General features: G+C 63.4%; 57 protein-coding genes and 1 other RNA gene (2 of these 58 cut by a window edge). 34 read left to right on the top strand and 24 right to left on the bottom strand.

The genetic code is table 11. The features are described from left to right. From hpt to O4H53_RS05175, 5 genes are all read left to right on the top strand, one after another. On the top strand, positions 1-528 hold the 3' portion of the coding sequence (hpt, locus tag O4H53_RS05195) for a hypoxanthine phosphoribosyltransferase (RefSeq protein ID WP_114277598.1). 9 nt of this gene lie to the left of the window's left edge; 528 of the gene's 537 nt are visible here — the last part of the coding sequence; the start codon falls outside the window, past its left edge; the stop codon is at positions 526-528. After that, a complete protein-coding gene (locus tag O4H53_RS05190) occupies positions 525-698 on the top strand; it encodes a hypothetical protein (RefSeq protein ID WP_205388325.1) in 174 nt (57 codons plus the stop codon). Before hpt ends, O4H53_RS05190 begins: the two co-directional genes overlap by 4 nt. A 123-nt stretch (positions 699-821) precedes the next feature. Next, entirely contained in the window at positions 822-1,295 is a 474-nt protein-coding gene (locus tag O4H53_RS05185; RefSeq protein WP_269361872.1) for a c-type cytochrome, read from the top strand. Positions 1,296-1,311: 16 nt separating this feature from the next. After that, positions 1,312-2,184: a cytochrome c gene (locus O4H53_RS05180; RefSeq protein ID WP_269362081.1), complete on the top strand. Its 873-nt coding sequence runs from the start codon at positions 1,312-1,314 to the stop codon at positions 2,182-2,184. Positions 2,185-2,337: 153 nt separating this feature from the next. Next, positions 2,338-3,390: an FAD-dependent oxidoreductase gene (locus tag O4H53_RS05175; RefSeq protein ID WP_269361871.1), complete on the top strand. Its 1,053-nt coding sequence runs from the start codon at positions 2,338-2,340 to the stop codon at positions 3,388-3,390. A 23-nt stretch (positions 3,391-3,413) separates the two neighbouring features. On the opposite strand, the gene lipA is transcribed toward O4H53_RS05175, so the two are convergent. Together lipA and O4H53_RS05165 are read right to left on the bottom strand one after the other, a co-directional pair. Next, a complete protein-coding gene (gene lipA / locus O4H53_RS05170) occupies positions 3,414-4,367 on the bottom strand; it encodes a lipoyl synthase (RefSeq protein WP_269361870.1) in 954 nt (317 codons plus the stop codon). A gap of 90 nt (positions 4,368-4,457) precedes the next feature. Continuing rightward, positions 4,458-5,447 (bottom strand): DUF6456 domain-containing protein, encoded by a 990-nt coding sequence (locus O4H53_RS05165; protein WP_269361868.1) that lies wholly within the window; start codon positions 5,445-5,447, stop codon positions 4,458-4,460. Positions 5,448-5,841: 394 nt separating this feature from the next. Between O4H53_RS05165 and O4H53_RS05160 the strand changes: the two genes are divergently transcribed. Continuing rightward, on the top strand, positions 5,842-6,147 hold the full coding sequence (locus O4H53_RS05160) for a DUF6477 family protein (protein ID WP_269361866.1): 306 nt from the start codon (positions 5,842-5,844) through the stop codon (positions 6,145-6,147). 78 nt (positions 6,148-6,225) lie between these two features. Here O4H53_RS05160 and O4H53_RS05155 read toward each other — a convergent pair whose 3' ends face one another. After that, positions 6,226-7,770, bottom strand: a complete 1,545-nt coding sequence (locus tag O4H53_RS05155; protein ID WP_269361847.1) for a trimethylamine methyltransferase family protein — start codon at positions 7,768-7,770, stop codon at positions 6,226-6,228. 198 nt (positions 7,771-7,968) lie between these two features. On the opposite strand from O4H53_RS05155, the gene guaA reads away from it, so the two are divergent. From guaA to O4H53_RS05135, 4 genes are read left to right on the top strand one after another with little or no spacing between them, the layout of a single operon-like run. After that, positions 7,969-9,543, top strand: a complete 1,575-nt coding sequence (guaA, locus tag O4H53_RS05150) for a glutamine-hydrolyzing GMP synthase (RefSeq protein ID WP_269361845.1) — start codon at positions 7,969-7,971, stop codon at positions 9,541-9,543. A gap of 51 nt (positions 9,544-9,594) precedes the next feature. Then, a complete protein-coding gene (locus O4H53_RS05145; protein WP_269362080.1) occupies positions 9,595-10,461 on the top strand; it encodes a DMT family transporter in 867 nt (288 codons plus the stop codon). 41 nt (positions 10,462-10,502) lie between these two features. After that, entirely contained in the window at positions 10,503-11,435 is a 933-nt protein-coding gene (locus tag O4H53_RS05140; RefSeq protein ID WP_269361843.1) for a DMT family transporter, read from the top strand. 12 nt (positions 11,436-11,447) lie between these two features. Next, a complete protein-coding gene (locus tag O4H53_RS05135; protein WP_269361841.1) occupies positions 11,448-12,299 on the top strand; it encodes an ATPase in 852 nt (283 codons plus the stop codon). Here O4H53_RS05135 and O4H53_RS05130 read toward each other — a convergent pair whose 3' ends face one another. Beyond that, positions 12,300-12,863, bottom strand: a complete 564-nt coding sequence (locus O4H53_RS05130; protein WP_269361839.1) for a hypothetical protein — start codon at positions 12,861-12,863, stop codon at positions 12,300-12,302. It abuts the gene before it with no gap. A 151-nt stretch (positions 12,864-13,014) separates the two neighbouring features. Between O4H53_RS05130 and metA the strand changes: the two genes are divergently transcribed. The 4 genes from metA to O4H53_RS05110 are packed head-to-tail and all read left to right on the top strand — an operon-like array spanning position 13,015 to position 16,436. Next, positions 13,015-13,932: a homoserine O-acetyltransferase MetA gene (gene metA, locus O4H53_RS05125; protein WP_269361837.1), complete on the top strand. Its 918-nt coding sequence runs from the start codon at positions 13,015-13,017 to the stop codon at positions 13,930-13,932. A gap of 4 nt (positions 13,933-13,936) precedes the next feature. Beyond that, positions 13,937-14,908, top strand: a complete 972-nt coding sequence (locus tag O4H53_RS05120) for an alpha/beta fold hydrolase (RefSeq protein WP_269361834.1) — start codon at positions 13,937-13,939, stop codon at positions 14,906-14,908. Between the two features lie 48 nt (positions 14,909-14,956). Further along, the gene (ppk2, locus tag O4H53_RS05115) at positions 14,957-15,826 is read left to right on the top strand and encodes a polyphosphate kinase 2 (RefSeq protein WP_269361832.1); all 870 of its coding nucleotides are present in this window, start codon (positions 14,957-14,959) and stop codon (positions 15,824-15,826) included. Further along, the gene (locus O4H53_RS05110) at positions 15,819-16,436 is read left to right on the top strand and encodes a TetR/AcrR family transcriptional regulator (protein WP_114277294.1); all 618 of its coding nucleotides are present in this window, start codon (positions 15,819-15,821) and stop codon (positions 16,434-16,436) included. Before ppk2 ends, O4H53_RS05110 begins: the two co-directional genes overlap by 8 nt. Positions 16,437-16,445: 9 nt before the next feature. Here O4H53_RS05110 and O4H53_RS05105 read toward each other — a convergent pair whose 3' ends face one another. The 3 genes from O4H53_RS05105 to rplM all read right to left on the bottom strand — a co-directional run bounded on the left by O4H53_RS05105 (position 16,446) and on the right by rplM (position 18,611). Then, positions 16,446-17,438 carry an LLM class flavin-dependent oxidoreductase gene (locus O4H53_RS05105; RefSeq protein ID WP_269361828.1) on the bottom strand — a complete coding sequence of 331 codons (993 nt, stop codon included), beginning with the start codon at positions 17,436-17,438 and terminating at the stop codon, positions 16,446-16,448. Between the two features lie 220 nt (positions 17,439-17,658). Then, positions 17,659-18,147, bottom strand: a complete 489-nt coding sequence (rpsI, locus tag O4H53_RS05100) for a 30S ribosomal protein S9 (protein WP_269361826.1) — start codon at positions 18,145-18,147, stop codon at positions 17,659-17,661. Between the two features lie 2 nt (positions 18,148-18,149). Further along, positions 18,150-18,611 carry a 50S ribosomal protein L13 gene (gene rplM / locus O4H53_RS05095; protein ID WP_114277296.1) on the bottom strand — a complete coding sequence of 154 codons (462 nt, stop codon included), beginning with the start codon at positions 18,609-18,611 and terminating at the stop codon, positions 18,150-18,152. Between the two features lie 254 nt (positions 18,612-18,865). On the opposite strand from rplM, the gene O4H53_RS05090 reads away from it, so the two are divergent. The 11 genes from O4H53_RS05090 to O4H53_RS05040 all read left to right on the top strand — a co-directional run bounded on the left by O4H53_RS05090 (position 18,866) and on the right by O4H53_RS05040 (position 28,575). After that, complete coding sequence (locus O4H53_RS05090; RefSeq protein ID WP_269361823.1) at positions 18,866-19,180, top strand: hypothetical protein; 315 nt, start codon at positions 18,866-18,868, stop codon at positions 19,178-19,180. Continuing rightward, positions 19,180-20,241: a hypothetical protein gene (locus tag O4H53_RS05085; protein ID WP_269361821.1), complete on the top strand. Its 1,062-nt coding sequence runs from the start codon at positions 19,180-19,182 to the stop codon at positions 20,239-20,241. Before O4H53_RS05090 ends, O4H53_RS05085 begins: the two co-directional genes overlap by 1 nt. 23 nt (positions 20,242-20,264) lie before the next feature. Then, positions 20,265-20,613: a transfer-messenger RNA gene (ssrA, locus tag O4H53_RS05080) on the top strand. Between the two features lie 536 nt (positions 20,614-21,149). Continuing rightward, complete coding sequence (locus tag O4H53_RS05075; RefSeq protein WP_269361819.1) at positions 21,150-23,180, top strand: sensor histidine kinase; 2,031 nt, start codon at positions 21,150-21,152, stop codon at positions 23,178-23,180. Positions 23,181-23,784: 604 nt separating this feature from the next. Continuing rightward, entirely contained in the window at positions 23,785-24,600 is an 816-nt protein-coding gene (locus tag O4H53_RS05070) for a chromate resistance protein ChrB domain-containing protein (protein WP_269361817.1), read from the top strand. Further along, positions 24,597-25,844, top strand: coding sequence for a chromate efflux transporter (gene chrA, locus O4H53_RS05065; protein WP_269361815.1), 1,248 nt, complete (start codon positions 24,597-24,599; stop codon positions 25,842-25,844). Before O4H53_RS05070 ends, chrA begins: the two co-directional genes overlap by 4 nt. A gap of 72 nt (positions 25,845-25,916) precedes the next feature. Beyond that, positions 25,917-26,399, top strand: a complete 483-nt coding sequence (locus O4H53_RS05060) for an SspB family protein (RefSeq protein ID WP_114277302.1) — start codon at positions 25,917-25,919, stop codon at positions 26,397-26,399. A 108-nt stretch (positions 26,400-26,507) separates the two neighbouring features. Continuing rightward, positions 26,508-27,899 carry a class II fumarate hydratase gene (fumC, locus tag O4H53_RS05055; protein WP_269361812.1) on the top strand — a complete coding sequence of 464 codons (1,392 nt, stop codon included), beginning with the start codon at positions 26,508-26,510 and terminating at the stop codon, positions 27,897-27,899. Further along, the gene (locus O4H53_RS05050; RefSeq protein WP_269361810.1) at positions 27,896-28,072 is read left to right on the top strand and encodes a DUF4169 family protein; all 177 of its coding nucleotides are present in this window, start codon (positions 27,896-27,898) and stop codon (positions 28,070-28,072) included. Before fumC ends, O4H53_RS05050 begins: the two co-directional genes overlap by 4 nt. Next, positions 28,069-28,293: a ribbon-helix-helix domain-containing protein gene (locus O4H53_RS05045; RefSeq protein ID WP_269361808.1), complete on the top strand. Its 225-nt coding sequence runs from the start codon at positions 28,069-28,071 to the stop codon at positions 28,291-28,293. The genes O4H53_RS05050 and O4H53_RS05045 overlap by 4 nt, the downstream gene beginning before the upstream one ends. Positions 28,294-28,311: 18 nt before the next feature. Continuing rightward, positions 28,312-28,575 (top strand): N-(5'-phosphoribosyl)anthranilate isomerase, encoded by a 264-nt coding sequence (locus O4H53_RS05040; RefSeq protein ID WP_269361806.1) that lies wholly within the window; start codon positions 28,312-28,314, stop codon positions 28,573-28,575. Between the two features lie 523 nt (positions 28,576-29,098). Here O4H53_RS05040 and O4H53_RS05035 read toward each other — a convergent pair. The 4 genes from O4H53_RS05035 to O4H53_RS05020 all read right to left on the bottom strand — a co-directional run bounded on the left by O4H53_RS05035 (position 29,099) and on the right by O4H53_RS05020 (position 33,822). Beyond that, positions 29,099-29,992 (bottom strand): fructose bisphosphate aldolase, encoded by an 894-nt coding sequence (locus O4H53_RS05035; protein WP_269361804.1) that lies wholly within the window; start codon positions 29,990-29,992, stop codon positions 29,099-29,101. Between the two features lie 117 nt (positions 29,993-30,109). Next, positions 30,110-31,462 carry a cytochrome P450 gene (locus tag O4H53_RS05030; protein WP_269361802.1) on the bottom strand — a complete coding sequence of 451 codons (1,353 nt, stop codon included), beginning with the start codon at positions 31,460-31,462 and terminating at the stop codon, positions 30,110-30,112. Beyond that, positions 31,459-32,706 carry a hypothetical protein gene (locus O4H53_RS05025; RefSeq protein WP_269361799.1) on the bottom strand — a complete coding sequence of 416 codons (1,248 nt, stop codon included), beginning with the start codon at positions 32,704-32,706 and terminating at the stop codon, positions 31,459-31,461. Before O4H53_RS05025 ends, O4H53_RS05030 begins: the two co-directional genes overlap by 4 nt. 363 nt (positions 32,707-33,069) lie before the next feature. Next, positions 33,070-33,822 (bottom strand): cytochrome c biogenesis CcdA family protein, encoded by a 753-nt coding sequence (locus O4H53_RS05020; protein WP_114277309.1) that lies wholly within the window; start codon positions 33,820-33,822, stop codon positions 33,070-33,072. A gap of 93 nt (positions 33,823-33,915) precedes the next feature. Between O4H53_RS05020 and O4H53_RS05015 the strand changes: the two genes are divergently transcribed. Further along, on the top strand, positions 33,916-34,143 hold the full coding sequence (locus O4H53_RS05015) for a sulfurtransferase TusA family protein (RefSeq protein ID WP_269361798.1): 228 nt from the start codon (positions 33,916-33,918) through the stop codon (positions 34,141-34,143). 71 nt (positions 34,144-34,214) lie between these two features. Here O4H53_RS05015 and O4H53_RS05010 read toward each other — a convergent pair whose 3' ends face one another. Then, positions 34,215-37,256 carry an Rne/Rng family ribonuclease gene (locus O4H53_RS05010; protein WP_269361796.1) on the bottom strand — a complete coding sequence of 1,014 codons (3,042 nt, stop codon included), beginning with the start codon at positions 37,254-37,256 and terminating at the stop codon, positions 34,215-34,217. Between the two features lie 558 nt (positions 37,257-37,814). On the opposite strand from O4H53_RS05010, the gene O4H53_RS05005 reads away from it, so the two are divergent. Continuing rightward, complete coding sequence (locus O4H53_RS05005; RefSeq protein ID WP_269361794.1) at positions 37,815-38,105, top strand: hypothetical protein; 291 nt, start codon at positions 37,815-37,817, stop codon at positions 38,103-38,105. An 89-nt stretch (positions 38,106-38,194) separates the two neighbouring features. Here the strand turns inward: O4H53_RS05005 and O4H53_RS05000 are convergent, their stop codons facing one another. The 5 genes from O4H53_RS05000 to purC all read right to left on the bottom strand — a co-directional run bounded on the left by O4H53_RS05000 (position 38,195) and on the right by purC (position 43,057). Next, a complete protein-coding gene (locus O4H53_RS05000) occupies positions 38,195-39,529 on the bottom strand; it encodes a sigma-54-dependent transcriptional regulator (RefSeq protein ID WP_114277313.1) in 1,335 nt (444 codons plus the stop codon). A gap of 6 nt (positions 39,530-39,535) precedes the next feature. After that, positions 39,536-41,293, bottom strand: a complete 1,758-nt coding sequence (locus tag O4H53_RS04995; RefSeq protein WP_269361792.1) for a sensor histidine kinase — start codon at positions 41,291-41,293, stop codon at positions 39,536-39,538. A 36-nt stretch (positions 41,294-41,329) separates the two neighbouring features. Further along, positions 41,330-41,998 carry a phosphoribosylformylglycinamidine synthase subunit PurQ gene (purQ, locus tag O4H53_RS04990; protein ID WP_269361790.1) on the bottom strand — a complete coding sequence of 223 codons (669 nt, stop codon included), beginning with the start codon at positions 41,996-41,998 and terminating at the stop codon, positions 41,330-41,332. Continuing rightward, a complete protein-coding gene (purS, locus tag O4H53_RS04985; protein ID WP_269361789.1) occupies positions 41,998-42,228 on the bottom strand; it encodes a phosphoribosylformylglycinamidine synthase subunit PurS in 231 nt (76 codons plus the stop codon). Before purS ends, purQ begins: the two co-directional genes overlap by 1 nt. Positions 42,229-42,295: 67 nt before the next feature. Beyond that, positions 42,296-43,057: a phosphoribosylaminoimidazolesuccinocarboxamide synthase gene (gene purC, locus O4H53_RS04980; RefSeq protein ID WP_114277317.1), complete on the bottom strand. Its 762-nt coding sequence runs from the start codon at positions 43,055-43,057 to the stop codon at positions 42,296-42,298. Positions 43,058-43,233: 176 nt separating this feature from the next. Here purC and O4H53_RS04975 point away from each other — a divergent pair, with 176 nt between their 5' ends. The 3 genes from O4H53_RS04975 (at position 43,234) to bmt (ending at position 46,632) form a co-directional block, all read left to right on the top strand. Next, on the top strand, positions 43,234-43,551 hold the full coding sequence (locus O4H53_RS04975) for a DUF1476 domain-containing protein (protein WP_269361787.1): 318 nt from the start codon (positions 43,234-43,236) through the stop codon (positions 43,549-43,551). Between the two features lie 162 nt (positions 43,552-43,713). After that, positions 43,714-45,585, top strand: coding sequence for a phosphatidylglycerol lysyltransferase domain-containing protein (locus tag O4H53_RS04970; RefSeq protein WP_269361785.1), 1,872 nt, complete (start codon positions 43,714-43,716; stop codon positions 45,583-45,585). A 33-nt stretch (positions 45,586-45,618) separates the two neighbouring features. Then, a complete protein-coding gene (gene bmt, locus O4H53_RS04965; RefSeq protein ID WP_269361784.1) occupies positions 45,619-46,632 on the top strand; it encodes a betaine--homocysteine S-methyltransferase in 1,014 nt (337 codons plus the stop codon). A gap of 213 nt (positions 46,633-46,845) precedes the next feature. On the opposite strand, the gene O4H53_RS04960 is transcribed toward bmt, so the two are convergent. Further along, positions 46,846-47,922 (bottom strand): PA0069 family radical SAM protein, encoded by a 1,077-nt coding sequence (locus O4H53_RS04960; protein WP_269361782.1) that lies wholly within the window; start codon positions 47,920-47,922, stop codon positions 46,846-46,848. Between the two features lie 215 nt (positions 47,923-48,137). On the opposite strand from O4H53_RS04960, the gene O4H53_RS04955 reads away from it, so the two are divergent. Both O4H53_RS04955 and O4H53_RS04950 read left to right on the top strand, forming a co-directional pair. Further along, a complete protein-coding gene (locus tag O4H53_RS04955; RefSeq protein ID WP_114277321.1) occupies positions 48,138-48,839 on the top strand; it encodes a corrinoid protein in 702 nt (233 codons plus the stop codon). 153 nt (positions 48,840-48,992) lie between these two features. Then, entirely contained in the window at positions 48,993-49,178 is a 186-nt protein-coding gene (locus O4H53_RS04950; protein ID WP_269361779.1) for a hypothetical protein, read from the top strand. A gap of 2 nt (positions 49,179-49,180) precedes the next feature. On the opposite strand, the gene O4H53_RS04945 is transcribed toward O4H53_RS04950, so the two are convergent. Beyond that, positions 49,181-49,672 (bottom strand): hypothetical protein, encoded by a 492-nt coding sequence (locus O4H53_RS04945; RefSeq protein ID WP_269361777.1) that lies wholly within the window; start codon positions 49,670-49,672, stop codon positions 49,181-49,183. 104 nt (positions 49,673-49,776) lie between these two features. On the opposite strand from O4H53_RS04945, the gene O4H53_RS04940 reads away from it, so the two are divergent. Further along, positions 49,777-50,451 (top strand): DUF1638 domain-containing protein, encoded by a 675-nt coding sequence (locus O4H53_RS04940; RefSeq protein WP_269361774.1) that lies wholly within the window; start codon positions 49,777-49,779, stop codon positions 50,449-50,451. A gap of 104 nt (positions 50,452-50,555) precedes the next feature. On the opposite strand, the gene O4H53_RS04935 is transcribed toward O4H53_RS04940, so the two are convergent. Next, on the bottom strand, positions 50,556-50,966 hold the full coding sequence (locus tag O4H53_RS04935) for a SufE family protein (RefSeq protein ID WP_269361772.1): 411 nt from the start codon (positions 50,964-50,966) through the stop codon (positions 50,556-50,558). Positions 50,967-51,092: 126 nt separating this feature from the next. Here O4H53_RS04935 and O4H53_RS04930 point away from each other — a divergent pair, with 126 nt between their 5' ends. After that, positions 51,093-51,617: a hypothetical protein gene (locus O4H53_RS04930; protein WP_269361770.1), complete on the top strand. Its 525-nt coding sequence runs from the start codon at positions 51,093-51,095 to the stop codon at positions 51,615-51,617. Positions 51,618-52,235: 618 nt separating this feature from the next. On the opposite strand, the gene O4H53_RS04925 is transcribed toward O4H53_RS04930, so the two are convergent. The 4 genes in view from O4H53_RS04925 to purM are tightly spaced (at most 60 nt apart) and all read right to left on the bottom strand, a layout consistent with a single transcriptional unit that may run on beyond the window. Further along, positions 52,236-52,583 (bottom strand): RidA family protein, encoded by a 348-nt coding sequence (locus O4H53_RS04925; protein ID WP_269361769.1) that lies wholly within the window; start codon positions 52,581-52,583, stop codon positions 52,236-52,238. Between the two features lie 60 nt (positions 52,584-52,643). Further along, positions 52,644-53,801: a ribonuclease D gene (gene rnd / locus O4H53_RS04920; protein ID WP_269361768.1), complete on the bottom strand. Its 1,158-nt coding sequence runs from the start codon at positions 53,799-53,801 to the stop codon at positions 52,644-52,646. Between the two features lie 60 nt (positions 53,802-53,861). Further along, a complete protein-coding gene (purN, locus tag O4H53_RS04915) occupies positions 53,862-54,458 on the bottom strand; it encodes a phosphoribosylglycinamide formyltransferase (protein ID WP_269361767.1) in 597 nt (198 codons plus the stop codon). After that, positions 54,455-54,862, bottom strand: partial view of a phosphoribosylformylglycinamidine cyclo-ligase gene (gene purM, locus O4H53_RS04910; RefSeq protein ID WP_269361765.1) — the end only. 639 nt of this gene lie beyond the right edge of the window; 408 of the gene's 1,047 nt are visible here — the last part of the coding sequence; its start codon lies beyond the right edge, outside the window — the gene reads right to left on this strand; it ends in the stop codon at positions 54,455-54,457. Before purM ends, purN begins: the two co-directional genes overlap by 4 nt.

Raw genomic sequence — 54,862 nt, 5'->3', positions numbered from 1 at the left:
CGTCGCTATGTGATTGATGAAATGATCTCGGCCAAGGCGATTGCCGCCCGGATCGAAGCGCTGTGCCGCGCGATCCATGATGAATTCGACGGCACCGACAAACTGGTGGTGGTGGGGCTGCTGCGCGGCTCCTTCGTGTTCATCGCCGATCTGGTGCGCGAGCTGGACCTGCCGATCGAGGTCGATTTCCTTGAGGCCTCCAGCTATGGCGACGGCACGGAAAGCAGCCGCGAGGTGCGCATTCTCAAGGACCTGCGCGGCGCCATCGAAGGCCGTGACGTGCTGGTGGTCGAGGATATCGTGGACACCGGCCATACGCTGCACCATGTCACCAACCTGCTGAAATCGCGCGAACCTGCGCGGCTGAAAACCATCGCGCTGCTGGACAAGCCCAGCCGCCGAGAGGTGGACATGAAGGCGGATTGGACCGGCTTCGAGATTCCGGATGAATTTGTCGTGGGCTATGGCATCGATTATGCTCAGCGCAACCGCAACCTGCCCTTCATCGGAAAGGTCCGTTTCACATGAACCCGATCTGGCTCTTGCGCATGGCGAAATGGGCGCATCACCCGCCCTCGGTCAAACGGGTGATACTGGTCTTTGCGGTCATTGCGCTGGCGCTGCTCATCGCCGGGATCCAATGGATGGGATGGTGGCCCGACTGGGCCACGACAGAACGTGTGCCGCGCCGGTTCTGACCCGCGCTACGGGATGTTTCCGCCGATCACGAAAATGTTTTTGGCAGCTTACATGGTCCGTGGCATGCTGCGGCAAGAACCTGTTAAATTTCACTTTTGCCATTCAGACACGGAGATCAACCCATGCAGAAGAGCTTCACCACCCGGACCGTCACCGCGATTGTCTGCGGTGTGATCGCAACGGCGGGCTTTGCCGCCAGCCACGGGGGCGGCGAAAACAAGAGCGTCGAGGCGCGCCATGCGATGATGCAGATGATCGCCTATCACACCGGCATCCTGGGCGGGATCGCCAAGGGCGAAATGGACTATGATTCCGCCATGGTCGACGCCGCAGCCATGAACATCGCCTCTCTGGCCGCGATGGACCGGGCAACGCTGTGGATCGAGGGCACCGAACAGGGTGCCGCCGCCGATTCCCGCGCCAAACCCGAAATCTGGAGCGATCCGGAAGGTTTCGGTGCCGCCTTTGAAAAGCTGGAAACAGCCGCCAGCGCGCTGGTCGGCGCATCGGATGCGGCAGCCGTGGGCGCCGGGATGGGCGATCTCGGCGGCGCCTGCAAGGCCTGCCACGAAACCTATCGCGGCCCCGAAAACTGATCACCGGACCTGAATGTTGCGCCGTTTTCTGATTGCGATCTGCCTGCTGGCGGTGATTGGCCTTGGGGTGTTCTGGGTGCTGACACGCCCTGCCCCGCTTGATGCCGATTTTGCCGGTGGGCATGTGGCGGATGCGGAAAACGGCGCGCGCATCTTTCACGCGGGCGGCTGTGCCTCCTGTCATGCCGCACCCGGAAGTGACGACAAGCTGACCCTCGCGGGCGGCGAAGGGTTCGCCAGCGATTTCGGCACCTTCCACGCCCCCAACATCTCGCCCGGGCCGGAAGGCATCGGCGGATGGGATCTGCCCGGTTTCGCCCGCGCGGTCACCCGGGGGGTCTCGCCCGACGGGCGGCACTATTACCCCGCCTTCCCCTATACGACCTATATCCACATGGAAGACACCGATGTGGCGGATCTGTTTGCCTATATGCAGACCCTGCCAGTGTCGGACACACCCAGCAAACCGCATGACGTGGGTTTCCCCTTCAACATCCGGCGCGGCCTGGGCCTGTGGAAATTGCTCTATCTGGATGAGAGTTTCGTGATGACCGGCGAGATGTCGGAGCAGGTGACACAGGGGCGCTACCTGGTCGAGGCTCTGGGCCATTGCGCCGAATGCCACACGCCGCGCGGGCCTTTCGGCGGGTTGCAGCGCGATGCCTGGCTGAGTGGCGCGCCCAACCCCTCCGGCAAGGGGCGTATTCCCAATATCACGCCCGCCGGTCTGGACTGGTCGGCTGATGACATCGCCTATTACCTGGAAAGCGGTCTGACCCCGGATTTCGACAGCGTCGGCGGCACCATGGCATCGGTGGTGGACAACATGTCGCAACTGCCCGAAGGCGACCGGGCGGCGATAGCGGCCTATCTCAAGGCGCTGCCCTGACGCGGCCGTCCCGCATGGTGAGAGTGCGGGATGGATATTTATGGCCAAAAAGAAAGGGGGACAAGATGTAGTGCCGCCTGAGCCGTTTCTGGCCTCCTTGTTTTTCACATCGGATTGTGGCCAGTTTCTGAACAGCATCAGCAGGAGGCGGTCATGAAGATTCTGATCGTGGGGGCCGGTCCCACCGGCCTGACAGCAGCCGTGGAACTGGCGCGCCGGGGCGTCATGCCGCGCATCATCGACAAAAGGTCCGGCCCCTCGAACCTGAGCCGGGCCGTCGGCATCCAGCAGCGCACGATGGATATTCTGACCCCCTCCGGCGCGGCGGAGGAGATCCGCAAGGAAGCGGTCTGTTTTGACGGCGTCGCCTTTCACTCAGGCCCCCGCAGGATCGCGAAACTTGCCCTGAATTTCGATGACAAATCCCGGCTCTATGGACTGCCGCAGGACCGGACGGAGCATTTCCTGGCCCGCGCCTTTGCCCGGTATGGCGGCAAGATCGAATATGACACGCCGTTCGAGGGGCTGACCCAGGATGAAACATGCGCACGCGTGCAGATGGGCGGGACAGAATCACCCTTCGACCATGTGATCGGTGCCGACGGGGCCCACAGCGCCGTGCGCGCGGCGCTGGGGCTGGAATTTCCCGGCTTCGACCTGCCGGGCCAATGGTCCATCGCCGATGTGGAAAGCCCGGACTGGCGTGATCCGCAGTGCTTCCAGGGCTTCCTGCTGCCCCATGGCGACATCTGCATCGTCGCCCCGCTGGAGGCTGCGCGCTTCCGGGTGATCGCAAGCCGGCCCGACGCGCTTGCCGCCTTGCCGGTGCCGATGAACGTGACCAACATCCGCCGCAGCGGCGCTTTCACCATCTCGGTGCGGCAGGTGACGGATTATGCGGTGGGCCGGGTCTGTCTCGCCGGGGATGCCGCACATTGCCATTCCCCGGCAGGCGGGCGCGGCATGAACCTCGGCATCGCGGATGCGGCCGACCTTGCCGGGCGGCTGGTTGACGGGGGCCTTGCCGGCTATCACGCCGCGCGCCATGCGGAAGGGGCACATGTGCTGGCCTTCAGCGAGACCGTGCGCAAGGCGGTGCAGTCAAAAAGCCCGCTGCGCCGGATGGTCATGCCCTGGGTGATGAAACTGGTCGCCGCGGTCCCGCCGTTCCAGCGGGCGGCGGTGCATTATTTCGTCAGCGGCTGAAACGCTTCCGGTTTTCGTTGAAATCAGGCCAGCCCCAGCTTGCGGTTGCGCGCTTCGCGCAGGCGGGTGAAATCATCGCCCGCGTGATAGGACGACCGGGTCAGCGGCGTGGCGGAAACCATCAGGAACCCCTTTCCATAGGCCGCCTTTTCATAGGCTGCAAATTCGTCCGGATGCACAAAACGGTCGACGCGGTGGTGTTTCGGCGTCGGCTGCAGATACTGGCCGATGGTCAGGAAATCGATGTCCGCGGCGCGCATGTCCTCCATCACCTGAATGACAGATTGCCGATCCTCGCCCAGCCCCACCATGATACCCGATTTGGTGAACATCGAGGGGTCCAGCTCCTTCACCCGCTGCAACAGGCGCAGGGAGTGGAAGTAACGCGCGCCGGGGCGGACCTCCGGATAAAGGCCCGGCACGGTTTCAAGGTTGTGGTTGAACACATCGGGACGCGCCTCGACCACCACTTCCAGCACCTTGGGATCGGCGCGGATGAAATCCGGTGTCAGAATCTCGATGGTGGTCCCGGGGCTGCGCTTGCGGATGGCGCGGATGGTCTGGGCAAAATGCTCCGCCCCGCCGTCCGCCACATCGTCGCGGTCGACAGAAGTGATGACCACATGGTTCAGCCCCAGCTTGGCCACCGCATCGGCCACCCGCCCCGGCTCGAACACATCCAGCGCCTCGGGCGGCTTGCCGGTGGCGATGTTGCAGAAAGTGCAGGCGCGGGTGCAGACCTCGCCCATGATCATCATGGTGGCGTGGCCCTGGCTCCAGCATTCGCCGACATTGGGGCAGCCCGCCTCTTCGCAGACCGTGGTCAGCTTGTTGTCGCGCATGATCTTCGCGGTTTCGGCATATCCCTTGCCGCCGGGGGCCTTGACCCTGATCCAGTCCGGTTTCTTGGGCTGGGCATTGTCGGGCTTGCGCGCCTTTTCAGGGTGGCGCTGTTCGGGGATTTTCAGATCGCGCATGGGGACCTCACATTGCTTGCGATCTATGTAACACAACTTTGCGCCAACAAAAGCCCATGCCGCGCAATGCTGCCTTGCACCCGTGCGATGCTATCCGATCATCGGACCACCCGGGCCGATGGTTTCGTCATAATGCCGCTTCAGGCGCATCAGCGCGATGCGCAACACGATCTTGCCGGACCGCGCCGACCAACCCAGACGTTTTTCCGTGGTCTCCAGCCCTTCGAGATAGCAACAGCACCGCAGCGCCACATCCGACAGCCCCGGCCCGAGATAGCGCAACGCCGCCGTCACCCGTGCCTGCGCCGCCCCGGCACTGTCCGGTATCGCGCGCGTCCCGCAAGTGCCGCCTTGCGTGCCCGCGGTCAGGAAACCCTGCCAGTTCTGGGTCACCCGCGTGCCCATCTGCGCCAGTTCGAAATCCTCGCGCAGGCGTTCGCCTGCATGGACCAGCGCATCGCTCAGAAAGGGCTTTCCGCTCTTGTCCTTGCGCCGCGACAAGGCGATCAGCGGGCTTTCGGCCAGTGAATAGCGCATTTTCTGGCGGTGGCTGCATGCGGCCTCACCGCTGTCGTCCCGCCAGCCCGCATCAGCGCCGTCAAATCCGGTCTGGGCTTCGGCAAAGCCCTGGGTGCCACGCGGCATGCCCCCCTCTGCCCCGATCATCCCCCCCAGCGCGCTTCGGCCCGCGGTGGTGATGTGGTAGCGGATGATGCGCCCGGAATTGGAGGGGGCGATCCAGTCCTTCAACGCCATGGCCTGTGCCACCGCGGCATCCACCACAGCGGTCCGGGTGCTGCCCCCCGATGCGGTATCGCGCACCACCACGGCCTTTTCCATGTCTGCCGCGATGGCCAGCACCGCGCCGGTTTCGCACAGCCTGGGCAGGATGCGCATCGCCTCCTGTGTCAGCGCGGCTTCGTCGGGGACGGATTTGTGGGCGGGCTGGGCCATTGGCAGTTCCTCCTTTAAGGCGTTTTTCCCGGCACCGGTCGGTCGGCGTTCCGCGCCCAGGCGTTGCAATGCGGCATCCACCAGCGGATCGTCACGGCGGGTCTCGATCCGGCGGATCTGACGCATGATTGTGGAAGCGTGACATCCCGCACTTCGGGCGAGTTCCCGCATTGGTCGTCCCTGCTCCGTATGGGCCAGATAATGAATTGCGCCTTCCGGCACCCAGTCCGGCAGGCTTAACGGTTGATGAGCACTCTTAGCTGACAAAACGCGTACCACTCTATTTTACATTGTTGTTTCCGTAGGTTGACGAGTTATCCACAGGTGGACAAATCGCAACCTATGGGTGCACTGGTTACCTGATCGTTAAAACTTTTTCGGTTTCTCAATCATTGTTTCGAAAGTCTAAACACTGGTGAAGGCGCCGCACGACCCTCTCCGGGAGGGCGCAACACCCGCTTGAGTTGTGGCAAAACGGAGGCAGCGATTCCGCCATCCCGACCAGAAAAGGACCACTGCCATGCAAGATATCTTTTCCATGCTGAGCGCCCTGCACCGCCCGCAACTGATGATGCGCGCCGCGCGCATCGGGGCGGAAAACTACCGCCGCTCCAGCCATCTGCCCCGGCTGCTGGGCTATGGCGTGCTGCCCCGCCACAGCGCAGCCCTGCTGCGCCTGATGGAGATCGAGGCCCTGCTGGAGGATGAACGCAAGCGCGCGGATGCAGGCTACAGCCTGATCCGGCACATCGACGTGCTGATTGCCATGGTGGGTGAGGCGCGGGTGCTGCGCGCGGTCAATGCAGCGCCCCGCAGCGTGACGTGACGGGTAAATGGGCCGCCACCGGGGCGGCGGCCGGGTCATCCAAGCTGCCAGACCGGAACAACCGGCCCGGCTGCAGCCTTACATGAAGCTGTCGGGCGCTTCGGACTTCTTGCGCGCCACATAGGCATCCAGCGCTTCGCGGATCGCCGGGTCCAGCGCGGGCTGCTGGTAATCCGCCAGCATCTTCTCCACCCGGATCGTGGCCAGCTGCGTGGTGTCGCGCGCGCCTTCGTCTTCCCATGTCTCGAAGGGCTTGTAGTCCAGCAGATCGGATTTCCAGAAGGCCGATTTGAAGTTGGCCTGCGTATGCGCGCAGCCCAGGTAATGCCCGCCGGGGCCAACCTCGCGGATCGCATCCATCGCCTGGCCGTTCTCGTCCATGGAGACGCCCTTGGCAAAATGGTGCAGAATGCCCAGCTGATCCGCATCCATCACGAATTTCTCGAAGGAGGCCACAAGCCCCCCCTCCAGCCAGCCGCAGGAGTGCAACATGAAGTTCACTCCGGACAGCAGGCCCATGTTCAGGCTGTTCGCCGTCTCATAGGCGGCCTGCGCGTCAGGCAGTTTCGACCCGCAGAAGGACCCCGCAGAGCGGTAGGGCAGGTTCAGCCGCCGGGCAAGCTGCCCCGCGCCATAGGTGATATGCGCAGCCTCCGGCGTGCCGAAGGTGGGCGCGCCGGAGTTCATGTCGATCGAGGTCACGAAGGCCCCCATGACAATCGGCGCACCGGCACGGCACAACTGGCTGTAGGCGACACCGGCCAGGGTTTCCGCCAGCACCTGCGTCAGAGTCCCGGCCACGGTTGTCGGCGCCATCGCACCGCCCACGATGAAGGGCGAGATGATGCAGGCCTGGTTGTTCTCGGCATAGACCTTGAGCGCGCCCATCATCACATCGTCGAAGGTCATCGGCGAGTTGATGTTGATCAGCGAGGTCATCACCGTGTTCTGCTGAACGAAATCCTCACCAAAGAGCAGCCCGCACATATCCACCGAATCCTGCGCGCGGCTGGGTTCGGTCACCGATCCCATGAAGGGCTTGTCGCTCAGCGTCATATGGGCGTGCAGCATGTCCAGGTGCCGCTTGTTGACGGGAATATCCGTCGGCTCGCAGACCGTGCCGCCCGAATGGTGCAGCCACTTGGACATATAGGCCAGTTTCACGAACTTGTTGAAATCCGCCATGGTGGCATAGCGCCGTCCGCCGGCCGCATCGCGCACGAAGGGCGGGCCATAGACCGGTGCCAGCACCAGATTGCGGCCCCCGACCTCGACATTGCGCTCGGGGTTGCGGGCATGCTGGGTAAAGCTGGACGGTGCCGTGGCACAGAGCTTGCGGGCCAGACCTTTGGGGATATGCACCCGTTCGCCGCGCACATCCGCACCCGCATCGCGCCACATCTGCAGGGCTTCGGGATTTTCGGGGAAATTGACACCCACTTCTTCGAGGATGATATCCGCGTTGCGTTCGATGATCTGCAGCGCTTCCTCGTTCAACACTTCGAAGTTTGGAATGTTGCGTTCGATAAAGCGCGCGGTTTCGAAAGAGACCGCCGTGCGCTCCGCCCGGCGCGCTGCACCGCCGCCACCCCGTGTCCGTCCGCGCCGTGCTGATTCCGCCATGATATGACCCTTACTCAGAAATTTCCTTCTCCTAACGTATCCCCCCGCCCCAATTCGCGCGATTTCCGCCGCCGGGGGGAGAAAAACGACATCCTCCCGACGCCCCCATGCTGTTTTTGACCAAAATAATCCAAAGCGCCGGGGCCGCGCCCCAGTCCGACACTTGCCACGCCGCGAAACCCTGCCTAATCAATGGCCATGACAGAACTCATCTCCCCCGCCGCCCACGACCGCCTGCTGATCATAGATTTCGGCAGCCAGGTCACCCAGTTGATCGCCCGCCGCCTGCGCGAGCTCAGCGTTTTCTGCGAAATTCACCCGTTCAACACGGTGGACGACGCCTTTCTGAAGGAATTCGCCCCCAAGGCGGTGATCCTCTCGGGCGGCCCCTCCTCCGTCTTTGCCGAAGGCGCGCCGATGCCGCCGCAATCGGTCTTTGATCTGGGCGTGCCGATTCTGGGGATCTGCTATGGCCAGCAGGTGATGATGCATTGCCTCGGCGGTCAGGTCGAACGCGGCCACGGCACCGCCGAATTCGGCCGCGCCTTTGTCAAACCCACCGGCCAGGCGCTCGACCTGCTGCAGGGATGGTTCGCCACCGACCGCGAGCAGGTCTGGATGAGCCATGGCGACCACGTGAGCAAGATCGCACCGGGGTTCGAGGTCTATGGCACCTCGCCCAACGCGCCCTTTGCCATCACCGGCGACCCGTCGCGTCATTTCTACGCCGTGCAATTCCATCCGGAGGTGCATCACACCCCCAACGGCGCCAGGCTTTACGAGAATTTCGTGCGGCTTGCGGGCTTCAAGGGCGACTGGACCATGCGCGCCTACCGTGAGGAAGCGGTGGCAGCGATCCGCGAACAGGTCGGCGACAAGAAGGTGATCTGCGCCCTCTCCGGCGGGGTCGATTCCTCGGTCGCGGCGGCGCTGATCCACGAGGCGGTGGGCGACCAGCTTACCTGCGTCTTTGTCGACCACGGGTTGCTGCGCAAGAACGAGGCCGAAGAGGTCGTGGGCATGTTCCGCGACCACATGAACCTGCATGTCATCCACGCCGACGAGGTGGACCTGTTCCTGGGCGAGCTGGACGGTGTCAGCGACCCCGAAACCAAGCGCAAGATCATCGGCAGGCTGTTCATCGACGTCTTCCAGAAATACGCCAACCAGATCGAGGGGGCGGAGTTCCTCGCACAGGGTACGCTTTACCCCGATGTGATTGAATCCGTGTCCTTTTCCGGCGGCCCCTCCGTCACGATCAAGAGCCATCACAATGTCGGCGGCCTGCCCGAGAAGATGGGCCTGAAACTGGTCGAACCGCTGCGCGAATTGTTCAAGGACGAGGTCCGCGCGCTGGGAACCGAACTGGGCCTGCCCGCGCATTTCATCGGCCGTCACCCCTTCCCCGGGCCGGGTCTCGCGATCCGCTGCCCCGGCGAGATCACCCGCCAGAAACTCGACATCCTGCGCGAGGCGGATGCCGTCTATATCGACCAGATCCGCAAGCACGGGCTTTATGACGAGATCTGGCAGGCCTTTGTCGCAATCCTGCCGGTGCGCACCGTGGGCGTGATGGGCGACGGGCGCACCTATGATTTCGCCTGCGCCCTGCGCGCGGTGACCTCCGTAGACGGGATGACGGCGGATTACTATCCGTTCAGCCACGAATTCCTGGGCGAAACCGCCACCCGCATCATCAACGAGGTGCCGGGCATCAACCGGGTCACCTATGACATCACCTCGAAACCTCCGGGCACGATCGAGTGGGAGTGATCAGTCAATGACCCCCGCCCGCCCGTGACCGATAACACCGTCATCCCCCCGATCAACCAGACCCTGCGCGCCGCATTCTGGATGATCGGTGCCATCACCTCCTTCACGGCGATGGCCATGGCCGGGCGCAAGCTGGGGGCCGATTACGATACTTTCGAGATCATGCTCTACCGCTCGGCCTTCGGTTTTGTCGTCGTGGCCGGCCTGGCCTGTGCCCTTGGCACCTGGCGCGAGATCAACACCAATGCCCTGGGGCTGCAAACCCTGCGCAATCTGGTGCATTTCACCGGCCAGAACCTCTGGTTCTTTGCGGTGACGGTGATCCCGCTGGCGCAGGTCTTTGCCTTTGAATTCACCACACCGCTCTGGGTGATCGTGCTCTCCCCCTTTCTGCTGGGCGAGCGGCTGACCAGGGTCCGCTCCATCTCGGCGCTGATGGGGTTCATCGGCATCCTGATCGTGGCGCGCCCCACTGTTGCGGGGATGAACGCAGGGGTGCTGGCCGCCGCCGGCTGTGCCGTCTTTTTCGCGCTGACCTTCATCACCACCAAGAAACTGACCGCCCGGCAAAGCATCACCGCGATCATGTTCTACCTGACATTGCTGCAGCTGATCTTCGGGCTGATCACCGCAGGCTTTGACGGCGATATCGCCCTGCCCACATTGTCCAGCGCCCCGTTGCTGGCGCTGGTCGGGGTCTGCGGGCTGCTGGCGCATTTCTGCATCGCCAATGCCCTCCGGCTGGCCCCGGCCGCGGTGGTGTCACCCATCGACTTTGCCCGCCTGCCGGTGATCGCCATCCTTGCCATGCTGGTCTATGGCGAAACCGTGGACCTGTGGGTATTTGTCGGTGCGATCATCATCTTTGCCGGGAATTACCTGAACATCTGGGTCGAGACCCGGCAGAAAACCGCATGATCCGGGTCGCGGTGCGCAGCCCGGCCAATTAGGTCACCCCCATGAGCCCGCAAAAATCAATCACCCCCCGCGCCTGGACCGAGATGCTGCTGCTGGCGGCGATCTGGGGCGCGTCCTTTGTCTCCATACGGATGGCGCTTGATGAAATCGGGCCACTCTGGGCCGTGGCCCACCGGGTTGGCTGGGCGGCGGTGGCGCTCTGGGGGGCGGTGCTGGTCATGGGCCTGAGGGTGCCCCGCGATCCGCGCATCTGGGGTGCCTTTCTGGTCATGGGGTTGCTGAACAATGTGATTCCCTTCGGGCTGATGGCCTGGGGCCAGTTGCACATTGAAAGCGGCCTGACCTCGATTCTCAATGCCGCCACCGCGATCTTTGGCGTGATCGCGGCGGCAATCTTCTTTGCGGATGAGCGGATCACCCTGCGCAAGGCTATCGGCGTCCTTCTGGGTTTTGCCGGCGTGGCCACCGCCATCGGGCTGGAGAACCTGGCGCAGTTCGACCTGCGGTCGCTGGCGCAGCTGGCGGTGATCGGCGGCACGGTGTCTTATGCGCTTGCCTCCGTCTGGGCGCGCAAGACATTATCGGGCCAGCCGCCGCAGGTGGCCGCGGCGGGGATGGTCACCGGCGCGACCCTGATCATGCTGCCCGCGGCCTGGATCCTCGAAGGGCCAATCGACCTCTCGCTTGCCCCCCGCACCTGGGCCGCCATCGGCTATTACGCCTTGCTGGGCACAGCGCTGGCCTATCTGCTCTATTACCGTGTCCTGGGCATGGCGGGCAGCGGCAACCTGATGCTGGTCACGCTGCTGATCCCGCCCTTTGCGATTCTGCTGGGGGCGCTGGTGCTGGGTGAAACGCTGCGCCCGGCGGCCTATGCAGGTTTTGCACTGCTGGCGGCGGGGCTGCTGATCCTGAACGGCCGCATCTGGCGTCCGCGCCGCCGCTCCGCTAGACAGGGGGCGACATCAACCTGACGGACCTGCCCCATGCTATACCCCACTGCCCAGGACTGGCGCGCCGCGCCGCGCCGCAAAGTGCTTGTCTTCGGCATGTCGGGACTGGGGAAAACCCATCTGAGCGGGCTGTTGCGGGCCTCTGGCGGCTGGTTCCACTATTCCATCGACTACCGCATCGGCACCCGCTACCTGGGCGAGGCGATTGTCGACAACGCCAAGTCCGAAGCGATGAAAGTGCCCTTTCTGCGCGATCTGCTGATGACAGACAGCATCTATATCGCCTCCAACATCACCTTCGAGAACCTCAGCCCGGTTGCCACCTGGCTGGGCAAGCCCGGATCGCCGGACAAGGGCGGCCTGCCAATGGCGGAATATGCCACCCGGCAGGAAGCCTTCCGCCTGGCCGAGATCGCCGCGCTGAACGACACGCCGCATTTCGCCCGGCGCGCCAAGGCGCTTTATGGCTACGACCATTTCATCTGCGACACCGGCGGGTCGATCTGCGAATGGGTGGATCCGGAAAACCCGAAGGACCCGCTGCTGAAAACCCTGTCGGAGGAATGCCTGCTGGTCTGGATCAAGGGGGATGAGGCCCACACCCAGGAGCTGATCCGCCGCTTTGACCGCGCGCCGAAACCGATGGCCTATCAGCCCGCTTTCCTTGAACGGGTCTGGAAGGATTATCTGAGCGAAAACAAGGTGTCAGAGGATGAAGTTGATCCTGATGCCTTTGTCCGCTGGACCTATGCGCAGGCCCTGTCGCACCGCCAGCCACGCTATGCCGCCATGGCGAAATGGGGCGTCACCATCACCCCCGACCAGATTGGCGCGCTGAAATGCGAAGCGGATTTCGTGGAGCTGATCGCCGGTTGTCTGGACTAGTCAGCGCCCAAAACACCCCTGCACCGCGCTGTTGATGCTCTCACCCGCACCGGACAGCGAAAACTGGACCAGCGATGCCCCATTCAGCGCCTCGACCCGCAGCCATGATCCCTCCTGCACCCCCTGCATAAAGGCATCGCCCGGCGGGATGTTCACGCTCAGGTCGCCACGGCTGCGGTCCAGCGGCACCAGATAGGCGACATCACCGATCACAAAACGGTATTGGCCCGCCGCCATCGGCAGAGCTGTCAGCGCAAAGAAACTGGCCTGCGGTGTGCAGAAATAATAGAAGCCATAGCCCTGCTCGGCATTCGCACCGGCAAAACGGTGCACCCCGTCGCTGGCCAGCCCGGCGCGCCATGCGGGCGCTGCAACTGACTGGCGCGGCGCCGCAGGCTGACCTGAACAAAGCGACACAACACATTGATTGTATTCAGCACTTGCCGGACCGGAGGAATCTGCAAGACAGCGCCAGACGCAGCGCTGAACATCCATGGGATCCTCCTCCTGCGCGGCAACGGCAAGCGGCGTGAACAGGCAGATCAGCAAGAGTGTCAGACGCATGGAAACCTCGGCACTTGGCGCAACAGAATGTCATGATGCGCGCGCGCGCGGAAAATGCAATGTCACATCAGCGGGTGCAGCCACCCCGCCCCCTTGGCAGCGCAGCCTGCCCGGTCTATCTAAGCCCTTCAATACACGGATCGCCAAGCCCATGCCCATCAAAATTCCCGCTACCCTGCCCGCCTATGACGTGCTGAGCCGCGAGGGCGTGATGCTGCTGGATGACGAATTGGCCGACCATCAGGACATTCGCCCGCTGAAGATCGCGCTGCTGAACCTGATGCCCAAGAAGATCCAGACAGAGAACCAGTTTGCCCGGCTGATCGGGGCCACGCCCCTGCAGATCGAATTCAGCCTGCTGCGCATGTCGGACCACCGCACGCGCAACACCGCCGCTGCGCATATGGAAAGCTTCTATCGCCCGGTGAGCGAGGTCTGGGACGAGAAATTCGACGGGCTGATCATCACCGGCGCCCCCATCGAACACATGGATTTCACCGACGTCACCTATTGGGACGAGCTGAAACGCGTGATGGACTGGACCCAGACCAACATTCATTCCACCTTCGGCGTCTGCTGGGGCGGGATGGCGATGATCAACCATTTCCACGGGGTCAGGAAACACATCCTTGAGGAAAAGGCCTTTGGCTGTTTCCGGCACCGCAACCTCGCCCCCGCCTCGCCCTATCTGCGCGGGTTTTCGGACGATTGCGTGGTGCCTGTCTCGCGCTGGACAGAGATGCGCCAGGACGAGGTTGATGCCCATCCCCAGCTGACCACCCTGCTGGCCAGCGACGAAGTCGGCCCCTGCCTGATCGAAGATCCGGGGCACCGCGCGCTCTATGTCTTCAACCACTTCGAATACGACAGCGATACGCTGAAACAGGAATACGACCGCGACGTGGCCTCCGGCACGCCGATCAACGTGCCCTGCAATTACTACCCCGATGACGATCCCACCCGTGCGCCGATGAACCGCTGGCGCAGCCATGCGCATCTGCTTTACGGCAACTGGATCAACGAGATCTATCAAAGCTGCCCCTATGATATTTCGCTGATCGGCACCTGAGCTGATGCGAACCGGCGTGTTTCTTGCCCTTGTCCTGCTGGCGGTGCTGATCGGTGTCGTCCAATGGCGCGCAGCCGCCCGTGAAGCCGCGGCAGAGGCCGCCACGCCGCCCGTCGGGCAGATCCTGAACATCGACGGGGTGCCGGTGCATGCGCTGGTGATGGGCGAAGGCCCCGATCTGGTGCTGATCCACGGGGCCAGCGGCAATCTGCGCGACTTTACCACGGGCTTTGCGGAGCAGCTGGCCGACCGCTACCGCGTGATCCTCTTTGACCGCCCCGGCATGGGCTGGACCGGCCGCCTGCCCGGATCGGGCGGTGCCTGGAACACCAGCGAAGAGACGCCGCAGGCCCAGGCCGCCTTGCTGCAGAAAGCGGCCGATGCGCTGGAGGTGCGCAACCCCATCGTGCTGGGCCATTCCTTTGGCGGGATCGTGGCCATCGCCTGGGGCCTGTCGCGCCCCGATGACACCGCCGCGCTGGTGCTGGCCGGTGCCGTGTCGGAACCCTGGCCCGGCGGGCTGGGCTGGACCTATACAGTCAACGGTTCGCTGCCGGGCGGTGCGCTCTTTGTGCCGATGGTCACCGCCTTTGTCCCGAAATCCTATGTGGAGGCCAGCATCAACGCCATCTTTGCCCCGCAAGAGGCCCCGGCGGGCTATGGCGATCATCTGGGCACCGGGCTGACCCTGCGCCGCACATCGCTGCGCGCCAATGCCCAGCAGGTCAATGCCCTGCGCCCGCATGTGGTTGAAATGCAAAAGCAATACGCCAGGCTGACCATGCCGATCGAGGCGGTGCACGGCGATGCCGATACCATCGTGCCCGCGCATATTCACGCTGAGGTGCTGATGGGCGACGTGCCCCGTGGCGCCTTGAAGATCCTGCCGGGTCAGGGCCACATGCTGCAGCATACCGCGCCCGGCGAACTTGTTGCCGCCATTGACCGGGCCGCAGCCCATGCGGGTTTGCGTTAATCCCCTTAACATCCCATATTGAAACCAAAGACCCTTTCAGGAGGCCCCATGGACCTGCCCTTTGACGGCGCGATCAGCGCCTTTTACGAGAATGAAGCGCCCGACCAGATCCGCAACGCGATCCGCCGGGCCGACAAGGGAGACGTGATCTCCGCCTCCTACCCCCATTCGGAGCGGCTGGCGCGCAAGGTCTATGAGCACGCCTTCGAAAAGCTGCAGATCGAACTGGTCAAGCTGCAATCCTGGGTCCGCGACAGCGGCACCCGGATCGTGATGGTCTTTGAGGGCCGCGATGCCGCCGGAAAAGGTGGCACAATCAACCGGATGCGCACCAATCTTAATCCACGTGCCGCCCGCGTCGTCGCCCTGTCGAAACCGACAGAGACGGAACAGGGCGAATGGTATTTCCAGCGCTATCTGCGCCATCTGCCCACTGCGGGAGAAATGGTTTTCTATGACCGTTCCTGGTACAACCGGGGCGTGGTCGAACCTGTCTTCGGGTTCTGCACGCCGGATCAGAACAGGCATTTCTTCAACCAGGTGCCGGATTTCGAAAAGATGCTGGTGGATGACGGCATCCATCTGTTCAAGTTCTGGCTGAACGTGGGCCGCGCCGAACAGCTGCGCCGCATGCTGGCGCGCGAAAGCGATCCGCTGAAGCAATGGAAGCTCAGCAGCATCGACGTCCAGGGGCTGGCCAAATGGGATGCCTATTCCGAGGCGATCAAGGACACGCTGACGCGCAGCCATACCGACCATGCGCCCTGGACCATCATCCGCTCTGACGACAAGCGCCGCGCACGGCTGAACGCCATGCGGGTGCTCTGCCATGCCTTTGATTATCCTCAGAAAGACGCACGCGCCATCGGTGCGATCGACCCGCTGATCTGCGGCGGTCCGGACCTCTGGGATGCCTAAGCGCGGCTATCACCACGGCAATCTCCGGCAGGCGCTGATTGACGCCGCACTAGAGCTGATCGAGGCGCGCGGCCCCACCGGCTTTACCCTGTCGGAGGCGGCCAAACAGGCGGGGGTGACCCCGGCGGCGGTCTATCGCCACTTCGATGGCCGCGAGGACCTGATCGCCGAAGCCGCCCGGCAGGGCTATGAGATTTTTGCCGATCTGATGGATTTTGCCTATCAATCCGGCCAGCCCTCCGCGCTCAGGGCGTTCGAGGCGACGGGCCGCGCCTATCTGGCCTTTGCCCGCAAATACCCCGGCCATTACATCGCGATGTTCGAAAGCGGCATCTCGGTGAACCGCACCCCGGAACTGGCCGCCGTGGCGGGGCGCGCCAATGCAGTGCTGGAACGCGCCGCCACCGACCTCAGCCAGCATATCCCCGAGGACAGACGCCCGCCCGCCTCCATGTTCTCGGCCCATATCTGGGCGATGAGCCATGGGGTGGTGGAACTTTTCGCCCGCAACTCCCCCGGCCGCGCCTCGCCCTTTCCGGCGGACGACCTGCTGGAAACCGGCATCGGCATCTACCTGCGGGGTCTGGGGCTGGTGCGCCCGGATGAGTGATGTTCCTGTTCAGGCGGATTCAAGGATCAACGCCTGCATCACCTCCGCCGCAATCTCAAAGGACCTCAGCCGCGCCGCATGGTCGTGGATTTGCCCGGTCAGGATCAGCTCGTCCGGCTGATGGCGCGCGATCAACCCGGCCAGCTGCGCGCGCACCGTCTCGCGGCTGCCGACGGCCGTCACCCGCAACGCCTGGTCCACGCCACGGCGCACCGCGGCACCGATCTCGGCGTCGATATCCGCCACCGGGCGCGGCAGCTTGCCGCGCTGGCCGGTGCGCATCCGGGCAAAGGCCTGCTGCATCGAGGTCCGCAGATAGGCCCCTTCCGCATCGGTCTCGGCGGCAAAGACATTCACCGCCAGCATGAACTGCGGCTTGTCCAGCTGCGCCGAGGGCTGGAACTGTTGCCGGTAGACCGCCACCGCCTGCTCCAGCGCATCGGGGGCAAAATGCGAGGCAAAGGCGTAAGGCAGCCCGAAATGCGCCGCCACCTGCGCGCCGTAGAGCGAAGACCCCAGGATCCAAAGCGGCACATGGGTGCCCTCGCCCGGCAGGGCGCGCACTGTCGCATGGGGCACAGGCGCGCCAAGATACCCCTGCAATTCGGCCACATCGCCCACGAAATCGTCGCTGCCCACCCGGCGCAGCGCCTGATAGACCGCCTGATCGCCCCCCGGCGCGCGCCCCAGGCCCAGGTCGATCCTGTCACCATAAAGCGTGGCCAGCGTGCCGAATTGTTCCGCAATCGCCAGCGGCGCATGGTTGGGCAGCATGATGCCCCCGGCGCCCACCCGCATGCTGCGGGTCACGCCGGCCACATGGCCGATCAGCACCGATGTCGCGGCAGAGGCGATGCCGGGCATGTTGTGATGCTCCGCCATCCAGTAGCGGTGATATCCCAGCGCCTCGGCCCGCTGCGCCAGTTCGGTGGTATTGCGCATCGCCTGCGCCGCATCGCTGCCTTCGGGGACAGGTGCCAGATCGAGAAGGGAATATTTCACGGCAATCTCCTTGTTGCTTCCCAAGATAGACAGCCGCGACCCGGGTAAAACCCTGCCGCTTTCTTTTTGGCAAAAAATATTCCCGGTGGGGGTCCGGGGGAGGCAGCGCCTCCCCCGGCGGTCGGCGCGCGCCAGCGCGTCGAAATCACTTGAAAAACCTCAGAAAACGAAAAAGGCCGCACCAGATGGCGCGGCCTTTCCCGAAAATTTGAACAGCAGCTTAACGCTTGGAGAACTGGAAGCTCTTACGCGCCTTGGCCTTGCCGTATTTCTTCCGCTCGACAACGCGGCTGTCACGGGTCAGGAAACCTGCCGCTTTCAGCGCGCCGCGCAGGGAGGGGTCATAAAGCTGCAGCGCCTTGGAGACACCGTGCTTGACCGCACCGGCCTGACCGGACAGACCGCCACCCTTGACGGTGGCGACCACGTCGAACTGGCCTTCGGTATTGGTGATGCCGAAAGGCTGCGCCAGGATCATCTGCAGCACGGGGCGCGCAAAATATTCGTTCTGCGGCTTGCCGTTGACGGTGACCTTGCCGGAACCGGGCTTGATCCAGACGCGGGCAACCGCATCTTTCCGCTTGCCGGTGGCATAGGCACGGCCCAATTCGTCACGCACGGGCTCACGCGGGGTCAGCTCAACTTCCGGTGCTGCGGCGATGCCTGCAACTTCGGCCAGATCTTCGAGTGTGTTGATTTCGTCAGCCATGCTCATGCGCTCCGGGTGTTTTTCTTGTTCATGGACTTCACGTCCAGAACGTCGGGGTTTTGCGCCTCGTGCGGGTGCTCGCCACCTGCATAGACGCGCAGGTTGGTCATGATCTGGCGGCTCAGGCGGTTGCCGGGCAGCATGCGCTTGACGGCCTGGGTCACGACCCGCTCGGGGTGCGCGCCTTCGAGGATCTGCGCCTTGGTGCGGCTCTTGATCCCGCCGGGGTGGCCGGTGTGCCAGTAGAAGTGCTCTTCACGCTTCTTGCCGGTCATCTGGATCTTCTCGGCATTGATGACGATGACATTGTCACCGCAATCCATGTGAGGGGTGAAGGACGGCTTGTGCTTGCCGCGCAGCCGCATGGCAACGATCGACGCAAGACGGCCCAGCACGACGCCTTCGGCGTCAATGATGATCCACTTCTTGTCGATGTCTGCCGGTGTTGCAGAGAAAGTTTTCATCGGAAATTCCCGTTTGGTGGTGAAAGCAGGGGCAAAGCACCCTGCCTGGTAACTGATGGGCGGGTTATAAACATCCCCCGCGCCCGGTCAAGCGACACTTTGTCCGATTTATCATTCAAAAACAGATACTTGAAATTAAGGTATTATTTTACCCCATCCCGCACCGGGTTCCGCACCCGGTTTGCGGCACAAGGTTCCCGTCTGCCCCTCTCCCGTGCTAAAGCTGCTCCTGTCGCGTCACAACAGGCTCTTCGATGTTTTCGCCCCCCGGCCCCCTTCTTGCCACCCTTGTCCTGCTGGTGCTGTCCACCGCCATCGGCATCCGCCCCGTGGTCAAGCTGATCCAGGTCTACGAGGCGCGCCACGAATTGCGCCCCGGTTCCGCCGGGCGCATCCGGTCGCTTGCGGGCTGGGCGGTGATTGCCTTCTGGCTGATGGCGACATGGTTTTTCGCCACCATCATCGGCGACTGGCATGTGACGGGCGATCTGGCGGGGGCGATAGACCGGTCCTGGCTGCGGCTGCGCATCCTGCTGGAAATCGCCGCCGCCCTGGGGGACAACGACTGATGCCGGGTGACAGCACCGAGCGGGTTGAAGCGGATCAGGCCGCGCTGTCCTGCGCCGCCTGTGGCGGGCATTGCATCTTTTCCCCGCTGAAAGGCCAGCTGGAATGCACCAGCTGCGGCACCGCCCAGGACGTCGAGACCCCCGAAGACGCCGATGCGGCGCGGGAATTCGCCTATGACCCCGAGGCGCCGGAGAACGACCCGCCCGAACTGACCCGCGAGCGCATCTATCAGTGCCGCAACTGCGGCGGTGCCGTCCTCTTTGTGGGCGCGGCCCTGTCCGAACATTGCCCCTATTGCAATGGCCCGGTTGTGCTGGGGACCGGGGATGCCGGCTATCGGACCAAGGCGCTGATCCCGTTTCGGGCCGATCACGGTTTTGCCCGCCGCCAGATGCAGGCCTGGGTCGGCAAAAGACTGGCCGCGCCAGGCAGCCTGCCCGCGCTGCTGGAAGACGCACGGCTGGCCGGGCTTTATGCGCCCTTCTGGACCTTCGACAGTCACGAGGCCCTGCGGTACTGGGCCAAATACACCACCGGCACCGGCGACAAACGCCGCACCCACAAGACCTCCGGGGCGCTGCAGATCGCCTTTGACGACCTGCTGATGCCCGCCTCGCCCCATGTCACGCCGCTGATCCGCGACGGCATTCTGCATGATTTCGATCCCGGATCGCTCCGGCCTTTTCATGCGGGCTATCTGGCGGGATTTGCAGCCGAGCGCCATCACCAGAGCGTCGCACAGGGGCTTGCCGCCAATGCCCCCGACAAGAAACTGCTGATCCGAAACCGGATCAGGCATCACATCAACAAATCCGGCGTTCACGACATCCGTTATCAGACCGATACCACCGGCATCCACTACCGCCGCATCCTGCTGCCGGTCTGGATCGCGCATTACAACTATGGCGGCAAACCCATGAAGGTGGTCGTCTCGGGCATCGACGGGCGCACCTTTGGCGAACGCCCCTTTTCGAAATGGAAACTGGCCGCCTATGCCGCGGGCCTGTCGGCCATGGCAATTGCGCTGGGGCTGGCCTGGGGTGCCGGCGGGCTGCTCTGACGCCGGTCGATTTCATCACCTGGGCGATTGAAAACCCCGGCCCGCTGCCCTATATCTGGAGTGTTCTTCGGAACTATGGACATAAACGCGCTCGTAATAAGCGGATCGGACCCGGGGGCGGTACCCGGCGACTCCACCAATATCCTTCATTTGGGGATCATGGGGTCGAAACAGGATCGACGAACGTCTAAAGGGGTTTTGCTTTGTCTCGGCTGACTGCCACCGTTATCGGCGTAAAAAGTACAATTGCAAATGACAATAGTGCTCCAGTAGCAATGGCCGCGTAAGCGACCGGAGAGACTGAAATCTAAGTCCTTGGGTTTAGCGACTTAAGGCGGGGTTCGCAGGCACCTGGCAACAGAAGCCTGCACTTTCCCCCACCTCGATGGCCGCAATGCGATGCGGATCAGCACCAGGGCGGTCTGCCCTTTTTGTCAGATGCACTGCCTATGACCCGGTGATCCGGGCCGAATCCGCCGCCCCGGAAACGCGCGGCGCCCCCCCAATCGCCCCGCCCGGATGCCAGGCCGTCCCGTCCCTGAAAGGCAGATCTTGCTTGCGAAAACGGCGATCCCGGCGCGGTATCGGCATGTCGCCGCACTGGCATCAAAGGTTATTTTGCCACCCGACGGGCGGGACATTTTGACCCTATCCAGATTCCTGTCTTGCCCTGATGCGGTCATTTTCAGATGATGTGATCGGGTCACACTACGCCATAATTTCCCCGTTAGATTGAAATATCAGTGGCTTGGTCACGGTTTTTCCCAATTCTGGGCAAATGTTTGTGTAGGTGGTTCAGATAAAAAGACAGAACGATACAGGACAGAAAGTTAGGCCGAGATATGACCCGCTACACGGGAAATCGCCCCACACCCCAGCGTTCCCTGTATCTGTGGGTGCCGCGTATCATGCTGATTGCGGCCGTCTGCGGCATCATTGTTGCCTTTGGCAAGAAGATCGAGAACCTGTCTTACCAGACCTATCTGCAAAGCCTCCGGCTGAATGCCACGATCGAACTGTCCACCATCCGCGAACAATTCGAATCCGAAATGGTGGACCGCGTCCTGCGGATCACCCAGCTTGCCTCCGCCCTGTCGGAAAACCCCGACATGAACCAGACCGAATACAACATCAAGGCGGTCGATTTCCTGTTGCAAAGCAATGATGTGATCAACATTGCCGCAGCGCCCGACCTGGTTGTCAGCATGGTCTTTCCCAAGACCGGCAACGAAGCGGTGCTGGGGCTGGATTATCGCGCGAACCCGGCGCAATATCCGAAAGTGGCCGAAGCGATGCGCACCGGACGCGGCCAGATCGACGGGCCGGTCGATCTGGTGCAGGGCGGGCGCGGCCTGATCCTCCGACAGCCGGTCTTTACCAAGCGCAACGGCCAGACGGAGCCCTGGGGGCTGCTTTCCGTGGTGCTGGATTACGATTCATTCGTCGACAACATCAGCAGATCAAACCTCTCGGAACGCTATGACATCGTGCTGCGCGAAAGGCGGATTGACGATGCCCCGACGGCCCAGGTGCTGCTGGGCGACATTGACGCGCTCAGCCAGGATCCGGTGGTGATGACCCTCAACATTCCGCTGGGCATCTGGGAACTGGCGGCCACCCCGGCAGAGGGCTGGCCACAGCGCCGCCCGCAATTCTATTGGCATTGGGCCTTGCGTCTTGCCTTTACCTCGCTGGTTGCCTTCGGCCTGATGTATGTCCTGCGGCTGGCCGATAACCGGCGGAACGCGGAAAGCCGGCTGCAGAACGGCATCGAGGCGCTGCACCATGGCTTCGTGATGTTCGATCCCGAAGGCAGGCTGATCGCGATGAACCAGAAATACGCCGAAATGCACGGCCCCTCCTCTGTCGTGAAGATCGGTGTGAAATACGAAGATATCGTCAAGTCCAGCCTGGCCAAAGGGGTCATCCGCGGCGCCGTCGGCCGCGAGGAGGAATGGCTGGAGGGCTGGCGCAACCGCCCGCTGGACGGCTCTTCGGATCCCGAACAGGTCTTGCCCGACGGGCGCATCATGCAGACTTCCGACCGCCTGATGGAGGATGGCAGCGTGGTGGGCCTGCGCATCGACGTGACCGACCTGAAACGCGCCCAGCAGGCGGCAGAGGCCGCCAACAAGGCCAAGACCGATTTCATGGGCGTGTTGAGCCATGAATTGCGCACGCCGCTGACCGTGATCCTGGGCCATGCCCGCCTCGCCCGCCATGTGGACCGCCTGCCCCCTGCGGTGGCCCTGCATGAAGCGCTCAAGGCCCATCCCGAAATCGCCGAGGAAATCGAGCCGCATCTGAAATCGCTCACCGGGCAGATCGTCAACATGATGACCCGGCTGGAACGTTCGGGCGAACACCTGCTGTCGCTGATCAGCGAGATCCTGGATTTTGCCAAGCTCGAATCCGGCAGCCAGGCCATTCAGCCGACCCAGAACGACATCAACGAGATCGTTGGCCCGGTTGAAGATCAGATGCGCCCGATGATCGAGGACAAGGGCCTGGAATTCGACGTCTCCGTCGAACCCGGCGAAATCTATGCCGATGCCAACCGGGTCCGCCAGGTGCTGATCAACCTTGTCGGCAACGCGACAAAATTCACCCAGACAGGCAGCATCAAGCTGCATGTGGTCATGGATGACAACCTGGTGGAATTCAGCGTCGCGGATACCGGCATCGGCATTCCCGAAGATCAGGTCAGCCGGGTCTTCGAGGCGTTCCACCAGGTTGATGCCTCTTCGACCCGTCAGTTCGGCGGCACCGGCCTTGGCCTCGCCATTTCACGCGATATCGCCGAAATGCATGGCGGCACGCTGACCGCCAGCAGCGTCCCCGGTCAGGGCAGCACCTTTGTCCTGCGCCTGCCCCGGGAACCCGAGGAATCCGAAGAATCCACCGAAACGCCCGAAGAACGGCAGAATATGGTTGCCTAGGACCTGTCGCAGGTCGTGCTGCATCTTTGACTCGGCGCTGCGGGTTATCTGACTCCCTGCAATGGGCCGCATCATGCATTCGTGACCCAATCGTCAAGCGCATCCGTCCCAGACCGGTGCTTCGACGCGGTTTGGGTCAAGGACCGGAGTGCGGGACAATATTGCCGTTCGCAACAAAACACCAAGCCGCGCATTGACGGGCCGTGGTGCGGCGATCCGACCTCAGTGACTGGCACTTTATGGCGGCCAAGCACATCCTACATAACGATGTAGCATTATAGCAGCCAAATCGCCGTGCCAGGGGACGGCCCGGCGATGCGCGGCGGCCTGCGGCCTTGATTCCGCGCTTGGGAAAGCTGAAAGGCCTCCTTTCTGCCGTTCGTTACGATCTGCGGACAGGTCCGGTTTTCCATTTTTGGGTCAATTGATGACGTAACTGCCAAAGTCAGCTGACGCTCAACACTTGCCAGACGCCCCCGCATCTCACCATCCGGCCTTGACAGAAGCGCGCTACGGTGCTGTCTGGGGGCATGGGGTTCTCCGCGAACGCCCCGTGAGGCGCCAGCCAAAGTTCGCATGTATCCCACTTGAGAGGACGCATGCCATGGCTGCCCCGAATGAAATAACCGTACCGCAACTGCTGCGCCTGATCGGCACGCCGGACTGCCCGGTCATCGTCGATATTTCCATTGACCCGGACTTTGCCGAGGATCCGTTTCTGATCCCCGGCTCCTTCCGCCACCCCCATACCGATATTGCGGGCCTCAAGGCACGCCTGAACGGGCGGGACTGCGTGATCACCTGCCAGCGCGGCATCAAGCTGAGCCAGGGGATGGTCGCCCGCCTGCGCGCCGACGGGCTGGCTGCGGAATATCTGTCGGGCGGGATGTATGGCTGGCGCGACCATCCCGGCACCCTGCGCATCCCCGCAACCGCCCTGCCCGCACCGGTGGACGGGGCCACCCTCTGGGTGACGCGCCACCGACCCAAGATCGACCGGATCGCCTGCCCCTGGCTGATCCGCCGTTTCGTCGACCCCGACGCGCGGTTCCTTTTTGTCTCGCCCGCCGAGGTGATGGGCGTGGCCGCGCGCTATGATGCGGTGCCTTTCGATGTGCTGGACGTCCGTTTCTCGCATGAGGGGCCCCTGTGCACCTTCGACAAGATGCTGTCCGAATTTGCCCTATCCTCCGACGCGCTTGACCGGCTGGCACGGGTCGTGCGCGCGGCCGATACCGATACCCACGACCAATCCCCCCAGGCGGCGGGGCTGCTGGCGCTCTCGGTCGGGCTGTCGCGCCAGTACCGCGATGACCAGATGATGCTTGAGGCGGGCATGGCGCTTTATGACGCGCTCTACCGCTGGGCCCGCGACGGACAGGACGAAGGCCATGACTGGCCTGCGGACCGCGCGTCATGAGCGCGCCCGGCTGGCCGGAAATGACCCGTGTCTTTGGCCGCATCGGGTTGCTGTCCTTTGGCGGACCGGCGGCGCAGATCGCGGTGATGCACCGCGAGCTGGTCGAACACCGCCCCTGGCTGGGCGAGGAGGCATTTCTGCGGGCCCTGTCGCTGTGCATGCTGCTGCCGGGGCCAGAGGCGATGCAGCTGGCCACCTATGCGGGCTGGCGGCTGCGCGGCGTGGCGGGAGGGCTGCTGGCGGGGCTCCTGTTTGTCGTGCCGGGCGCGCTGGTCATTGCCGTGCTGGCACTGGGCTATGCCTGTTACGGGCAGCTGCCGCTGGTGCAGGCCGGATTCCTGGGGATCAAGGCGGCGGTGATCGTCGTGGTCTTCCAGGCGCTGCGCAAGGTGGCGGGCAAGGCCCTGCACGGCGCAGAGGGCTGGGTGCTGGCGGTGCTGTCCTTCCTGGCGCTCTTTGTGCTGGGCCTGCCCTTTCCGCTGATCATTCTCTGTGCCGGGCTCTGGGGGATGATGCGCGGCCAGACCACCGGGGCGGTGCCGGATGATCTGCCCGCCCGCCCCGCCCGGACCGGGCGCACCCTGCTGGTCTGGTCCGCGCTCTGGGCCGCGCCGCTGCTGGCGCTCTGGGCACTGGATCAGGATTTCCTGCTGCAGCTTGGTCTGTTCTTTTCCAGGCTGGCGGTTGTCACCTTTGGCGGCGCCTATGCGGTGCTGGCCTATATGACCCAGACCGTGGTTCAGGATTACGGCTGGATCAGCACCGACCAGATGATCGACGCGCTGGGGCTGGCGGAAACCACGCCGGGGCCGCTGATCCTGGTGACGGAATTCGTGGCCCTGCTGGCGGGATTCGCACAGTCAGGTGTCAGCGGCGCATTGGCGGCGGGTTTGCTGGCGCTCTGGGTCACCTTCACCCCCTGCTTCTTGTGGATCTTCCTTGCCGGTCCCTACCTGGAGCGGATTTCTGCGCAGCCCCGGCTTGCCGGAGCTTTGCGCGCGATCACCGCCGCCGTTGTCGGCGTGATCGCCAATCTCTCCGTCTGGTTTGCGCTGCATGTGATCTTCGACCGGGTCGAAGGCGCGTTTTTCCTCGCCATTCCGGCCCCGGATCCGGGCAGTTTCAACATCCTGGCCTGCCTCCTTGTCATCGCCGGCATGGTCCTGATGCTGGGCTTCCGGCGGGGTTTTGTGCTGACAATGGCGGCACTGACAACCGCCGCCTTGCTGATGGCTCTGGTTTGACGCTGTACCCCCTTTTCCTTGCCGGGGAATGGGCTATGCTGAGGCGGCCCAAGGGCACAACCGGAGTGAACGATGAGCCGAAAGATCGACTATGGCAACCTGATGCACGAGGCCATGCGGGGCTTGATCCGCAAGGTCCTGCTGGATGTCGCGGAACGCGGTCTGCCGGGGAATCATCACTTTTTCATCACCTTCGACACCTCGCACCCGGATGCGGAACTGGCCGACTGGCTGTCTGACCGCTATCCCGGCGAAATGACCGTGGTGATGCAGCATTGGTACGACAAGCTGGACGTCGGCGAAGAAGGCTTTGCCGTGACGCTGAACTTCGGGGATGCGCCGGAGCCGCTTTACATCCCCTATGATGCGATCCGCACCTTCGTCGACCCCTCGGTCGAATTCGGCCTGCGCTTCGAACAGCAGGACAGCGGCAGCGCCGCGGACAAGACCGTCGAGCGCGGCGATCTGCCCCAGCAGACCGAAGACGAGCTGGAGGTGCCGGAGGAAGACCACAAGGACGCCGAAATCGTCTCGCTCGATTCGTTTCGCAAATAGACACCGATAGATACCTTCCGGCAGCCTGTTAGCGCCACCTGCCGATTGCGCAGGGCGCGGCGGGCCGCTACACCCATGCGCAACCGACAAAGACATCAGGAGCCCGACATGGCCGATACCCGCACCGAAACCGACAGCTTTGGCCCGCTCGAAGTTCCCGCCGACAAATACTGGGGCGCGCAGACCCAGCGCTCGATCATGAACTTCCCCATCGGCTGGGAACGCCAGCCGGTTGCGATCATCCGGGCGCTGGGGGTGATCAAGAAAGCCTGCGCCGAGGTGAACCTTGGCTTTGGCGATCTGGACGCGGCACTGGCCCCGGCGATCAAACAGGCGGCACAGGAGGTGATCGACGGCAAGTTCGACGACAACTTCCCGCTGGTGGTCTGGCAGACCGGCTCCGGCACCCAGTCGAACATGAACGCGAACGAGGTCATCTCCAACCGCGCGATCGAGATCATGGGCGGGCAGATGGCCTCGAAAAGCCCGGTGCACCCCAATGATCACTGCAACATGGGCCAGTCATCGAACGACACATTCCCCACGGCGATGCATGTGGCCATCGGCATGGTGGCGCGCGACACGCTGCTGCCGGGCCTGCGCAAGCTGCAGGCGGCCCTTGCGGCCAAATCCGAGGAATTCAAGGACATCATCAAGATCGGCCGCACCCATACCCAGGATGCGACACCGCTGACCCTGGGCCAGGAATTCGGCGGCTACGCGCATCAGATGGCCAAGGGCATCGCGCGGGTCGAGGCCTGCCTGCCCGACATTTATGAGCTGGCGCAGGGCGGCACCGCCGTCGGCACCGGTCTGAACACCCGCAAGGGCTTTGCCGAAAAGGTCGCAGCCGAGATTGCCAATATCACCGGCCTGCCCTTCGTCACCGCTCCCAACAAGTTCGAGGCGCTGGCCGCCCATGACGCGATGGTCATGTTCTCCGGCGCGCTCAAGACCGTGGCGGCCTCCATGTTCAAGATCGCCAATGACATGCGCCTGCTGGGCTCTGGCCCGCGGTCGGGTCTGGGCGAGCTGATCCTGCCGGAAAACGAGCCGGGATCGTCGATCATGCCGGGCAAGGTGAACCCGACCCAGGCCGAGGCGCTGACCATGGTCTGCGCCCATGTGATGGGCAATGATGCCGCCGTGGGCTTTGCAGGCTCGCAGGGCCATTTCGAGCTGAACGTCTACAACCCGATGATGAGCTACAACGTGCTGCAGTCCATGCAGCTGCTGGGCGATGCGGCGGGCAGTTTCACCGACAACATGGTGGTGGGCACCAAGGCCAACGAGGCGCGCATCGACAAGCTGATGAAGGAAAGCCTGATGCTGGTGACCGCACTCGCCCCCACCATCGGCTATGACAACGCGACCAAGGTCGCCAAGACCGCCCACAAGAACGGCACGACCCTCAAGGAAGAGGCAATTGCGCTGGGTTTCGTGGATGCGGAAACCTTCGACCGCGTGGTGCGGCCGGAACAGATGATTGGACCCAAATGAGCGCCCCCATCAACCTCAACAAGGTGAAGAAAGAACGCAACCGCGCGTCCCGCAAGGCCCGCGCGGATGAAAACGCGGTACAGTTCGGACAGACCAAGGCGCAGAAAGAAGCGCTGAAGGCCCGCGCCGAGCAGATCGCGCGCAATCTGGAGGGCCACAAACGCGAGACATGAGCGGCCGGCCTGTCAAACATTCGGTGACCCTGCAGGGGCACCGGACCTCCATTTCGCTGGAGGATGCCTTCTGGGACGAGTTCCGCGCCATTGCGGCGTCCCAGGGCCAGCCGATCAACGCGCTGGTGGCGCAGATCGACGCGGAACGTGACGTGGACACCGGCCTTGCCTCGGCCATCCGGCTGTTTGTGCTGCGCCGGTTAAAGGATCGTTTACCTTGAATGCGCTAGGCTCGCGCCATGTCTTTGCCGATGGAAATGTCACCGCAGCATTGGGTGACCCATGTCTTCAGCTCGAAAGCGGCCCGCGAGGGTGGCGTGGTGCGCCGCAAGATCAGGGACATCGAGCGTTACGTGGGGCTGGATGCCTTTCTGGAGGAACTTGACCGCAGGGGATTCTCGGCGGTGGAGAATGCGGGGCAACTGGTGATCTTCTGCAATCAGGAACCTGTGCGGATCGCCTCCGGACCCATTCTTTCAAGGAAATCCGTACCGAACCTGTGAAGGCATCGGGCTTGCAAAGTCCGCGGGGCTTTTATCGTTTTCTTTGAAGAAAACGGCCCGGACTTTTTGAAAAGTCCGCATCCACCCGGTCCGCGCCGAAGAGATTCACCTCACAGCCCCTGCTCCGACCAGAGGCACCAGAACCCGTTTTCTTTGAAGAAAACGAACCGGACTTTTTGAAAAGTCCGCATCCACCCGGTCCGAACCGAAGTGACTCACCTCACTGCCCATGCCCCAACCAGAAGCACCAAATCCCGTTTTCTTTGAAGAAAACGAACCGGACTTTTTGAAAAGTCCGCATCCACCCGGTCCGCACCGAAGTGACTCACCTCACTGCCCATGCCCCGACCAGAGGCACCAGAACCCGTTTTCTTTGAAGAAAACGGCCCGGACTTTTTGAAAAGTCCGCATCCACCCGGTCCGAGCCGAAGTGACTCACCTCACGGCCCATGCTCCGACCAGAGGCACCAGAACCCGTTTTCTTTGAAGAAAACGACCCGGACTTTTTGAAAAGTCCGGCGCCCTAGCCGACAGAAGCGCGGTAGATCTTGCCGATATTCTCGCCCAGTGCCGCGTTGAAATCCGCATCCGACATCTTCACGTTCAGACCCTCGGTCAGCGCACGAGAGAAGCTCGCGATCATCTTCGGGTTACGGCTGAGACGGCGGCAGGCCTCGTCGGTGGAATAGCCCCCCGAAAGCGCCACCACCCGCAGCACATTGTCATGTCCGGCAAGCGTGTCATAGATGCCGTCCTCTTCGGGGATCGTCAGCTTCAGCATCACCAGCTGGTCCGGTCCCAGCTCGGAAACATGTGCCAGCAGCGCGCGTGCCAGCATTCCTTCGGCCTCCGCCTTGCTTTCGGAGTTGATGTTCACCTCCGGCTCGATGATCGGCACAAGTCCCGCCGCACAGACCGTCCTGGCCACTTCGAACTGCTGCGCCACAACAGCCTCGATGCCCGCCTCGTTCGCCGCGTGGATGACCGAACGTTCCTTGGTTCCGAAAATCCCCTTGTCCGCCGCGCGGGCCAGCAGGCCTTCGAGACCGGGCATGGGTTTCAGCAATTGTACATCGCGGTCGGTCTCTTCCAGACCCTTGTCGATCTTCAGGAAGGGCACCACCCGGCGGTCTTCCCACAGCAGCTGCGCAACGGGCTTGCCGTTGATCTCGGCATCCATGGTCCGCTCGAACAGGATCGCGCCAATCACCTTCTCGCTGGTGAAATCATCCGCCAGGATGATCCGGGCGCGCATGGCATGCATCGCGGCAAACATCTCTTCGTCGCCGTTGTAATCCTCGGGCTCAACGCCATAGAGGCTCAGCGCCTTGGGGGTCGAGCCGCCGGATTGATCCAGGGCCGCGATGAACCCCTTGCCGCTGGTCATCTGCATCTTTTGTGCTGAATTGATCGCCATGAAGAGCTCCGCCTGTCCTGTGATTCCTGTCAGCATCGTTCATAAGACAAGACGGCGACCGATGGTAGAGAGCGTGCCGGATGATAGCGCAAACGGCCCCGCAAGCGCCCGGGTGCCTCAACGGCGCGTCAGCTGCAGCCAGATCCCGCGCTCAGAGCGCACCGTCAGATGCGCCACGGGGACAGGCACCCTGCCCGGCACCGCCGCCACCCGGTAATCGCGCAGGATGCGCGACAGGATCAGCGGCCCCTCGACCATGGCAAAGCCGGCCCCGGTGCAGACCCGTGCCCCGGCGGAAAAGGGGATATAGGCCTCGCGCTGACATTTCTGCCCGTTTTCCGTGCCCCAGCGCGCCGGGTCGAACCCATCCGGATTGTCCCACAGCCTTTCGTGGCGGTGCAGATGCCAGGGGCTGAGCACCAGCTGCGCCCCGGGTTTCACATCGCGGTCGCGGAAGTGCTCCGGGCAGGTGCTTTCCCGGACCATCATCGGCACCGGCGGATAAAGCCGCAGCGCCTCGCGAAAGACATCGCGGCTGAGCCTGAGTTTCGACATCACCGCAAAATCGCAGGTCTCCAGCACCTGCGCCTCTTCGGCCAGCCGGTCCTGCCAGTCAGGATGGGTTGCCAGCAGATACAGCGTCCAGGCCAGGGCCGAGGCGCTGGTTTCATGCCCCGCGAGGAAGAAGATGGCGACCTGGTCCACCATCTCTTCGGTGTCAAAACGCGCGCCGGTCACCGGGTCGGCGGTGGTCATGATCTTGGTCGCCAGATCGTCAGGCGCGGTGCCTGTGGCAATCTCCTCCATCCGGCCTTTGGTCAATGCGGTGATCAGCCGGCGGATGCGGGCGGCGCTTGCCTTTGTCCCGCGGCGAAAGAAGCGCGGCATCCAGCGCGGCAGCGGCACAAAGGCGGCAAGATTCAGCAGCGGCTGGCTGCGCTGATAGGTCTTGAACTCCTCAAACACCTCCCGCGCCAGGTGATGTTCGATGGGGATCGAGAACAGCGTGCGAAAGATCACATCGGCAGCGGCATGGCTGGTCTCCGCCTCGATCTCGATCACCTGGCCTGCATGGGGCGCCAGCCGTTGCGCCGCCGCCTCTGCCGCCTCCCACATGGCGGGAAAAGTCTCGCGCAGGCGGCCCCCCTCAAAGGCCGGGTCGATGATGCGGCGCTGGCGCTTCCAGGTGTCGCCATTGGTCAGGAACACCGATTTGCCCAGCAGCGGGCGCAGCCCCTCGCCGATGCGGTCCGATTTGGGGAAATCATCGGGCCGGTCCTTCAGCACCGTCTTGATCAGCTCGGGCTGGTTCATCAGGTAGCTGCGGAAGAAGGGCGTGCGGAACTCCGCCATCCAGGCGCGGTAAAGCCGCGCGGGCTGCGCTGACAGGATATCGGCGCGAAACAGCCGCGCATAACGCCAGAGCGAGACCTTGTCAGGGCGGCTGGCGGGCTTCGGCGGCAGGCTCATGCGGCCAGCGACGTGTATTTGTTGACCGCGCGGTCGATGCGCGATTTCGACGGCGGCCGCCCGGCATAGCGCGCGGCAAGGGTCCGGGGCCCTGCGGTGATCTGGAAGTAATCATAGTCCTTCGGCCGGTCAAAGGCGCAAAGGTACTGGAAATGCAGGCGGAAGAACCGCCAGCGCAATGCCTTCCAGCGCGCGGGGCTGAGCGACTGCGTGAAGGCGGCAGAGAACACCAGCGGCCATTTCTTGCCCGCCGGGGCCACGCCCGACACCGCCACCGGATCGCAAAGCGCAAAGGCGCAGCCGTCGCCGGGGGCGGTGACATCGACCCAGGTCAGCTCGTCGCGGGCGCTGAGATACTGCAAATCCGCCCGCAGCCGGTGCGCTTCGGGCAGGAATGAAACCATCGGCACCACCTGCCCCAGCGTGAGAAAGGACAGTGCAGGCCCGTCATCCGGCACCCGGCCCGCGCGGATCAGATCGGCCAGCACCGAGACCCCCAGATGCGCGCCCGATGAATGGCCCACCACCAGCACTTCCTGCACGTCTTCCTGCAATGCCGCTGCGATGCTGTCGCCGAATGCCGCCATCCGCGTTTCAAGTGCGGCGGGATTGGCCCCGCGCGTGGCGGCACCATAGGCGTAGTCATGCATCAGGTAATAGGCAAAGAATTTGCCATCCCTGGCCTTGAACCAGCGCAGCAGCGCGACGGTCAGGAAAACCCCGATGGCAGCCCCTGCGACAACTGCAAGCAGCGTGGGAACCTGCGGCAGGAACCCGCGCTGCAGCGCGACCACCGCAAAGCCCGCCAACCAGCCAAGGCCCACCGCAATTCCCAACTGCCCCAGCAGCATCCCCACCGGATAGAGTGCCGCGATCACCGGCCCCTTGCGCAGCTTCATCAGCCGCCAGAGCGCGCCGGAGGCGATATAGACCCAGGCCGTGCGCAGCAATTGCAGGTATGTGGCGGGGATCGAATTGCTCATGCTGTCGCGCACGATGTCGGACCAGACCAGCACCTCCACATCCGCAGCGACATTTGCCGCCTCGATGGTGGCATCGACGTGCCAGCCGTAGTTCCCACCCTTGGGTTTCGGCTTGAGGGCAATCTCATATCCGGAAATCGCCGCCTGGGCCGCGCTCTCCTTGCGATACAGCTCCCGGTAGCGGCGCGGATGGATGGGATCGTAGCCGGGAATGTAAAACACCCGCCGCCGCGCCACCCGATTTTCCACCTGTTCGCTCATTGCCTGCCGCCCGTTGTTGGCGCGAGTTTAGCCAGAAATCCAGGCGAGAGTAAGGCGCTTTAGCGCAAGCGGCATGGCCATCGGCCCTGTGCCTCCCGGCGCTCATGCGCATGGCAAACTGGGTGGATCATGCCGAAAGGTTCTGCGCGGCCGGGCCGTTTGATACCGCTCCGCGAAGACATGTCATTCTATACAGGTCTGCGATGACATGTCATTTCAGACCGGTCTTGGTAGACATGTCAAAAATGACATGTCTTCATTTGAGGCACGACAATCGCAAGCTGCCGCGACCGCAGATGCCGGGCATAAAGCGGCAAAGGCATATGCCACACCAAGACAACAGCAATCGCTCAGGAGTGGCCCTCAGCCCAGCGACCCCAGCGCCGGAAAGGTCTCCAGCAACCAGAAGGCAAAGCCTGAAAAGGCCCCGGTCAGCATCGCCAGCCCCACCAGCACCAGCAGGATGCCCATGATCCGCTCGATCAGCCCCATATGCGGCTTGATCCGGTTCATCAGCCCCATGGCACGGGTGATGAACATCGCCGCCAGCAGAAAGGGAATGCCCAGCCCCGCTGCATAGATCCCCAGCAGCAGCGTGCCACGCGTCACGGAAGCCTCGGATGCCGCCAGTGACAGGATCGCCCCCAGCTGCGGCCCGATGCAGGGCGTCCAGCCAAAGGCAAAGGCAAGCCCCAGCACATAGGCGCCAAAGCTGGACCCGCCCTTGTCACCCGCATCAAGCCGCGCCTCGCGGTCAAGAAAGGGAATGCGGAACAGCCCGAGGAAATGCAGACCGAAGACAATGATCACCACACCTGAGATTCGCGCGAAAAGCACCTGATTTTGCAGGAAAAACGCGCCAAATGCCGATGCGGTGAAGCCCAGGATCAGGAACACCGTGCTCAGCCCCAGAACAAAGAAGACCGCCGCCACAACCGCACGCCTGCGCGCCGCAGCCACACTGGACATATCGCCCAGGCTGACGCCGCTCATATAGGCAAGATAGGGCGGCACGATCGGCAGCACACAGGGGCTGAGAAAGCTGATCACCCCCGCCAGAAGCGCCACCAGCATCGCCGGGAAAAGACCCGCATCTATGAGTTCGATACCAAACATGCGCCACCCTTACCCCCGTTGCGCAGCCGCGTCACGCCCCGCGCCGGTCACAAGCCTGTGGACGGGGTGTAACATCTGTCTTATCCCGGCGGTATGATCACACAAGACCTCGATGCCATCGGGCTGCTCTGCCCTCTGCCCGTGCTGAAACTGCGCAAACGTCTGTCCGCGCTGTCACCGGGCGATTGCATCGCCATGCGCGCGGATGATCCTGCCGCGATCATCGACGTGCCGCATTTCTGCACCGAGGCGGGGCATACCCTGGTCGAAACCCGCGAAGACGGGGCCGCCCAGCTCTATCTCGTGCGCAAGGGCGGATAGCAAAAGGCGGGCCCAAAGACCCGCCTCTTTTTAGGCGTCAGACACCATAATTCATGATCTGCGCTGCGGCGTCAGCCGCCCAGCGACCACCAGCCGCGTTTCTTCGGCTTTTTCTCGGCAACCTCTTCCGGTGCCACCTCGGGCGCGGGTTCAGCTGCCTTGGCTTCGGGCTCCGCCGCCTTGGGTTCTGGCGCCGCCGCTTCGGGTGCGGGCTCGGCTGACACGCTGGGGGTCGATGCCGCCTGTGCAACCGGTGCCACGCTTGGCGTCACCTCCGGCTTTTCCTCGGCCACGGGTTCCGGCGTTGCCGCCTCGACAGGTGCCGCCGCAGTCTCCGCCTTGGGATCAACCTTGGGTTTCGGCTTGGCCCGGCTGCGGGTGGTTTTCGGCTTGGCCGCGGTTTCCTTGGCAGGGGTCTCCTTGGCCGTTGTGGACTTGGCCGTGGTTTCCTTGCCCGTGGTTTCCTTGGTTGCGGCCTCCTTGGCAGTGTCATCCGCCGCAGGCGCAGTCTTGGCCTTGGACGTGCTGCGCGAACGGGTGGTTTTCGGCTTGGGCTTCGGCGCCGCCTCGGCATCCGCTGCTTCCCCGGCGTCCGCAGGTGCCGATGTCCTGGCATCCGCATCGAGCGCAGCTTCGGCCTCGGCTTTCGCCTTGGCAGATGTGCTGCGCGACCGGCTGCGGGTGGAGGGTTTCTTCTTGGTCTCCGCCTCGACCGGTTCTGCGGTCGCCCTGGCCTCCTCTGCCGCAGGCTCTCCTGCGGTGGCCGCATCCTCAGCGGATGCAGCGCTCTGGCTTACCTGGCCTGCATCGGCATCCGAAGATTGATCCTCATCATCCGAGTCATAGTCATCGGAGGATTGATCGCCATTCTGATAATCGCCGTTCGACTTGCTCTTGGACCGGCTCCGCCGGCGCCTGCGACGCCGCTTGGGCTTGCCCTCACCGTCAGAGGACGACCCCTTGTCAGAGGAAGATCCCCTGGACTGGCTCTGCCCGCCGCCATCATCTGCCTCCTCGACAGCATCCTCCCCGGCCCGTTCAGCCGCTTCCGCGGCGGCGGCGTCATCCTCGTCGATCTTGTCCATCAGCGAGGTATCGACAGATACCACATGGTTGGCCGGCGGCACGACCCGTGTCGCGGTCTTGAATTTTTCCATGCTGAACTCAGGGCTGATCAGATGCGGATCACCCTCGATCCGCACCGACATGCCATAGCGCGCCTCGCATTGCGCGACATGTTCGCGTTTCTGGTTCATCAGGAAGTTCGCGATGGCCACCGGTGCCTTGATCAGCACCTCGCGGGACCGGCGGCGCGTGCCTTCTTCCTCGATCTGGCGGATGATCGACAGCGCAAGGTTGTCGTCGCTGCGGATCAGACCGGTGCCATGACAGGCCTGACAGGGCTGCGTCGTCGCCTCGATCATGCCGGGCCGCAGACGCTGACGCGACATTTCCATCAGGCCAAAGCCGGAAATGCGGCCAATCTGGATGCGCGCGCGGTCGGTCTTGAGTTTGTCTTTCATCCGCTTCTCGACGGCGGCGTTGTTCTTGCGCTCGTCCATGTCGATGAAGTCGATCACGATCAGCCCCGCGAGGTCACGCAGACGCAGCTGGCGCGCCACTTCGTCAGCGGCCTCCAGGTTGGTCTTGAGCGCGGTCTGCTCGATCGAGCCTTCCTTGGTCGCCCGGCCGGAGTTCACGTCGATCGCCACCAGCGCCTCTGTCACGCCGATCACGATATAGCCGCCCGACGGCAGCTGCACCGTCGGATTGAACATGCCGCTGAGATAGGTTTCCACCTGATAGCGGGCAAACAGCGGCAGCCGCTCCTCATAGCGTTTCACGTTCTTGGCATGGGACGGCATGATCATCTTCATGAAGTCCTTGGCGATGCGGTAGCCGCGCTCGCCCTCCACATGGATCTCGTCGATGTCGCGGTTGTAAAGGTCGCGGATCGAGCGTTTGATCAGGTCGCCTTCCTCATAGATCTTGGCGGGTGCCATGCTTTTCAGCGTCAGCTCGCGGATCTGTTCCCACAGGCGCTGCAGGTATTCGTAATCGCGCTTGATCTCGGCCTTGGTGCGTTTCGCCCCGGCGGTGCGCACGATCAGCCCGGCCCCCTGGGGCACCTTGATCTCGTTTGCGATTTCCTTGAGCTTCTTGCGGTCCGCCGCATTGGTGATCTTGCGCGAAATGCCGCCGCCACGGGCGGTGTTCGGCATCAGCACGCAGTACCGGCCCGCCAGCGACAGATAGGTGGTCAGCGCCGCACCCTTGTTGCCACGCTCTTCCTTGACGACCTGAACCAGCAGGATCTGACGGACCTTGATGACTTCCTGGATCTTGTAGCGCTTGGGCCGGGGCTTGCGCACCGGGCGGATGTCTTCGCTGTCGTCTTCCTCGGCAACGGATTCGATGCTGTCGTCCTTGTCCGAAGCATCGCCACTGTTGTCATTGCCGCGCGCGTCAGCGCCGTCCTCTTCACCGCTGTCATCGTTTTCGGAGGCATCGCCGTTTTCGGCACCGTCATCATTGCGGTCTTCATCGCTGCGGTCGTCGTCCTGATCGTCTTCGCCGACGGCAGGTGTTTCAACCGGAGTCTCGCCAACCCGCTCCATCGGAGAGGAAGCCTCGTCCTCGCGCACATCGACCTCGTCATCCTCGGACAGATCGACTGTTTCCATGCCGTTGATATCACTGGATGTTGTTGCATCCTGGGTTGTGACATCCGCCGCCTTGGAACTGGACCGGCTGCGCGACCGTGACCGGGAGGACGACCGCTTGGGCTTGTCCTCCTCTTCCTCGCGGGCCGCCTGTGCCTCGGCATAGGCGCGTTCCTCTTCCAGCAGCGCCTGACGGTCAGCTACGGGAATCTGGTAGTAATCGGGATGAATCTCGGAAAAGGCGAGGAAACCGTGACGGTTGCCGCCGTAATCGATAAACGCCGCCTGCAGCGACGGTTCGACCCGTGTTACCTTTGCGAGATAGATGTTGCCAGCAAGCTGGCGTTTGTTTTCGGATTCAAAATCGAACTCCTCAACCTTGTTTCCGTCCACGACCACAACACGGGTTTCTTCCGCGTGGGTGGCATCGATAAGCATTTTCTTAGGCATAAATCCACTTTGCACAACACGCGCGCCGCTGCCCGCCCGGGGGGCGCCAGGGGCTGCGTGATGAGACTTGTCAGGGCGATGGGGGACGGCGCAAAAACGGGGCCGGAACCGGCCTCTGATCGTCTGCTCGTGGCACTCGCGCGCGTCATCGCGTTTCTTCTCCGATATGAATCCCCCCGAAAGGGGCCATACCCATTATTTACTGCGGTTTTTCAGGGGGCATTGCCCGGACCGTCAGCGGTTCTTTGGCCGTTTCCGGCCCAATCGGCCTGTTCAGGCGGCCCCGGTGGGGCGCGCGAAAACAGCGAAACTCATTGCGGGGTGTCGGATTGGCGCATTGACGCTCCAGTCCCCCCTCTGTGCAGTTAAGAGGTTTGGGGGGCAAATGACAATGGGCAATCGTCCCCGTTTATATCGAATGGAGTTGAAACCCGGGCAAAGCTTGACAACACGCAGCCGCTTGGGGACAGTCCCTGCGCGCAAACCGGCTGCACGGTGCACGCGCCAAATTGCATTTTGCGGCCCTCTGCCGGTCGCCCTGATACCAAAGGACCTGCCATGCCAAGATTTCTGCGCCCCGCCCTTTTCCTGTCACTGCTGGCGCTTGTCGCCTGTGACGAGGTTGCCGTGGCCAATGACCCGGTTGCGCGGGCGGAATTGCGCGCCACCAAGAGCTGCATCGCGGCGGTGGAGAAGGAAACCGGCGTGAGCGGTGCCGCCATCAACACGACAATCCCGATCATCGAGATCAACCAGTATATCGTCAACGTGCCCAACGCCCCCTACTGGACCTGCTTCACCAATGACGAAGGCCAGGCACAGACCATCGTGGAAAACCGCCGGGGCTGACCGGGGGCCGGAATTTTCAAAAATTCCGGGCAAATTCTTTTGAAAGAATTTCCATCAGGCCGCCCCATGGGCGGCCTGATGCGTCAGGGTTACAGGTAATCCGAACGTTGCAGCCCGTATTTGGCCATCTTCTCGTTCAGGGTGCGCCGGGGCAGGCAAAGCTCGTCCATCACGCTGGCGATGGAGCCCTTGTGGCGGCGCATCGTGTTGTCGATCAGCATCCGCTCGAAGGCTTCCACATATTCCTTCAGCGGCTTGCCTTCCGTGGTCATCACTGGCTGCATCTCGTCATGATCGGACATCAGCAGCGATGCGATGGTCCCCGAGCCGCGCCGCGATTGCAGCACCGCACGTTCCGCCACATTGATCAGCTGACGCACATTGCCCGGCCAGGGCGCCTGCAACAGCTGCGCGGCCTCCTGCGCGCTGACCTGCGGCGCGTCACAGCCATATTCATCGGCAAACTGGTCCGACAACCGGGTGAACAATGTCAGGATATCCTCTCCCCGCTGGCGAAGCGGCGGCACGGTGATCCTGAGCGCCGCAAGGCGGTAGAACAGATCCGAACGCAGCGCATCTTCCGAGGTGCGGCCCGCTTCCTGCAGGTTGGAGATCGCCACGATCCGGGTTTCCGCCGGGGTGCCCTGTTCGTTGATCACGCTCAGCAGACGCGCCTGCAATGTCTCCGACAGCGCCTCTATGTCTTCCAGCACCAGGGTGCCGCCGCGCGCCTCTTCGATGGCGGGCAGCTGCGTGTCCTCGGGCAGCATCGGGCCGAACAGCCGTTTGCTCAGCGCGTCCTCCTCCAGCGCGCCGCAGCTGACCAGCACGAATTTCTTGCCCGCGCGGCTGCCAACCGCATGCAGCGCATGGGCCACCAGCGTCTTGCCGGTGCCGGTTTCACCGTCGATCAGCACATGGCCATCGGCCTGCCCCAGATCGAGGATATCCTCGCGCAGACGCTCCATCACCGGGCTCTGGCCGATCAGCTTTTTCATCAGCTGGCCGCCGTCGGAGAGTTCACGCCGCAGCGCGCGGTTGTCCATCACCAGCCGCCGCGCCAGGGTCGCCTTCTTGGCGAGTTCGTTCATCCGGTCCGGATTGAAGGGTTTTTCGAGAAAGTCGAAGGCCCCGACGCGCATCGCCTCGACCGCCATCGGCACATCGCCATGCCCGGTGATCATGATCACCGGCAGCGCGCTGTCATTGCCCATCAGCTTTTTCAGGAACTGCATGCCGTCCATGCCGGGCATCTTGATGTCTGAAATCACGATGCCGGGGTAATCCGGCCCCAGCTTCTTCAGCGCATCCTCGGCCGACCCGAAGGTCTCCGTGTCATATCCCGACAGCGCCAGCCACTGGCTGATCGACTGCCGCATGTCTTGTTCGTCATCGACAATCGCGATCTTCATTGCCTGTGCCATAGCCGTTTACTCCGCCGCTTCCATATTGTTCGTATCGCCCAGAATGGGCAGTTGCATTTCAAAAACTGCGCCACCGCCCTGTCCGTTCCGAGCCGTCAGCCTTCCGCCCAGATCGGTCACGATCCCGCTTGAGATGGCAAGGCCCAGACCAACGCCGTCGCCGGGCTGCTTGGTCGTGTAGAACGGTTCGAACAGCGCGTCGAGGTCCTCGATCCCCGGCCCGTTGTCGCGCACTGTCAGTGTCGCCGTCTCACCCGCGCTCAGCATGATCTCCACATGCGGGTTCCTTTCAGACTTGGTGGCGTCGAGCGCATTGCGCAAGAGGTTGACCATCACCTGTTCAATCCGCATCCGGTCGCCCATGACCATCACCGGCGCATCGGGCAGGATGCGGCTGATCTGGACCTGCCGCTGGCGCAGCTGCGGTTCCATCATCGACAGGCTTGAGGCAAGTGCCGCCGCCATGTCCACCGGCGAAAAGGCCTCCTGCCCCTTGCGGGCATAGGATTTCAGCTGCCGGGTGATCGCTCCCATCCGCTCGATCAGATCGTCGATGCGCCCGAAAGAGGACAGCGCCTCCTCGGGCCGGTTGCGCCGCAACAGCAGCCGCGCCCCGGCAAGATAGGTCTTCATCGCGGCCAGCGGCTGGTTCAACTCATGGCTCACCGCGGCCGACATTTCCCCTAGCGCCGCCAGTTTGCTGGATTGTTCCAGCGTCTGTTCGGCCACCGCCAGGGTTTCCTGCACCCTTTTGCGCTCGGCGATTTCCCGCTGCAGGGCGGCGTTCAGCGCCCGAAGCTTGGCCGACTCACGCTGGAAAATCGCCAGCCTGCCCGCCGTGCGGCGGCTGAGGAAGTAGAAGGCCAGCGCCAGCAGGATGGCAAATGCCATCACCTCCAGCGCCAGCACGCCGTTCACCTTCTCGCGGACCGAGGCATAGGTGGTGTAGCTGGTCATGCGCCAGCCCCGGAACGGGATCTTGTTTTCCAGCCGCATCACCGCCTCGCCCTGCAGATAGGCATCGGGGGGCAGCGCGGTCCAGTCCGCGGTCACCTTGATCGCGCGTTCGATGGCGCTGCGCGCAGGCTGGGTCGACAGCGCCTCGGGCTCGGTCCGGCCACGCCAGCGCGGCTCGGTCGCCAGAATGATCTCTCCGGCGCTGTCCATCACGATCACCGCATCCGAAATGCCCGCCCAAGCGCGTTCGAACTTTTGCAGATCCACCTCGACGGCAATCACCCCCAGTGTGGTGCCGCCATCCTGAATCCGCCGTGAATACATGAACTTATAGCCGCCGCCATCCACCTTGATGGTGCTGAAGATGGTGGCATTCGACCGGATCGCATCGACAAAATAGGCATTCGACCGATGGTTCGATCCCAGCCGGTTGCGGTCGGTTGCAGCCACGGTGCGCCCGTCCAGATCATAAAGCATCAGCGAGGCGGCCCCGATTTCCTCGACAAAGGAGATCAGCCGTTGGGTGGAAAGCGAATAATCTGCCGTCTGCAGCGCGCCGATCAGCGTGGGGTCACGCGCCAGCAGCTGCGGCACAATGGCGTTCTGGCGCAGCTCGGCCAGCAGGTTTCCCGAATAAAGCGCAATCCGCAGTTCCGCGCGGCTGCGGGTGCTGTCGGTAAAACGGTCGGTCAGCAGGCTGTTGGTGACCGAGATCACGGCCACCGCCAGCAACATCAGCACGCCAATGGCCACCCGGACCCGCCAGGAGACCGTCAAGGTTCGTCGTTTGTCTGTTGCTTCCGCCATCTGCGCAATTTACGCGCAAGGCACCGCGCACTCAAGTCAGGCCGTGGCCAGCGCCCCTGCCAATGCGCGGAAGAGCGCCACCCCGTCGGTTCCGCCATGCCCCGCATCCGCCGCCCGCTCCGGATGCGGCATCATGCCCAGCACCCTGCGGTTCGGTGACAGGATGCCGGCGATATCGGCCTGGGCCCCGTTGGGATTGTCGGTATAGGTAAAGGCGACGCGGTCTTCGTCCTGCAGCCGGGCGATGGTATCGGCATCGGCAAAGTAATTGCCGTCATGATGTGCGATGGGAATGTCGATCACGTCACCGGCGTTATAGGCAGAGGTGAAATCGCTCTGCGATGTCTCCACCTTCAGACCCACGGTCTTGCAGATGTACTTGAGCCCCGCATTGCGCAGCAGCGCACCCGGCAGCAGCCCGGTTTCCGTCAGCACCTGAAAGCCGTTGCAGACCCCCAGCACATAGCCGCCCCGCTCTGCATGGGCCCTGACCGCGCCGCAGATCGGCGATTGCGCGGCAATGGCGCCGCAGCGCAGGTAGTCACCATAGGAAAAGCCGCCGGGAATGCCGACCATGTCGATCCCCTCGGGCAGCGCGCTGTCCTTGTGCCAGACCATCTCGACCTCGGCCCCGGCGGCGCGAAAGGCCACCGCAAGGTCGCGGTCGCAGTTCGATCCGGGAAAGACGACAACCGCCGCGCGCATCAGGTCAGCTCCACCGCGTAGGATTCGATCACCGTATTGGCCAGCAGCTTTTCGCACATGGCCGTGACATCGGCCTCGGTGGTGCCCTCGGCCAGGTCCAGTTCGATCACCTTGCCCTGGCGCACCCCGTTCACCCCGTCAAAGCCAAGCGCGCCAAGCGCATGACGCACGGCCTCGCCCTGGGGGTCCAGAACCCCGTTCTTCAACATCACATGCACCCGTGCTTTCATGGCGCGTCCCCTCGCTTCTTTATGCCAAAATACGCAGGCGCCCTGCCCGCCCTGATTGTCTTCCGCCTCAGTTGATGAGCTTCGGTTTGGAAATCGGCGTGGAGGACTTGGGCATCACACCCAGCCGCCGCGCCACTTCGGTATAGGCGTCGGTCAGCGAGCCAAGGTCACGGCGGAACACATCCTTGTCCAGCTTCTGGCCGGTCTCGATGTCCCACAGCCGGCAGCTGTCCGGGCTGATCTCGTCGGCGACAATCAGGCGCTGGAAATCACCGTCATAGACACGGCCGATCTCGATCTTGAAATCCACCAGCTTGATACCGACCGCCATCATCACACCGCTGAGGAAGTCGTTCACCCGCAGGGCGAGGCTCAGGATATCGTCCATGTCCTGCTGGCTGGCCCAGCCAAAGGCCGCGATATGTTCCTCGGTGACCAGCGGATCGCCCAGCTTGTCGTCCTTGTAGCAATATTCGACGATCGGGCGCGGCAGCTGCAGCCCTTCCTCGATCCCCAGCCGCTTGGCCATGGTCCCGGCGGCGAAATTGCGCACGATCACTTCCAGCGGAATGATCTCGCACTGGCGCACCAGCTGTTCGCGCATGTTCAGACGCTTGATGAAATGCGTGGGCACCCCGATCTGGTTCAGCCCGGTCATGAAAAATTCGCTCAGGCGGTTGTTCAACACGCCCTTGCCTTCGATCACGTCTTTCTTCTGCGCGTTGAAGGCGGTGGCGTCGTCCTTGAAGTACTGAACGATGGTGCCGGGTTCGGGGCCTTCGTAGAGGATTTTCGCTTTGCCTTCGTAAATCTTGGTGCGCCGGGCCATGGGCGTCCTTTCCGCAAGGGGGCCAGCCGCAAGAAGAGAAGCAAGGCCCGTTTGCGCTCCTCTTAGTCTATGGGTGCGCACACCGCAAGCATGCCTTGGGCCGGTTTTCCCTTGCGCCCGTCCGCCCCAGCACCCACATTTAAATTCAGAACGATCATTGCCAGGGAGAGAACCCGATGACCACGATGAAAGACCGCGAAAAAGCGTTCGAGAGCAAATTTGCCCATGACGCGGAAATGCAGTTCAAGGCCGAGGCACGGCGCAACAAGCTGCTGGGCCTCTGGGCGGCGGAGTTGATGGGCAAGACCGGCGATGCGGCGCAGGCATATGCCCGCGAGGTGGTCAAGGCGGACTTCGAGGAAGCAGGCCACGAAGACGTCTTTCGCAAGGTCTCGGGCGATCTGGGCGACAAGGCGGACGAGGCGACGATCCGCGCCCGGATGGCCGCCCTGATGACCGAGGCCAAGGCCCAGATCCTGAACGAGACCGACTGAAACCGGATCCCGCCATAAACCCGCTGCAAAGGCTTGAAAATTCAACGCGTCTTTCATTCAAATGGAAGGCGCGTTTTTGTTTGTGATGGCGGCGGTTTAACCTTTTGACCGCCACCGCCCCCTATTGTCGCCCCGCAGGCAATGCATGGGGGACATGGGATCATGGCAAGTATCGCGGTGGCATCGCGGCATCTGGCGCGGGGGGCACGTTTTGTGGTGCCGCTGGCCCTTACGGCGGGCTGTCTCTGGCTGGTCCGTCAGCAGGTGGGCGATGATTTGCCCGCCGCCCTGCCCGCCAGCCTGTCCGGCATTGGCGCGGTCAACATCCTGCTGGCGCTGGGATGCGTTGCGATCGGTTTCTGGGCCGTGGGGCGCTATGACGGTTTGTCGCACCGCCATTTCGGCACCCGGGTGCCGCCACGGGTCGCCCGGCTGAGCGGCACCATGGCCATTGCCCTGGCCCAGACCCTCGGCTTTGGCGTGATCACCGGGGCGCTGGTGCGCCACCGCCTGTTGCCCGGCCTGGGGTTTCGCCGCGCGTTGCAGCTTTCGGTCTTTGTGTCGCTCAGCTTTCTGGCCGCCTGGCTCTGGATCACCGCGCTGGCCTGCGTGGCTCTGCCCGCGCCGGGCTGGACCACGCTGCCTGCCATGGTTGCGCTGGCCGGTCTGCCGCTCTGTACGGGGCTGATGGCCTTCGGTCCGCACCCACGTCATCCCCGGTGGCGCGCTGCCCTGCCGACACTGCCGGCACTTGGTGCCATCCTGCTCTGGGCGGCGCTGGACCTGCTGGCGGCGGCGCTGGTCCTCTACCTGCTGATCCCGCCAGGCACCCTGGGTCTCGGCAGCTTTGTCCCGGTCTTCCTGCTGGCCTATGGGGCCGGGCTGCTGTCCGGTGCGCCGGGCGGGGTCGGCCCCTTTGAACTTGTCCTGCTCAGCCTCTTGCCGCAGGTCCCGGATGCCATGCTGATCGGCGCGATCATGGGCTATCGCGGGCTTTACTATGCGCTGCCCGCCGTCCTTGGCGCGCTCGCCCTGCTCCGCCCGCTGTCGCTGAACCTGCCCGCCCCGCCCGCGCCGCGCCCCCATGGCGCGGGACGCGCAGAACTGGGCCTCATGCGGCAGAACGGTGGCCGGGTCGCGCGGCTGGGCGGCCGCGACATGGCGCTCTGGCGCATCGGTCAGGCGCTGGTCGTGCTGCCCGGTGCCGCGCCGCTGGCGACCGTTGAGTCCCTCACCGCGCTGCAGCGCCGCGCGCGGCATGACAACCGGCTGGCCTGCCTGTACAAATGCACCGCCCGCGAGGCAGCGCTTGCCCGGTCGGCGGGCTGGCAGGTGCTGCGCATCGCGCAGGAGGCCCTGCTGGACCCGCAGACCTTCGATCTGCACCAACCCGCCTGCCGGGGCCTGCGCCGCAAGCTGCGTCAGGCGGCAAAGGCCGGGGTCCTTGTGCAGCAGGCCGGGGTGCTGCCGCTGGGGCCGATGGCGGCGATTGATGCCTGCTGGCAGCGCCGCAACGGCCCCGCGCGGGGCGGCACCATGGGGCGGTTCTGCCCCGATTACATCGCAGGGCAACAGGTCTTTCTGGCCTGGCAGGATGACAGATTGCTGGGCTTTGCCAACTTCCACGCGGGCGCCCATGACAGGGCGCTGGACCTGATGCGCCTGTCGGCGGAAGCCCCCGCCGGGACGATGCAGGCGCTGGTGATCGCCGCGCTGGAGGCGGCGCGTGCCGACGGGTCAAGCGGCTTCAGCCTTGCCGCGGTGCCGGATATTCCCGCGCTGGCGCATCCGCTGCTCGCCCCCATGCGCGCGCCGCTGCTGGCGCGCGCCGGTGCCGCGGGGCTGCGGCAGTTCAAATCCGGTTTCGCCCCCCATTGGTCGCCCCGCTATGTCGCGGCACCAAGCCGCGCGGCGCTGGCGCTCTGCCTGGCCGACCTCACCCGCGAGATCCATCATCCGCCCGCGCTGGCGGGTGGTGGCCCGCTTCATGAAGGTGATGAAGAATATGAACTTGCCCCAGGGCGGGCTGCGTGAAATAGGCAGGGAACCACGCGCGGAGTATACCTGATGTCTAATGCATTCACCGACCTTCTTGCCGAAAAAGGCTTTCTGCTGGCCGATGGCGCCACCGGGACCAACCTGTTCAACATGGGGCTGATGTCCGGCGATGCGCCCGAGATGTGGAACGTCGAAGAGCCGCAGAACATCATCAAGCTCTACCGCGGCGCGGTGGACAGCGGCAGCGACCTGTTCCTGACCAACAGCTTCGGCGCCAATGCCTCGCGCATGAAACTGCATGGCGCGGAAAAGCGGGTGCACGAACTGGCCCGGGTCTCGGCCGAACTGGCGCGCGAGGTGGCGGATACCGCCGGGCGCAAGGTGATCGTGGCCGGGTCGGTCGGCCCCACCGGCGAGATCATGGAGCCGGTCGGCACCCTCAGCCATGCATCAGCGGTGGAGATGTTTCACGAGGCCGCCGACGGGCTGAAGGCCGGCGGAGTCGACATCGGCTGGCTGGAGACGATCAGCGCCCCCGAGGAATACAAGGCCGCCGCCGAAGGTTTTGCCCTGGCCGGTCTGGACTGGTGCGGCACGATGAGTTTCGACACCGCCGGGCGCACCATGATGGGCGTCACCTCGGAAGCGATGGTCGACATGGTGCATGGGCTGGACAACCGGCCGATGGCTTACGGCGCGAATTGCGGCACCGGGGCATCGGACCTGTTGCGCACGGTGCTGGGCTTTGCCGCCAAGGGTGGCACATTGCCGATCATTTCCAAGGGCAATGCGGGCATTCCGAAATACCACGACGGTCACATCCATTATGACGGCACGCCGGAGCTGATGGGCAAATACGCGGTGATGGCGCGCAATTGCGGGGCCACGATCATCGGCGGCTGCTGCGGCACCATGCCGGAGCATCTGGTGGCGATGCGCGCGGCACTGGACAGCCAGCCCAGGAGCGCGGCCCCGACCCTTGAGGAGATCGTCGCGACGCTGGGTGATTTCTCCTCTGCCAGCGATGGCACCGACGGCCAGGGACCGGTGCGCGCGCCGCGCAAGGGGCGCCGCAGGGGCTGACCCCGGCACGGCGGGGCGGCAGAACTGGCAGGCCGGTAACCCGTGGGTTACACAACACATTGTTAACATTGATTTTTGTTCCGTCAACGTTGCGCGCGTTGCGGATCGAAAAGCCAGGGGCGGCCCGCCATGTCGCAGAGATGCCTTTGGCATGACGGCAGGCACTGGCCCGGTTTACGCCCCACCCGGTGCCAGGCCCGACCGAGCCGACCGCTAAAACAGTGACATCTGCGCGGTTTCCTTTTGTGGCGGCTGGAACAGGTCGCAGCGCATCGGGCTGCCGCGCGACTTCAGGCCCAGGCGTTTGACCGCCACGTTGAAGCGCTGCGCGACCATCTCGGCATAGGGACCCTCGCCGCGCATCCGGCGGTGCCAGCTGGCATCATATTCGCGGCCGCCATGCATCTCGCGCAGGCGCGACATGATGCGCCCCGCCCGGTCCGGGAAATGCTGCGCCAGCCAGTCCTGCACCAGCGGCGAAACCTCACGCGGGAGGCGCAGCATGATCCAGCTTGCATGGCGCGCCCCTGCATCCCGGCCCGCCCGCAGGATGTTTTCCAGCTCCGGATCGGTCAGCGCCGGGATCATCGGAGAGGCCATGATCCGCACCGGAATCCCCGCCCCGGAGAGCGACCGGATCATCTGCAGCCGCCGTTGCGGGGCGGGTGCGCGCGGCTCCATCAACCGGCTGAGCCTGGCATCCAGCGTGGTCACCGAGATGCCGACCCGCACCAGCCCGCGCCGGGCCATGTCCTCCAGAATGTCGATGTCCCGTTCGATCAGCGCCCCCTTGGTCACGATGGCAACGGGATGTCCCGCATCGGACAGCACCCGCAGGCAGGCGCGCATGATCTCATGCTCCCGCTCGATCGGCTGATAGGGGTCGGTATTGGTGCCGATGGCAATCGGCGCCACCTTGTAGGATCTGGCGGCCAGTTCCCGTTTCAGCACCTGGGGCGCATCGGGGCGCGCCACCAGGCGGGTTTCGAAATCCAGACCCGGCGACAGACCAAGATAGGCGTGACTGGGACGTGCGAAACAATAGACACAGCCGTGTTCGCAGCCGCGATAGGGGTTGATCGACCGGTCAAAGGGCAGATCGGGCGAACTGTTGTAGGTGATCAGCCTGCGCGGCACCTCGATCGCGGTCTGGGTGCGCAGCACCGGCAGGTCGGTTTCCGGCGTCCAGCCGTCATCGACCTGCACCCTTTCATGCCGCTCGAACCGCCCGGCATGGTTGCTGCCCGCCGCGCGCCCGACCACCTTGAATCGCCGATCTTCCCTGTCCATGCCCGACACTAGAACAAAATGAGAACGCGGACAATGCAAATCCGCCGCCCGGTACATTTGCGCGCCTTGTCTCCCCTGCGCGAAAAAGCGTAGTCTGGACCGGATCGCGTCGCGCTTTACGCGGTCGATGTCGCAATTCGCTCTTCTGACCGGGGGATTTCGTGACATGTAGGCAAAAGCGCACCGCACCTGCACAGACGGCAGAAGGAACCACCATGTCTGACGACGAAGATATCATCCTCTCCGAACTCGATGACGAAGAGCTTGTACAGCAGATGTTCGACGACCTCTATGACGGTCTCAAGGAAGAGATCGAAGAGGGCGTAAACATCCTTCTGGAACGCAAGTGGGAGCCCTATGACATCCTGACCAAAGCATTGGTCGGCGGCATGACCATTGTCGGTGCCGATTTCCGCGACGGGATCCTCTTTGTTCCCGAGGTGCTGCTGGCCGCCAATGCGATGAAGGGCGGCATGGCCATCCTCAAGCCGCTGCTGGCCGAAACCGGCGCGCCGACCATCGGCAAGATGGTGATCGGCACGGTGAAGGGCGACATTCACGACATCGGCAAGAACCTTGTCGGCATGATGATGGAAGGCGCGGGTTTCGAGATTGTCGATCTGGGCATCAACAACCCGGTGGAAAACTATCTTGAGGCGCTGGACCGCGAGGGTGCCGACATCCTTGGCATGTCCGCCCTGCTGACCACCACCATGCCCTATATGAAGGTCGTGATCGACACGATGGTCGAACAGGGCATCCGTGACGATTACATCATTCTGGTCGGCGGCGCGCCGCTGAACGAGGAATTCGGCAAGGCCATCGGCGCAGATGCCTATTGCCGGGATGCCGCAGTGGCGGTGGAAACCGCAAAGACCTGGATGCACCGCAAGCACAACAGGGCCGCCTCCGCCTGAGTGCGCTGCCCGGCTGATTGAATGACAAGGCCCCCGAAGCGGATTCGGGGGCCTTTTTGCATCCGGGGGAGCTGCCCCTTGTCGCGGCTTCTGACTGCACGGGGCTTTTATATGGGCTGGCAAGTCTTACCTTGGGATTGAAAGAGAGGTTCCATGCCCTTCAAGCACCTTGCCCTGCTCCTTGCCCTGGTGATTGCCGCCGCTGCGGTCACCATCTGGCTGGCTATGCTCGCCGCCCCTGCCCTTGGCCTGCCACAATCCGCAATGGCGCTGGTGCCGCTGGCCCTGCTGGTCATTGTGCTGGTCCGGATGCTGCGCGGCCGGTCCAGACAGAAATAGGATCAGGCCCTGCCGCGTGTCAGCCAGACCATCACCGCCACCATGACAATGCCGTAAAGGACATGCCCCACCAGAGCGACCCAGGTGATTCCGGTAAAGTTGAGGAAAAACGGCAGGCCCGCAATCGCCGTGATCCCGCCGATGGCAAAGACCCAGAGGCCAAAGCCATAGACCGCCGCCGGCACGATCCAGGGCCGGCCCTTGCCGATCACCCGGTCCCAGACCGGTTTGAAGATAAACAGCCAGCCCACCGGGTATCCGATCAGCCCCACCAGATAGAAATGCATGAAATAGCCCGCGAAATCGCCATTCGGCAGCCCCAGCGCGCCAAACAGGCTTTTGGCCAGCCCATGCGGCGACAGATTGGCAAAGCCCAGGCCCGGGCTGACCACCTGCCCCCAGAGATCAAACGCCATCGTCGCGAAACAGCCCGATATGAACATCAGCCCAAGCGTGCCCGTGTTCAATCCCGCCTTGTTCGAGTAAACTGCCATTGGTTCCATCCCTGTCTGAAATGTCGTATCTGACCTAGCCAGTTACGCGCCTTCCGTGGCAGCGTGCAACGACGCAGAGACACCCACACGCATTGGTTAGAATTGTGACAGACCACGCGACACCCCTGCCCGACCTCGACCAGCTGACCGAAACCGGCCTGCGGGCAAAGGGCGCGGGCTCGATCCTGCTGATCGCCTGCGGGGCGCTGGCGCGCGAGATCCTGGCCCTGAAACAGGCCAATGGCTGGACCCATCTGGACCTGACCTGCCTGCCCGCCAAATACCACCTCTACCCCGAAAAGATCACCGCCGCCGTGCGCGAAAGCGTCGCCAAACACCGCGATCGTTATGACAGCATCTTTGTGGTCTATGCCGATTGCGGCACCGGCGGGTTGTTGCAGGCGGCCTGTGCGGAAATGGGGGTCGAAATGGTTGCAGGGCCCCATTGCTACAGCTTTTTCGAAGGCAACGACGCCTTTGCCGCCAAGGCGGATGCAGAATTCACCAGCTTTTACCTGACCGACTTTCTGGTCCGTCAGTTCGATGCCTTCATCATGAAACCCATGGGGCTGGACCGTCATCCGGAACTGCGGGACATGTATTTCGGCAATTACGAAAAGCTGGTCTATCAGGCGCAGACCGACGACCCCGAACTGACGGAAAAGGCCCGCGCCTGTGCCGGGATTCTGGGGCTGGCGTTCGAGCGGCGCTATACCGGCTATGGTGACCTGAAAACGGCGCTGGCCGATCTTCAGCCCCCGAACACCGGACCGACCTGAGGCGCTGGCCGGGCGGGGCAATCCGGGGTGGGCAAAACGCCAGGAGGACAGCGGCCCTGTCCGGCTCATCCTACATTTGCAGCGCCGTCGCGACGCTGCCGCCCTCACGCCGTCTGCGCGGCGGTCTCTCTGATCCGTTCGATCATCGCGCGCAGCCCGTTGGAACGCTGCGCCGACAGGTGATCGTTCAAACCCAGGCGGCCCATTTCGGCGCGCGCATCAACGGCGACAACCTCGGCCGGGGTCAGCCCGTTGTAAAGCACCCGCAGCACCGCGATCAGGCCTGACACGATCATCGCATCGCTTGCCCCGTCGAAATGCAGCGTGCCATCGTCGAACTGGGCGTGCAGCCAGACCTGGCTGGCGCAGCCGTCCACCTTGGTTGCGGGCACGCGCAGGGCTTCCTCCAGCGGATCCATCGCCTTGCCCAGGTCGATGACATGCCGATACCGGTCCTCCCAGTCATCCAGGAATTCGAAATCCTCGACAAGTTCTTCGAATGCGGCGGTGGCCATAGATCGGGGTCCTTTGTAACTGCGCGTGTGGTCAGAGGTAAGCAGCAGCCCGGCAAAGGTCCACCCCCTTCCCAAGGACCGGGGAATAGGCTAGTCAAAGATCAAGAAAACACCCGAGGCGGCACCATGCGCAAGACCCTGACCCTTTTGGCGGTCCTCACACTCACACTTTCGGCCTGTGGGGCGATCCGCGACAGTCGGGTCAACCCGTTCAACTGGTTTGGCAAGTCGCGCTCCGTGGCAACCTCTGTCGCGCCGGAACAGACCAATCCGCTGATCCCGAAAGGCGGCGGATTCTTTTCGCGGGCCGGCAAGGAAGAAGCACCCTATCTGGGCCGCCCCTTTGAACAGATCACCGATCTTACGGTGGAGCCCATTCCCGGCGGTGCGATCATCCGGGCCACCGGGCTGGCCGCGCGGCAGGGCATCTATGCGGTGCAGCTGACCCCCCAGAACGAAGAGGAAGAGCCGGTAGACGGCGTTCTGATCTATCGTCTGGAAGGTGTGCGGCCCGACAAGAACACGCCGGTCGGCACCAAACCGACCCGTGAAGTCACCGCGGGGCGCAAACTGACCGATCAGCAGCTGCGCAATGTCCGGGTGATCCGGGTCGAGGGGGCGCTGAACGCCCAGGAAAGCCGCCGCCGCTGACACTATAGTATTTCGGGACATACCTGAATCACTTGTTCGCTCTCCCTTCGGCCCCAGGCGAAAAGTGATGTTGGATCTTTCAAGCCTATCCCGAAACGATGTAGGCACAAGCGCCGCCGCCAGCCTTACGTTTTCTTCAAAGAAAACGGCCCGGAGTTTTCAAAAACTCCGGCGCGCGGCGCGCCACAATCAGGAAAACGACAGCCGAAAGCGCCGGACTTAGGCACAAGTGCTGCCGCCAGCCTTGCGTTTTCTTCAAAGAAAACGGCCCGGAGTTTTCAAAAACTCCGGCACGCGGCAACGCACGGTCAGGAAAACGACAGCCGAAAGCGCCGGAACCAGGCACAAGTGCTGCCGCCAGCCTTGCGTTTTCTTCAAAGAAAACGGCCCGGAGTTTTCAAAAACTCCGTCACGCGGCGCGCCACAATCAGGGAAACGACAGCCGAAAGTGCCGGGCCTATAGCGCTTCGGGATATACCTGAACCACTTGTTCGCTGCCCCTCCCTTCGGCCCTGGGCGAAAAGTGATATGGGAAGTTTCAAGCCCATCCCGAAACGCCGTAAAGCCAGCGGAATCGTTATTTTTCAAACCGTTACAGTTCGACGTCGAAGGAGCCGCTCAGGCGGCGGCGGTCACGATGATCTCGACCGTGAAATCGGCGCGGGCCAGCTTGGCCTCGCCGCAGGCGCGCGCTGGGGCCTGACCTGTTGGCACCCATGCATCCCAGACGCCGTTCATCTCTTCGAAATCGGCCATGTCGGCCAGCCAGATGACCGCCTGCAGGATACGGGATTTGTCCGATCCGGCCTCGGCCAGCAGCTTGTCGATGTTGTCGAGGCAATCCTGGGTCTGCTGGGCAACGCTGGCACCGGGCGTGCCGACCTGACCGGCAAGGTAGACGGTGCCGTTATGGGTGACGATCTGGCTCATCCGGGCGTTGGTGTGGTGGCGGGTGATTTGCGACATTTTGTGCTCCTGCAAAGGGTTTGGTGTGAAACCTTGACCGCTGTTAGACCTCAGCTGCTGTCAGACCTCAACAACGATTACGTCGTTTCCGTTGGCCGTGAGCGCAATCTCCCCGTCACACAGGCGCAGGGCGTCATTGCCAAAGACCTCGCGCCGCCAGCCGGAAAGGGCGGGCACATCGCGCAGGCCTGCGGCAATCCCGTCCAGATCCGCGGCGGGGGCGATCAGCTTGGCGGCAACCCCGGCCTGTTCGGTCTTGGCCTTCAGCAGCACGCGCAGCAGATCGGCCAACGCGGGGTTCACCTGCAACTTGTCGCGGCTGCGGTCGGGCTGGGGCAGATCCTCGGGCTTGCAGGCGATGCCTGCCTTGACCGCCGCCAGGATGCCATCGGCGACGTCGCCCCGCCGCCCCTCGCGCAGCAACAGGCGCGCGCGGCCCAGCTCTTCGGCGTTGGCGGGCTTGAGGCTGGCCAGTTCGATCAGCGCATCGTCCTTGTAGACCCGGTTGCGCGGCACGTTGCGTGACTGGGCGTAATCCTCGCGGAAGGCCGCAAGTTCGCGCACCACGGCAAGGAACTTGGGCGAGGAGGTGCGTGTCTTGACCCGTTTCCAGGCATCGCGGGGCGCGGTGACATAGGTGCCGGGGTTGGTCAGGATCTCCAGCTCTTCCGCAACCCAGCGGGCGCGGCCGCTTTCCTCCAGCCTGTCGCGCAGGAATTCATAGATCTGGCGCAGGAAGGTGACATCGGCCAGCGCGTATTTCTTCTGCGCATCGGTCAGCGGCCTGCGCGACCAGTCGGTAAAGCGCGAGGTCTTGTCCACCCCGGCATGGCAGATCTTGCGCACCAGCGTTTCATAGCCCACCTGTTCGCCAAAGCCGCAGACCATCGCGGCAACCTGGGTGTCGAACAGCGGTTCGGGAAAGACCTGCGCATCGACAAAGAAGATTTCGAGATCCTGCCGCGCGGCATGGAACACCTTTACCACCGAGGTGTCGCGGAAAAGATCATAGAGCGGATCAAGTTCGATGCCATCGGCCAGCGGATCCACCAGCACCGCCTTGCTGTCATCTGTCCCCGGCATTGCCAGCTGCACAAGGCAGAGTTTGGAATAATAGGTGCGTTCGCGCAGAAATTCCGTATCTACAGTAACATAGGGATGATTGGCGGCCTCGGTGCAAAAGGCGGCCAGGTCGGCGGTGGTGGTGATCGTTTTCATGAATTCACTTCGTGACTGCTGGTTTGATCACAGCTACAGCATGTCCGGCATCATTGCCAGTCACCCCTTGAGGGTGACCGGGCTGCGGTCGCCGGCGGCAAAACGGCGCAGGACGGCGGGATAAAGCCTGTGTTCGAGGGTCAGCACCCTTGCGGCCAAAGTCTCGGGCGTGTCATCCGGGGCCACGTCAAGGCGGGCCTGCCCCAGGATCGGCCCGTCATCCAGCGCAGCGGTGACTTCGTGTACCGTGCAGCCGTGCTGCGCATCGCCCGCTTCCAGCGCGCGGGCATGGGTGTGCAGGCCCTTGTACTTGGGCAGCAGCGAGGGGTGGATATTGATCATCCGCCCGGCCCAGGCATCGGTGAACCCTGCCGTCAGCTTGCGCATGAAACCGGCAAGGCAGATGATATCGGGCGCATGGGGGGCCAGTGCCGCGGTCATCGCCGCCTCAAAGGCGGCGCGGTCCGCACCGAAGGGCCGGTGATCGACCACCACCGTCGCGATCCCCTGCCCCTGCGCCCAGGAAATGCACCCGGCGTCAGCGTTGTTGGACAGTACCACGGCGGGGCGCGCCGGGTGATCGCCCGTCATGTCCGCCACCAGCGCGCGCATGTTGGAGCCGCCGCCGGAGGCAAAGATCGCAACGCCTTTGGTCAAAGCAGGCTGCCCTTGTAGGTTACGCCGCTGCCTTGGGTGATGCGGCCGATTTCAATCGCGGCGTGGCCGTCGGTGGCAAAGGCGGCCCGGGCGGCCTCGACCTGATCCGGGGAGACCACGGCGATCATGCCGATGCCTGAATTGAAGGTCTTGAGCAGTTCGGCCTCGGCCATGCCACCCTCGGCTGCCAGCCATTTGAAGACCGGGGGCAGGTCCCATGCGCCCAGATCAATCTCGGCCCCCAGGGTGTCGGGCAGGACGCGGGGCAGGTTCTCGGTCAGGCCACCGCCGGTGATATGAGCCAGCGCCTGAACGCTGTCGGCCCGCAATGCCGCCACGGCACCTTTGACATAAAGCCGTGTCGGCGTCAGCAGCGCCTCGCCCAGCGTGCCCTCGGCCCAGGG

Origin of the sequence: Sulfitobacter sp. G21635-S1 (assembly GCF_027213915.1) — a bacterium.
Lineage (GTDB): Bacteria > Pseudomonadota > Alphaproteobacteria > Rhodobacterales > Rhodobacteraceae > Sulfitobacter.
This window is presented reverse-complemented; position numbering and strand designations above follow the sequence as displayed.

Bases quoted from the DNA above. Each gene is read 5' to 3' on its own strand.
- O4H53_RS05155 (WP_269361847.1), bottom strand. From the start codon at position 7,770: ATGGCGGAATCAGCACGGCGCGGACGGACACGGGGTGGCGGCGGTGCA.
- O4H53_RS04950 (WP_269361779.1), top strand. From the start codon at position 48,993: ATGCCCTTCAAGCACCTTGCCCTGCTCCTTGCCCTGGTGATTGCCGCC.
- rplM (WP_114277296.1), bottom strand. From the start codon at position 18,611: ATGAAAACTTTCTCTGCAACACCGGCAGACATCGACAAGAAGTGGATC.
- O4H53_RS05060 (WP_114277302.1), top strand. From the start codon at position 25,917: ATGAGCCGAAAGATCGACTATGGCAACCTGATGCACGAGGCCATGCGG.
- O4H53_RS04995 (WP_269361792.1), bottom strand. From the start codon at position 41,293: ATGGCGGAAGCAACAGACAAACGACGAACCTTGACGGTCTCCTGGCGG.
- O4H53_RS05190 (WP_205388325.1), top strand. From the start codon at position 525: ATGAACCCGATCTGGCTCTTGCGCATGGCGAAATGGGCGCATCACCCG.
- O4H53_RS05035 (WP_269361804.1), bottom strand. From the start codon at position 29,992: ATGGCGATCAATTCAGCACAAAAGATGCAGATGACCAGCGGCAAGGGG.
- O4H53_RS05135 (WP_269361841.1), top strand. From the start codon at position 11,448: ATGCTATACCCCACTGCCCAGGACTGGCGCGCCGCGCCGCGCCGCAAA.
- O4H53_RS04970 (WP_269361785.1), top strand. From the start codon at position 43,714: ATGGCAAGTATCGCGGTGGCATCGCGGCATCTGGCGCGGGGGGCACGT.
- O4H53_RS05025 (WP_269361799.1), bottom strand. From the start codon at position 32,706: ATGAGCGAACAGGTGGAAAATCGGGTGGCGCGGCGGCGGGTGTTTTAC.
- O4H53_RS05015 (WP_269361798.1), top strand. From the start codon at position 33,916: ATGATCACACAAGACCTCGATGCCATCGGGCTGCTCTGCCCTCTGCCC.
- O4H53_RS05050 (WP_269361810.1), top strand. From the start codon at position 27,896: ATGAGCGCCCCCATCAACCTCAACAAGGTGAAGAAAGAACGCAACCGC.
- O4H53_RS05175 (WP_269361871.1), top strand. From the start codon at position 2,338: ATGAAGATTCTGATCGTGGGGGCCGGTCCCACCGGCCTGACAGCAGCC.
- O4H53_RS05000 (WP_114277313.1), bottom strand. From the start codon at position 39,529: ATGGCACAGGCAATGAAGATCGCGATTGTCGATGACGAACAAGACATG.
- O4H53_RS05040 (WP_269361806.1), top strand. From the start codon at position 28,312: ATGTCTTTGCCGATGGAAATGTCACCGCAGCATTGGGTGACCCATGTC.
- O4H53_RS05130 (WP_269361839.1), bottom strand. From the start codon at position 12,863: ATGCGTCTGACACTCTTGCTGATCTGCCTGTTCACGCCGCTTGCCGTT.
- O4H53_RS04975 (WP_269361787.1), top strand. From the start codon at position 43,234: ATGACCACGATGAAAGACCGCGAAAAAGCGTTCGAGAGCAAATTTGCC.
- O4H53_RS04945 (WP_269361777.1), bottom strand. From the start codon at position 49,672: ATGGCAGTTTACTCGAACAAGGCGGGATTGAACACGGGCACGCTTGGG.
- purS (WP_269361789.1), bottom strand. From the start codon at position 42,228: ATGAAAGCACGGGTGCATGTGATGTTGAAGAACGGGGTTCTGGACCCC.
- fumC (WP_269361812.1), top strand. From the start codon at position 26,508: ATGGCCGATACCCGCACCGAAACCGACAGCTTTGGCCCGCTCGAAGTT.
- O4H53_RS04925 (WP_269361769.1), bottom strand. From the start codon at position 52,583: ATGTCGCAAATCACCCGCCACCACACCAACGCCCGGATGAGCCAGATC.
- O4H53_RS05045 (WP_269361808.1), top strand. From the start codon at position 28,069: ATGAGCGGCCGGCCTGTCAAACATTCGGTGACCCTGCAGGGGCACCGG.
- O4H53_RS04935 (WP_269361772.1), bottom strand. From the start codon at position 50,966: ATGGCCACCGCCGCATTCGAAGAACTTGTCGAGGATTTCGAATTCCTG.
- chrA (WP_269361815.1), top strand. From the start codon at position 24,597: ATGAGCGCGCCCGGCTGGCCGGAAATGACCCGTGTCTTTGGCCGCATC.
- O4H53_RS05140 (WP_269361843.1), top strand. From the start codon at position 10,503: ATGAGCCCGCAAAAATCAATCACCCCCCGCGCCTGGACCGAGATGCTG.
- purQ (WP_269361790.1), bottom strand. From the start codon at position 41,998: ATGCGCGCGGCGGTTGTCGTCTTTCCCGGATCGAACTGCGACCGCGAC.
- O4H53_RS05030 (WP_269361802.1), bottom strand. From the start codon at position 31,462: ATGAGCCTGCCGCCGAAGCCCGCCAGCCGCCCTGACAAGGTCTCGCTC.
- O4H53_RS05070 (WP_269361817.1), top strand. From the start codon at position 23,785: ATGGCTGCCCCGAATGAAATAACCGTACCGCAACTGCTGCGCCTGATC.
- O4H53_RS04930 (WP_269361770.1), top strand. From the start codon at position 51,093: ATGCGCAAGACCCTGACCCTTTTGGCGGTCCTCACACTCACACTTTCG.
- lipA (WP_269361870.1), bottom strand. From the start codon at position 4,367: ATGCGCGATCTGAAAATCCCCGAACAGCGCCACCCTGAAAAGGCGCGC.
- purC (WP_114277317.1), bottom strand. From the start codon at position 43,057: ATGGCCCGGCGCACCAAGATTTACGAAGGCAAAGCGAAAATCCTCTAC.
- O4H53_RS05075 (WP_269361819.1), top strand. From the start codon at position 21,150: ATGCTGATTGCGGCCGTCTGCGGCATCATTGTTGCCTTTGGCAAGAAG.
- O4H53_RS05165 (WP_269361868.1), bottom strand. From the start codon at position 5,447: ATGCGTCAGATCCGCCGGATCGAGACCCGCCGTGACGATCCGCTGGTG.
- O4H53_RS05005 (WP_269361794.1), top strand. From the start codon at position 37,815: ATGCCAAGATTTCTGCGCCCCGCCCTTTTCCTGTCACTGCTGGCGCTT.
- O4H53_RS05020 (WP_114277309.1), bottom strand. From the start codon at position 33,822: ATGTTTGGTATCGAACTCATAGATGCGGGTCTTTTCCCGGCGATGCTG.
- O4H53_RS05085 (WP_269361821.1), top strand. From the start codon at position 19,180: ATGCCGGGTGACAGCACCGAGCGGGTTGAAGCGGATCAGGCCGCGCTG.
- O4H53_RS05010 (WP_269361796.1), bottom strand. From the start codon at position 37,256: ATGCCTAAGAAAATGCTTATCGATGCCACCCACGCGGAAGAAACCCGT.
- metA (WP_269361837.1), top strand. From the start codon at position 13,015: ATGCCCATCAAAATTCCCGCTACCCTGCCCGCCTATGACGTGCTGAGC.
- O4H53_RS05185 (WP_269361872.1), top strand. From the start codon at position 822: ATGCAGAAGAGCTTCACCACCCGGACCGTCACCGCGATTGTCTGCGGT.
- rpsI (WP_269361826.1), bottom strand. From the start codon at position 18,147: ATGGCTGACGAAATCAACACACTCGAAGATCTGGCCGAAGTTGCAGGC.
- rnd (WP_269361768.1), bottom strand. From the start codon at position 53,801: ATGAAAACGATCACCACCACCGCCGACCTGGCCGCCTTTTGCACCGAG.
- O4H53_RS04955 (WP_114277321.1), top strand. From the start codon at position 48,138: ATGTCTGACGACGAAGATATCATCCTCTCCGAACTCGATGACGAAGAG.
- O4H53_RS05110 (WP_114277294.1), top strand. From the start codon at position 15,819: ATGCCTAAGCGCGGCTATCACCACGGCAATCTCCGGCAGGCGCTGATT.
- bmt (WP_269361784.1), top strand. From the start codon at position 45,619: ATGTCTAATGCATTCACCGACCTTCTTGCCGAAAAAGGCTTTCTGCTG.
- O4H53_RS05120 (WP_269361834.1), top strand. From the start codon at position 13,937: ATGCGAACCGGCGTGTTTCTTGCCCTTGTCCTGCTGGCGGTGCTGATC.
- O4H53_RS05090 (WP_269361823.1), top strand. From the start codon at position 18,866: ATGTTTTCGCCCCCCGGCCCCCTTCTTGCCACCCTTGTCCTGCTGGTG.
- guaA (WP_269361845.1), top strand. From the start codon at position 7,969: ATGACAGAACTCATCTCCCCCGCCGCCCACGACCGCCTGCTGATCATA.
- ppk2 (WP_269361832.1), top strand. From the start codon at position 14,957: ATGGACCTGCCCTTTGACGGCGCGATCAGCGCCTTTTACGAGAATGAA.
- O4H53_RS05160 (WP_269361866.1), top strand. From the start codon at position 5,842: ATGCAAGATATCTTTTCCATGCTGAGCGCCCTGCACCGCCCGCAACTG.
- O4H53_RS04960 (WP_269361782.1), bottom strand. From the start codon at position 47,922: ATGGACAGGGAAGATCGGCGATTCAAGGTGGTCGGGCGCGCGGCGGGC.